Annotated in this window: 52 protein-coding genes, 4 tRNA genes and 3 riboswitches; of the genes, 46 read left to right on the top strand and 10 right to left on the bottom strand. The window is 29.8% G+C overall.

Going from position 1 to position 57,671, the window contains the following annotated elements:
* The first annotated feature begins 19 nt into the window (after positions 1–19).
* The 4 genes from BR69_RS0113185 to metK all read left to right on the top strand — a co-directional run bounded on the left by BR69_RS0113185 (position 20) and on the right by metK (position 2,945).
* Positions 20–95, top strand: a tRNA-Thr gene (locus BR69_RS0113185).
* 6 nt (positions 96–101) lie between these two features.
* Positions 102–186 (top strand) — tRNA-Tyr (locus BR69_RS0113190).
* A gap of 460 nt (positions 187–646) precedes the next feature.
* Positions 647–1,150 carry a transglycosylase SLT domain-containing protein gene (locus BR69_RS20550; protein WP_051623619.1) on the top strand — a complete coding sequence of 168 codons (504 nt, stop codon included), beginning with the start codon at positions 647–649 and terminating at the stop codon, positions 1,148–1,150.
* 371 nt (positions 1,151–1,521) lie between these two features.
* A riboswitch (SAM riboswitch) is annotated at positions 1,522–1,622 on the top strand.
* A 147-nt stretch (positions 1,623–1,769) separates the two neighbouring features.
* Complete coding sequence (metK, locus tag BR69_RS0113205; RefSeq protein ID WP_027633592.1) at positions 1,770–2,945, top strand: methionine adenosyltransferase; 1,176 nt, start codon at positions 1,770–1,772, stop codon at positions 2,943–2,945.
* A gap of 278 nt (positions 2,946–3,223) precedes the next feature.
* Here metK and nagA read toward each other — a convergent pair whose 3' ends face one another.
* Positions 3,224–4,360, bottom strand: a complete 1,137-nt coding sequence (nagA, locus tag BR69_RS0113210) for an N-acetylglucosamine-6-phosphate deacetylase (protein ID WP_027633593.1) — start codon at positions 4,358–4,360, stop codon at positions 3,224–3,226.
* A 443-nt stretch (positions 4,361–4,803) separates the two neighbouring features.
* Between nagA and recD2 the strand changes: the two genes are divergently transcribed.
* The 12 genes from recD2 to BR69_RS0113280 all read left to right on the top strand — a co-directional run bounded on the left by recD2 (position 4,804) and on the right by BR69_RS0113280 (position 21,599).
* Positions 4,804–7,032, top strand: coding sequence for an SF1B family DNA helicase RecD2 (recD2, locus tag BR69_RS0113215; RefSeq protein ID WP_027633594.1), 2,229 nt, complete (start codon positions 4,804–4,806; stop codon positions 7,030–7,032).
* Between the two features lie 18 nt (positions 7,033–7,050).
* Positions 7,051–8,070, top strand: a complete 1,020-nt coding sequence (locus tag BR69_RS0113220) for a hypothetical protein (protein ID WP_027633595.1) — start codon at positions 7,051–7,053, stop codon at positions 8,068–8,070.
* Positions 8,071–8,087: 17 nt separating this feature from the next.
* Positions 8,088–8,726, top strand: a complete 639-nt coding sequence (locus tag BR69_RS0113225) for a ComF family protein (protein ID WP_150112279.1) — start codon at positions 8,088–8,090, stop codon at positions 8,724–8,726.
* A 517-nt stretch (positions 8,727–9,243) separates the two neighbouring features.
* Positions 9,244–9,771, top strand: a complete 528-nt coding sequence (gene hpf, locus BR69_RS0113230; RefSeq protein WP_027633597.1) for a ribosome hibernation-promoting factor, HPF/YfiA family — start codon at positions 9,244–9,246, stop codon at positions 9,769–9,771.
* 152 nt (positions 9,772–9,923) lie between these two features.
* On the top strand, positions 9,924–12,428 hold the full coding sequence (secA, locus tag BR69_RS0113235) for a preprotein translocase subunit SecA (protein WP_027633598.1): 2,505 nt from the start codon (positions 9,924–9,926) through the stop codon (positions 12,426–12,428).
* 112 nt (positions 12,429–12,540) lie between these two features.
* Positions 12,541–13,651 (top strand): peptide chain release factor 2 gene (prfB, locus tag BR69_RS0113245; protein WP_207640774.1). Its coding sequence is split into 2 segments (ribosomal slippage): positions 12,541–12,606 and positions 12,608–13,651, totalling 1,110 coding nucleotides; the frame shifts between segments, so codons are not numbered across the junction.
* A 372-nt stretch (positions 13,652–14,023) separates the two neighbouring features.
* Positions 14,024–16,183 (top strand): Tex family protein, encoded by a 2,160-nt coding sequence (locus tag BR69_RS0113250; RefSeq protein ID WP_027633600.1) that lies wholly within the window; start codon positions 14,024–14,026, stop codon positions 16,181–16,183.
* 203 nt (positions 16,184–16,386) lie between these two features.
* Positions 16,387–16,502: riboswitch (FMN riboswitch) on the top strand.
* Positions 16,503–16,591: 89 nt separating this feature from the next.
* Positions 16,592–17,236, top strand: a complete 645-nt coding sequence (locus tag BR69_RS0113260; protein WP_027633601.1) for an ECF transporter S component — start codon at positions 16,592–16,594, stop codon at positions 17,234–17,236.
* Positions 17,237–17,644: 408 nt separating this feature from the next.
* Entirely contained in the window at positions 17,645–18,316 is a 672-nt protein-coding gene (locus BR69_RS20555) for a class I SAM-dependent methyltransferase (protein WP_051623620.1), read from the top strand.
* 197 nt (positions 18,317–18,513) lie between these two features.
* Positions 18,514–19,554: a zinc-binding metallopeptidase family protein gene (locus tag BR69_RS0113270; RefSeq protein WP_027633602.1), complete on the top strand. Its 1,041-nt coding sequence runs from the start codon at positions 18,514–18,516 to the stop codon at positions 19,552–19,554.
* Positions 19,545–20,543: a M42 family metallopeptidase gene (locus BR69_RS0113275; protein WP_027633603.1), complete on the top strand. Its 999-nt coding sequence runs from the start codon at positions 19,545–19,547 to the stop codon at positions 20,541–20,543. The genes BR69_RS0113270 and BR69_RS0113275 overlap by 10 nt, the downstream gene beginning before the upstream one ends.
* A 75-nt stretch (positions 20,544–20,618) precedes the next feature.
* Positions 20,619–21,599 (top strand): hypothetical protein, encoded by a 981-nt coding sequence (locus BR69_RS0113280; protein ID WP_027633604.1) that lies wholly within the window; start codon positions 20,619–20,621, stop codon positions 21,597–21,599.
* A gap of 23 nt (positions 21,600–21,622) precedes the next feature.
* Here BR69_RS0113280 and rimI read toward each other — a convergent pair whose 3' ends face one another.
* The 4 genes from rimI to BR69_RS0113300 all read right to left on the bottom strand — a co-directional run bounded on the left by rimI (position 21,623) and on the right by BR69_RS0113300 (position 25,026).
* Positions 21,623–22,084 carry a ribosomal protein S18-alanine N-acetyltransferase gene (gene rimI, locus BR69_RS0113285; RefSeq protein ID WP_027633605.1) on the bottom strand — a complete coding sequence of 154 codons (462 nt, stop codon included), beginning with the start codon at positions 22,082–22,084 and terminating at the stop codon, positions 21,623–21,625.
* Complete coding sequence (gene tsaB / locus BR69_RS0113290) at positions 22,077–22,790, bottom strand: tRNA (adenosine(37)-N6)-threonylcarbamoyltransferase complex dimerization subunit type 1 TsaB (RefSeq protein ID WP_027633606.1); 714 nt, start codon at positions 22,788–22,790, stop codon at positions 22,077–22,079. The genes rimI and tsaB overlap by 8 nt, the downstream gene beginning before the upstream one ends.
* 3 nt (positions 22,791–22,793) lie before the next feature.
* Positions 22,794–23,249, bottom strand: coding sequence for a tRNA (adenosine(37)-N6)-threonylcarbamoyltransferase complex ATPase subunit type 1 TsaE (tsaE, locus tag BR69_RS0113295; RefSeq protein WP_027633607.1), 456 nt, complete (start codon positions 23,247–23,249; stop codon positions 22,794–22,796).
* Between the two features lie 556 nt (positions 23,250–23,805).
* On the bottom strand, positions 23,806–25,026 hold the full coding sequence (locus BR69_RS0113300; RefSeq protein WP_027633608.1) for an HD-GYP domain-containing protein: 1,221 nt from the start codon (positions 25,024–25,026) through the stop codon (positions 23,806–23,808).
* A 171-nt stretch (positions 25,027–25,197) separates the two neighbouring features.
* Between BR69_RS0113300 and BR69_RS20560 the strand changes: the two genes are divergently transcribed.
* Both BR69_RS20560 and BR69_RS0113310 read left to right on the top strand, forming a co-directional pair.
* Positions 25,198–26,142: a metal ABC transporter substrate-binding protein gene (locus BR69_RS20560; RefSeq protein ID WP_051623621.1), complete on the top strand. Its 945-nt coding sequence runs from the start codon at positions 25,198–25,200 to the stop codon at positions 26,140–26,142.
* An 86-nt stretch (positions 26,143–26,228) separates the two neighbouring features.
* Positions 26,229–26,849: a CBS domain-containing protein gene (locus tag BR69_RS0113310; protein WP_027633609.1), complete on the top strand. Its 621-nt coding sequence runs from the start codon at positions 26,229–26,231 to the stop codon at positions 26,847–26,849.
* A gap of 308 nt (positions 26,850–27,157) precedes the next feature.
* Here the strand turns inward: BR69_RS0113310 and BR69_RS0113315 are convergent, their stop codons facing one another.
* A complete protein-coding gene (locus BR69_RS0113315) occupies positions 27,158–27,625 on the bottom strand; it encodes a pyridoxamine 5'-phosphate oxidase family protein (protein WP_027633610.1) in 468 nt (155 codons plus the stop codon).
* Between the two features lie 118 nt (positions 27,626–27,743).
* Positions 27,744–27,819 (bottom strand) — tRNA-Trp (locus tag BR69_RS0113320).
* A gap of 278 nt (positions 27,820–28,097) precedes the next feature.
* On the opposite strand from BR69_RS0113320, the gene BR69_RS0113325 reads away from it, so the two are divergent.
* The gene (locus BR69_RS0113325) at positions 28,098–29,729 is read left to right on the top strand and encodes an ATP-binding cassette domain-containing protein (protein WP_027633611.1); all 1,632 of its coding nucleotides are present in this window, start codon (positions 28,098–28,100) and stop codon (positions 29,727–29,729) included.
* 210 nt (positions 29,730–29,939) lie between these two features.
* Positions 29,940–30,491 (top strand): SOS response-associated peptidase family protein, encoded by a 552-nt coding sequence (locus tag BR69_RS0113330; protein ID WP_027633612.1) that lies wholly within the window; start codon positions 29,940–29,942, stop codon positions 30,489–30,491.
* Between the two features lie 465 nt (positions 30,492–30,956).
* On the opposite strand, the gene BR69_RS0113335 is transcribed toward BR69_RS0113330, so the two are convergent.
* Positions 30,957–32,072 carry an alginate O-acetyltransferase AlgX-related protein gene (locus BR69_RS0113335; RefSeq protein WP_027633613.1) on the bottom strand — a complete coding sequence of 372 codons (1,116 nt, stop codon included), beginning with the start codon at positions 32,070–32,072 and terminating at the stop codon, positions 30,957–30,959.
* A 21-nt stretch (positions 32,073–32,093) separates the two neighbouring features.
* The gene (locus BR69_RS0113340; protein WP_027633614.1) at positions 32,094–33,518 is read right to left on the bottom strand and encodes an MBOAT family O-acyltransferase; all 1,425 of its coding nucleotides are present in this window, start codon (positions 33,516–33,518) and stop codon (positions 32,094–32,096) included.
* A 305-nt stretch (positions 33,519–33,823) separates the two neighbouring features.
* Positions 33,824–34,004: riboswitch (cobalamin riboswitch) on the top strand.
* A 272-nt stretch (positions 34,005–34,276) separates the two neighbouring features.
* On the opposite strand from BR69_RS0113340, the gene cobT reads away from it, so the two are divergent.
* The 25 genes from cobT (at position 34,277) to BR69_RS21235 (ending at position 56,615) form a co-directional block, all read left to right on the top strand.
* On the top strand, positions 34,277–35,353 hold the full coding sequence (cobT, locus tag BR69_RS0113345) for a nicotinate-nucleotide--dimethylbenzimidazole phosphoribosyltransferase (protein ID WP_027633615.1): 1,077 nt from the start codon (positions 34,277–34,279) through the stop codon (positions 35,351–35,353).
* Positions 35,353–35,964, top strand: coding sequence for an NAD(P)-dependent oxidoreductase (locus BR69_RS0113350; protein ID WP_027633616.1), 612 nt, complete (start codon positions 35,353–35,355; stop codon positions 35,962–35,964). Before cobT ends, BR69_RS0113350 begins: the two co-directional genes overlap by 1 nt.
* Positions 35,965–35,982: 18 nt before the next feature.
* Positions 35,983–36,873, top strand: coding sequence for a hydroxymethylbilane synthase (hemC, locus tag BR69_RS0113355; RefSeq protein ID WP_027633617.1), 891 nt, complete (start codon positions 35,983–35,985; stop codon positions 36,871–36,873).
* A gap of 77 nt (positions 36,874–36,950) precedes the next feature.
* Entirely contained in the window at positions 36,951–38,420 is a 1,470-nt protein-coding gene (cobA, locus tag BR69_RS0113360) for a uroporphyrinogen-III C-methyltransferase (protein ID WP_027633618.1), read from the top strand.
* Positions 38,420–39,391 carry a porphobilinogen synthase gene (hemB, locus tag BR69_RS0113365; RefSeq protein WP_027633619.1) on the top strand — a complete coding sequence of 324 codons (972 nt, stop codon included), beginning with the start codon at positions 38,420–38,422 and terminating at the stop codon, positions 39,389–39,391. The genes cobA and hemB overlap by 1 nt, the downstream gene beginning before the upstream one ends.
* 3 nt (positions 39,392–39,394) lie before the next feature.
* Complete coding sequence (gene cobC, locus BR69_RS0113370) at positions 39,395–39,988, top strand: alpha-ribazole phosphatase (RefSeq protein WP_027633620.1); 594 nt, start codon at positions 39,395–39,397, stop codon at positions 39,986–39,988.
* An 11-nt stretch (positions 39,989–39,999) separates the two neighbouring features.
* Positions 40,000–40,560, top strand: coding sequence for a bifunctional adenosylcobinamide kinase/adenosylcobinamide-phosphate guanylyltransferase (gene cobU, locus BR69_RS0113375; RefSeq protein WP_423219684.1), 561 nt, complete (start codon positions 40,000–40,002; stop codon positions 40,558–40,560).
* A 14-nt stretch (positions 40,561–40,574) separates the two neighbouring features.
* Positions 40,575–41,396, top strand: a complete 822-nt coding sequence (gene cobS, locus BR69_RS0113380) for an adenosylcobinamide-GDP ribazoletransferase (protein WP_084315484.1) — start codon at positions 40,575–40,577, stop codon at positions 41,394–41,396.
* Between the two features lie 39 nt (positions 41,397–41,435).
* Positions 41,436–42,263 (top strand): sirohydrochlorin cobaltochelatase, encoded by an 828-nt coding sequence (locus tag BR69_RS0113385; protein WP_027633623.1) that lies wholly within the window; start codon positions 41,436–41,438, stop codon positions 42,261–42,263.
* 2 nt (positions 42,264–42,265) lie between these two features.
* The gene (locus tag BR69_RS0113390) at positions 42,266–43,783 is read left to right on the top strand and encodes a cobyric acid synthase (protein WP_027633624.1); all 1,518 of its coding nucleotides are present in this window, start codon (positions 42,266–42,268) and stop codon (positions 43,781–43,783) included.
* 30 nt (positions 43,784–43,813) lie between these two features.
* The gene (gene cbiB / locus BR69_RS0113395) at positions 43,814–44,770 is read left to right on the top strand and encodes an adenosylcobinamide-phosphate synthase CbiB (protein WP_027633625.1); all 957 of its coding nucleotides are present in this window, start codon (positions 43,814–43,816) and stop codon (positions 44,768–44,770) included.
* Positions 44,771–44,862: 92 nt separating this feature from the next.
* Positions 44,863–45,942, top strand: coding sequence for a pyridoxal phosphate-dependent aminotransferase (locus tag BR69_RS0113400; RefSeq protein WP_027633626.1), 1,080 nt, complete (start codon positions 44,863–44,865; stop codon positions 45,940–45,942).
* Positions 45,943–46,026: 84 nt separating this feature from the next.
* Positions 46,027–47,334, top strand: coding sequence for a cobyrinic acid a,c-diamide synthase CobB (locus BR69_RS0113405; RefSeq protein ID WP_027633627.1), 1,308 nt, complete (start codon positions 46,027–46,029; stop codon positions 47,332–47,334).
* 24 nt (positions 47,335–47,358) lie between these two features.
* Positions 47,359–47,982, top strand: a complete 624-nt coding sequence (locus tag BR69_RS0113410; protein ID WP_027633628.1) for a precorrin-8X methylmutase — start codon at positions 47,359–47,361, stop codon at positions 47,980–47,982.
* On the top strand, positions 47,982–49,070 hold the full coding sequence (gene cbiD / locus BR69_RS0113415) for a cobalt-precorrin-5B (C(1))-methyltransferase CbiD (protein WP_027633629.1): 1,089 nt from the start codon (positions 47,982–47,984) through the stop codon (positions 49,068–49,070). Before BR69_RS0113410 ends, cbiD begins: the two co-directional genes overlap by 1 nt.
* A 105-nt stretch (positions 49,071–49,175) precedes the next feature.
* Positions 49,176–49,778, top strand: a complete 603-nt coding sequence (cbiE, locus tag BR69_RS0113420; protein ID WP_027633630.1) for a precorrin-6y C5,15-methyltransferase (decarboxylating) subunit CbiE — start codon at positions 49,176–49,178, stop codon at positions 49,776–49,778.
* Positions 49,778–50,365 (top strand): precorrin-6Y C5,15-methyltransferase (decarboxylating) subunit CbiT, encoded by a 588-nt coding sequence (cbiT, locus tag BR69_RS0113425; protein WP_027633631.1) that lies wholly within the window; start codon positions 49,778–49,780, stop codon positions 50,363–50,365. Before cbiE ends, cbiT begins: the two co-directional genes overlap by 1 nt.
* A 147-nt stretch (positions 50,366–50,512) precedes the next feature.
* Positions 50,513–51,175 carry a cobalt-factor II C(20)-methyltransferase gene (locus BR69_RS0113430; RefSeq protein WP_027633632.1) on the top strand — a complete coding sequence of 221 codons (663 nt, stop codon included), beginning with the start codon at positions 50,513–50,515 and terminating at the stop codon, positions 51,173–51,175.
* An 11-nt stretch (positions 51,176–51,186) separates the two neighbouring features.
* Positions 51,187–51,939 carry a precorrin-4 C(11)-methyltransferase gene (gene cobM / locus BR69_RS0113435; protein ID WP_027633633.1) on the top strand — a complete coding sequence of 251 codons (753 nt, stop codon included), beginning with the start codon at positions 51,187–51,189 and terminating at the stop codon, positions 51,937–51,939.
* Positions 51,940–51,979: 40 nt separating this feature from the next.
* Positions 51,980–52,963: a cobalt-precorrin 5A hydrolase gene (gene cbiG, locus BR69_RS0113440; RefSeq protein ID WP_027633634.1), complete on the top strand. Its 984-nt coding sequence runs from the start codon at positions 51,980–51,982 to the stop codon at positions 52,961–52,963.
* 219 nt (positions 52,964–53,182) lie between these two features.
* On the top strand, positions 53,183–53,908 hold the full coding sequence (gene cobJ, locus BR69_RS0113445; RefSeq protein ID WP_027633635.1) for a precorrin-3B C(17)-methyltransferase: 726 nt from the start codon (positions 53,183–53,185) through the stop codon (positions 53,906–53,908).
* Positions 53,909–53,975: 67 nt separating this feature from the next.
* On the top strand, positions 53,976–54,743 hold the full coding sequence (locus tag BR69_RS0113450) for a cobalt-precorrin-6A reductase (protein ID WP_027633636.1): 768 nt from the start codon (positions 53,976–53,978) through the stop codon (positions 54,741–54,743).
* A 196-nt stretch (positions 54,744–54,939) separates the two neighbouring features.
* Complete coding sequence (locus BR69_RS0113455; RefSeq protein WP_027633637.1) at positions 54,940–55,662, top strand: energy-coupling factor ABC transporter permease; 723 nt, start codon at positions 54,940–54,942, stop codon at positions 55,660–55,662.
* Position 55,663: 1 nt separating this feature from the next.
* The gene (locus BR69_RS0113460; RefSeq protein ID WP_027633638.1) at positions 55,664–55,948 is read left to right on the top strand and encodes an energy-coupling factor ABC transporter substrate-binding protein; all 285 of its coding nucleotides are present in this window, start codon (positions 55,664–55,666) and stop codon (positions 55,946–55,948) included.
* A complete protein-coding gene (locus BR69_RS21235; protein WP_051623622.1) occupies positions 55,920–56,615 on the top strand; it encodes a CbiQ family ECF transporter T component in 696 nt (231 codons plus the stop codon). Before BR69_RS0113460 ends, BR69_RS21235 begins: the two co-directional genes overlap by 29 nt.
* 60 nt (positions 56,616–56,675) lie before the next feature.
* Here BR69_RS21235 and BR69_RS0113470 read toward each other — a convergent pair whose 3' ends face one another.
* Positions 56,676–57,056 carry an SdpI family protein gene (locus BR69_RS0113470; protein WP_027633639.1) on the bottom strand — a complete coding sequence of 127 codons (381 nt, stop codon included), beginning with the start codon at positions 57,054–57,056 and terminating at the stop codon, positions 56,676–56,678.
* 354 nt (positions 57,057–57,410) lie between these two features.
* Between BR69_RS0113470 and BR69_RS0113475 the strand changes: the two genes are divergently transcribed.
* Positions 57,411–57,486 (top strand) — tRNA-Trp (locus tag BR69_RS0113475).
* Positions 57,487–57,671: the final 185 nt, after the last annotated feature.

The raw sequence follows: 57,671 nt of genomic DNA on the forward strand, positions 1-57,671 counted from the left end.
TTAAAATAAAATTAAATATGCTGACGTGGCTCAATTGGCAGAGCAGCTGACTTGTAATCAGCAGGTTGCAGGTTCAACTCCTGTCGTCAGCTCCAGAATATGGAGGAGTTCCCGAGTGGCCAAAGGGGGCAGACTGTAAATCTGTTGTCAGTGACTTCGATGGTTCGAATCCGTCCTCCTCCACCAAAAGCCTTTGTAGAAATACAGAGGCTTTTATTTTTTTATAAAGAAAATAAATTTTTCATTTATTAAGAAATATTATTATATAGTTTTTTAAGATTACCTTTTGGGGATGTTGGAATATTAATATGGTAACTAAATTAATAACTATAAATTTAGGCTTAGTATATATTGTTAACTTGTTTATTTTATATACACTGAATGTTTCATAGATTTTAAAGTGAAATTTATTATTACAATAATGTAAGTTTGAAAGAGGAATTGTAAGGTTAATAAGTGGATAGTAAAAATTTAGAGTAATATAATAGACTTATGAAATGAATAATAATTCCTAGGAACACTCTATTAATATTAAAAGGAAGTATGAAGTCTTTTTAGACTTAGATACACTCTATGTGAATTAACCTAAATAGGACTTAAAAATTACTTTGTAGTTAATAAATTATCTATGAAAGGGAGAATAGAAATGAAGAAAAAAATATTTGCAGGAATAATAGTAGCTTTAATAGGGATATATGCCATAGGAGCATTTTTAATATATCCATTAAAGAATAAGGATATATTAAAGAAATATAGTGAAGAATTTAAAGTAGATAAATATGTTCTAGCGGCTATAATAAAGGAAGAAAGTGGATTTAGAAACGAAGATTTTTCTTATAAAAAGGAAGATAAAATAGGAGTTATGCAAATAAGAGATTTTGCAGCAGAGCCATTAGCTAAGGAGTTAGGTATAGAGGATTTTAAGGGAGAAGACTTAACTAATAAAGATACAAATATTAAGATTGGAACATATTATTTATCAAAAAACTATAATGAGAAAGATTTAAAATCTACTATGCTTAAATGGCAAGAGAGAAATGTAAGTGAAAAGAACCCACTTATGAGTAAAGAAACAGCAGAATCACTTTCAGACTCTATGATTAAGACTAGTAAAATGTATAAAATTTTCCACCCAGGATTCTTGTTTTAGATAAGAATTATTTAGGAAATAGAAAAGTTTTAAATTAATAAAAATAAAACATATGTTTATAGATAAAAGATCTGTCTTAAAGTGATATATACATTATTTAGACAAGGTCTTTTATTTTTTTGCTAAAAAATTTCAGGAATTATATATTGACAGTGTAATGAAAGAAAAGATATTGTAAGTAAATAGATTAAAACCTATTTAAAAGGATGATAAAAATGTTAATAAAAAATTTATTAAAGAATTTAAAATAATATGACTATAATGGAATTAGTCAATATTATAAATATATATCATAAAAATATATAAATTTCTTGACGATATAGAACTATGGTGATATAATTTATGACGATAGCTTTTAAATTTAATAGGTACTCTTATCAAGAGAGGTGGAGGGATAGGGCCCAATGAAACCCGGCAACCTGTGTATATCACAAAGGTGCCAATTCCAGCAGAATTTTCTGCGAGATAAGAGAGAATCAGATTTTGAGTCTCTTCTTGTTGAAGGGATTTTTTATTTGCAAAAATTATGATTAATAGACAAGTGAAATGAACATATTACAATCCATATTGTTAATTATTATGGGATTACCTATATAACATTAAGAAGGGAGAATAAGTTATGAGAAGATTATTTACATCTGAATCAGTTACAGAAGGACATCCAGATAAAATATGTGATCAAATATCAGACTCAATACTTGATACAATATTAGAAAAGGATCCGAATGCAAGGGTTGCTTGCGAAACTGCAGTCACAACTGGAATGGTATTAGTTATGGGAGAAATATCTACTAATTGTTATGTGGATATTCCAAAAGTAGTTAGAAATACAATACAAGAAATAGGATATGTAAGAGCTAAGTATGGTTTTGACTGTGATACTTGTGCTGTATTAACATCTATAGATGAGCAATCAGGGGACATAGCTATGGGTGTTGATGAGGCATTAGAGTCAAGAGAAGGAGAGATGGACAAGATAGAGGCAATAGGTGCAGGAGACCAAGGGATGATGTTTGGCTTTGCAACTAATGAAACAGAAGAATTTATGCCACTTCCAATATCTATGGCTCATAAGTTATCTAGCAGATTAACTGAGGTTAGAAAAAATGGAACTCTTGAATATTTAAGACCAGATGGAAAGACACAAGTAACAGTAGAGTATGAAAATGAAAAGCCAGTTAGAATAGATGCTATAGTAATTTCAACTCAACATGGACCGGAAGTTACAAGAGAAGAAATTGAAAGAGATTTAATGGAGCATGTTATAAAAGCAGTAGTTCCAGCAGAACTTTTAGATGAAAATACTAACTATTATATAAATCCAACAGGAAGATTTGTTATTGGAGGACCTCAAGGAGATTCAGGTCTTACAGGAAGAAAGATAATAGTTGATACCTATGGTGGATATGGAAGACACGGTGGTGGAGCATTCTCAGGAAAGGATCCAACAAAGGTTGATAGATCAGGAGCTTATGCTGCTAGATGGGTAGCTAAAAACTTAGTTGCAGCAGGCGTAGCAGACAAGATAGAAGTAGAGCTTGCTTATGCTATAGGAGTTGCGAAACCAGTATCTATAATGGTGGAAACCTTTGGAACAGGAAAAATCTCTGATGAGAAAATATCAGAAATAGTTAATAAAGTCTTTGATTTAAGACCAGCAGCTATAATAAGAGATTTAGATTTAAGAAGACCGATATATAAGCAAACAGCAGCTTATGGACATTTTGGAAGAACTGATGTTAATCTTCCATGGGAAGCATTAAATAAAGTAGAAGAAATAAAGAAGTTTTTGTAATACAAAAAATAGCTAGGAGTAATTCCTAGCTATTTTATCATTATAACCATAATATTTTTAAAAAATTATATAAGAAGATAACTTATAACAAAAAATTAGGATTATAATTTGGGGAAGAATGTCAAAGAATAGTTTCTTTGGAATCTCCTCTTTATTTTAAGTCAAAAAAGTGAGATGTCTCACTTTTTATTGTGACACATCTCCTCTTATATATAAGTAAAATTTATTATTTACTTATATATTATTTGTTTAACTTAAATATAAGTACAAGTAAAGGGTTAAGCACTATATACAACTTTACCGTTAACTATGGTGTATTTAACATTTATATTTTTATCAAATAGAACAAGGTCAGCATCGTATCCTTCTTTTATCATGCCTTTTCTATGATCTACTCTGCAAAGCTTAGCTCCATTTAAAGATGCCATATTTATAACTTCATTTAGTGGATAGTTTGTGTTATTATACACATTTTTAACTGCTGCATCTAGAGTTAAAACAGATCCAGCTAAGGCTCCATTTTTAAGTCTAGCAGCACCATTCTCAACTATAACATCTTGACCCCCTAAAGAGTAATTTCCATCTGGCATACAGCAAGCCATCATAGCATCTGTAACAAGAAGAACTTTATCGGTTCCTTTAACCTTATAAGCTGTTCTTAAGGAAGCGTAGTTTATGTGAATACCATCAGATATGGTTTCAGTAGTTATATCCGTATCAAATATAGCACCAACAACACCAGGCTCTCTATGATGGAAAGGAGTCATTGCATTAAATAGATGGGTAGCGTGACAAACTCCACACTTTATTCCTTCTATAGCCTCAGTATATTTTGCTTTAGTATGTCCCATAGATGGGGTGATGTTATTTTCTTTTAGGTAAGAGATGAGTTCTTTAGCTCCATCAAGTTCAGGAGCAAGAGTTACACTAGTTATAGCATCTATGTTATCATTAACTATTTCTTTAAAAGTATTTACAGAAGGCTTTTGTATATAGTTTGGATTTTGGGCTCCTATCATCTCAGGACTTATAAAAGGTCCTTCTAAATGAGCTCCTATAACATTAGCACCTTCTGTACCATTTTTCTTTGCATAAGCTATGGCTTCTACAGATTTTTTTATATCTTCTATGGAACAAGTCATAGTAGTTGGAAGAAACGAAGTTGTTCCATGAGTGGATATTACCTTAGCTATTTCGTTTAAAGATTCAAAAGTACCATCCATAGTATCATGGCCACCAGCACCATGAATATGTACATCTATAAATCCAGGGGATAAGTAAAGAGAAGAGCCATCTATTATATGAGAAGATTCTTCTATCCTAGGATTTATTTCTTTTATTTTACCATCCTCAATAAGTATACTTCCTTTTTCAATTTTGTCAGTAAAAATTATATTACAGTCTTTAATTATCATCCAAATCACCTCATATATATTTTAAAATTTTAAAACTACTAAAGTCAAATGTATTTAATAGTAAATAAGAATATTTATCAATAAATTAATAACTTAACTTTAAAATTACCATATGATATTATCTTTATATGATTATATTAATGGGATTATAAATAGTAATACAAATAATAGTATGTGAATTAAGTATATTTTATATAAAGGTAATATGATTTTTATAAAGATTTTCCTTTGAAAATATTAAGAGGAATTTTACTTTTTCTATAAAAAGTTTTAAGTTTAAAAATAAGAGTACATAATATATAAGAGCTTAACAAGTTTGTAAATTATTTTTAAAAGTATATGGTTAAAATACAAGTAAACGTAGTTTTTCCATAAATATAAAAACATATGTTTTTATATGATATAATATAGAAAGAATATTTAAAAGAACACGGAGAGATTATATGGAAGAAATTCAAGGTATTATAGATGAGATAATATTTAAAAACCAAGATAACGGATATATAGTTTCAAAGCTTAAGATGGAAAAAGACAGCGTTACTATAGTTGGGAATATACCTTATCTTGTAGAGGGACAAAATGTAAAACTTAAAGGACAATGGGGAGTTCATCAAAAGTTTGGAAGACAATTTTCTGTTAAGGAATGTGAAGAAATTCTCCCAAGTACTATCAAAGGAATAGAGAAGTATCTATCTTCTGGAGTAATTTTAGGCATTGGACCAATTACAGCAAAGAAAATTGTTGAGAGATTTGGAGAAGATACTTTAGAAGTATTAGATAATGATATAAATAAACTTCGTGAAATAGAAGGTATAGGAGAAAAGAAGCTAGATGTTATTTGTGAATCTTATGGAAAGCAGAAAGATATAAAAAACATTATGATATTTCTCCAAAGTTATGGAATTACAACAAATCAGTGTATAAAAATTCATAAAAGATTTGGAAGCACTTCTATAAATGTAGTTAAGGAAAATCCTTATAGCTTATGTGAGGAAATAACTGGAATAGGTTTTAAGACCGCAGATAAGATAGCAAGGAGTCTAGGTATAGAGGTAGATTCACCTTTTAGGATACAAAGTGGAGTTAAGTATGTGGTAAATGAATTTTCAGCTCTCGGAAATACATATATGCCAAAGGATAAGCTTTTAGATGAGGCAGCAAAAGTATTAGTAGTAACAAAGGATATAATAGAAAAAAATCTATTTGATTGTGCAATAGAAAATAAAATAAAAATTGAAAATATAGATGGTGAGGAAAGTATATTTACTCCTTACTATTATTATTGTGAACTAAACGTTACAAAGCAAATAGTAGCCTTTTGTACTAATCAATATAATGATCTTAAAATTAATATAGATATGGAAATAGACGATTTCGAAAGAGCAAATGGAATAAAGTTTGCAGTTTCTCAAAGAGATGCAATAAAAGGTTCCATAGAAAATGGGGTAGAAATTATAACTGGTGGGCCAGGAACTGGAAAAACCACTATAATAAATTGTATCCTTGGAATTTTTGAGAGAATTGGATTAAAGGTACTTATGGGAGCACCTACAGGAAGAGCAGCAAAAAGAATGAGTGAATCTACAGGTAGGGAAGCAAGAACCATTCATAGACTTCTTGAGATGGGGGTATCAGAAGAAGATGATGATGTCTTTTCAAAGGATGAGGATTCACCATTACAATGTGATGTGATTATAATAGATGAGGCCTCAATGATAGATATATCACTTATGTCAAATTTATTAAAGGCTGTATCTCAAGGAACTAGGATAATAATAGTTGGAGATGTGGATCAGCTTCCATCTGTAGGACCAGGTAATGTGCTTCGTGATCTTATAGAATGTGAAAGCATAAAAGTAGTAAGGTTAAAAGAAATATTTAGGCAGGCAGAAGAGAGCATGATAGTTGTAAATGCTCATAAGATAAATAATGGAGAGATGCCAATATTAAACAAGAAGGATAAGGATTTTTATTTTATGCAGGATGAAAGAGGAGATACGGTCCTAAATACAATAATAGAACTTATAAATACAAGGCTACCTAAGTTTAATAAAGACTGGAATAAGCTTAAACATATACAAATATTATCGCCAATGAAAAAGGGGGTTCTTGGAGTAGAAAATCTTAATGTAAGGCTTCAAGAAGTACTAAACCCAAAATCTAAACAAAAAAAAGAGAGAGAATATAGAGATAATATTTTTAGGGTTGGAGATAAGGTTATGCAAACCAAAAACAACTACTCTCTTAAGTGGAAGAGAATAAGAGGTGAAGGAGAAAAGGAAGGGGATGGAGTCTTTAATGGAGATATGGGCTTTATTGAAGACATAAGCCTAGAAGATAGAACAGTAACTGTTATTTTTGATGAAGAAAGAAAAGTAGTGTATGATAATATATATCTTGATGAATTAGATCTTGCCTATGCTATAACTATTCACAAAAGTCAAGGAAGTGAATTTCCAGTGGTGGTTATGCCTATATTTATGGGTCCGCCTCTTTTAATGAATAGAAATCTTTTGTATACAGGAGTAACAAGAGCTAAGGCTATGGTGGTTTTAGCAGGGTCAGTAAAAGCATTAAAGTTTATGACAGATAATGACCGAAATTTTGATAGATATTCTGCTCTTCAATGGAGAGTTAAAGATATTTTAAATAATGATATATTTAATTTATAAAAGAAAAGGGGGATTTAAATGTCCTTACTTAAAACTGCTATGGATAACAGTGGTGACATAGGCAGTAAAATATATAAATGGTGTATGGGTAAAAATAATGAATCTCTTTTAAATATATTTTCTATGCCCTATAATAGAACAAGTATATTTTTAGAGTGTGTATTAAATATTATTTATAATAAGGGTAAGGTTTTATATATAACCAATGAAAGTGAAGGGGAAATTAGCTTTTTAAAGGAAATAAAAAAGAAGACTAATTTTAAAGAATATTGTTATTATAGAAATAAGGTAGGATCTACTTATGATAAAAGATTAATATTTTCAAATCATATAAATGCCTATGATTTAGAGGAAGAGTTTGACCTTATAATATATGATGATATTAGTTCTTACTCCCCATATTCTAAAGAGGATATAATAAAACTTTTACAATGTAAAACTTCAGTAAAGTATATAGTTTACTCCATAGAAAAGGTCTTAGAATATGGGGAGATATTAGAGTATCCAATAAAAAAAATAAATGTTCCTTTTGTAGAGCCAAGAATAATAAGTACAAGAGTAGATATTAACAAAGATATGCCTTATGTTATGTATGATTATTTAAAGTGGTTTATAACATCTAATAGTAATGTTGTAATATATACTCCTGATGAGGAGAAGAAGCAATGTATATTAGAGTATTTGAAATCTTTAGATGATAATATAGGTAATTTTGTTCTTGATCTTGATGAGGATAGAAAAAAACTTTTGACAAGGGTAAAAATAAAAGATATATCTACCATAGCTATAACAAGTAATATGTATAATATACCATCTTATGTCAATAATCTTAATATAGTGGTCTATTTCGCAGATCATATATCTTTAGATTATAAAAAGCTCATATTTATATGTGGCAAGACAGGGGTGACTAATGGAATTAAGGGAAGTGAAGTTATATTTTTAGCTAATACTATAAGTAAGGATATGGATATAGCTAAGGATATATCAAGAAACCTTAATAAAGTAGCATGGGAAAATGGATATTTAAATACCTAGTATATTTTAAAAAATGTATGCTTAGCTTAATATATGATGAATGTAATCATTGTTGTATATGTAAAGAATCTTTAGAAAATGGATACTTATGTGATCCATGCAGTAAAAAGCTTACATTAAATAAAGAACCATCTTATGAGTTTTTAGGAAATCATAGGATAAGGGTTTATTCATGTATGTATTATAATAATTATGCAAAGGATTTAATATTAAGACTAAAGTCTAAGAAAGATTTTAGTGCAGGAGAAGCCTTGGCTAAATTTATGATAAATTCAATAAATGATCAATCTATAGATTTTCATTATATTATACCAGTGCCTATATCTAAGGAAAAGTTTAAAAAAAGAGGATTTAATCAAAGTGTATTTTTAAGTAGGATAATAGGAGAGTATTTTAATAAGGAAGTTTTAGATATATTATATATTAATAGAAGTGTAAATGAGCAGAAGATATTAACAAGGGAAGAAAGATTAGCTAATCTGAGCAGTGCTTTTTCTGTTAACAACCTTTATAGGAAAAAAATTAAAGGTAAGAATATATTGTTAATAGATGATGTCATTACAACAGGAGCAACTATATATAATTGTAGCATGCCATTAATTGAAGATTGCGACAACTACATTTGGGTATTGACTGTAGCTAAATCTAGTATATAATAGTAATGTAAAGCTAGGTTTGTGGTTGAAAGTCGATGCCAGTCGCAGGCAAAACGATCCACGTAAGTTAAACAAAAGGTTTAATGATCATGGTGCGGCTTAGAAGTAAGTCCTGCCACAAAGTGAGAGTGTTAGTAGTGAGAGGTTAATTCCGGGTAGCAAAAGCTCCAGCAGGCGAGTGTGGGGTCAAAGACCAGGTCAACTAGCTTTACTAAGTAAGATATATAATTTATTTAAAATAAAAAGACTTTGGATATATCCAAAGTCTTTTTTGCCCTTCATATTCTATAATATCATAAAAGAGAATAATTATCAAAGACCTTAGTGATGGGAAAATCTTCAGAAGAATTAGAATAATATAAGAATAGTTATTTTAATTAGAATAAAGGTTTCTACCACAATGAATTTGAATTTTGTAAAATTTACATATTTAGATTAAAATAAAAGTAACAAAAGAAGAACATAATAAATAAAGTAGTATAAAGTATTTCTAACATAAAGAGAGGGGCTGGAGTTTATGAAAGTAAGAATAGTTGCTAAAAATATTGATTTGACACAAGGACTTAAGGATGCGGTGGATAAAAAGCTATCAAAGCTAGATAAATATTTCAACCCTAATGTAAATGCAAATGTAACATTAAGTGTTCAAAAAAGCAGACAAATAGTAGAAGTGACAATACCTTTCAATGGTATATTATTAAGAGGTGAGGAAGCCACAGAAGATATGTATGCTTCAATTGATTTGGTAATTGATAAGTTAGAAAGACAAATAAGAAAACAAAAAACAAAGCTTCAAAGAAGAAATGGCGGAGATTCATTAAGATTCCAATTTATACCTGAGTTTGAGAGTGATAAGGATGAAGAACCACAAATAGTGAAAACTAAGAGGTTTACAATGAAGCCAATGTCTACAGATGAAGCAATACTTCAAATGGAACTTTTAGGACATAACTTCTTTGTATATGAAAACTCAGAGGATGGAGAAGTAAATGTAATATATAGAAGAAAAGATGGAAATTATGGTTTAATAGAACCAGAAGTATAAGGAAAATATAAATAAGATATAATAAAAAGAGCTGCTTGGAAAAAAGTAGCTCTTTAAGTTTTGTTATGTATTTATTATATATGTTGAAATTATAATAAGTTAAATGGTATAATTTATAAATAACATAACATAGAAGTGTGAGGATGAATGTAATGGGAATATTTAATAAAATATTTGGTTCATATAGTGAAAGAGAAGTAAAAAGAATTTTACCTTTAGTAGATAAAATAGATTCCTTAGAAGAGTCAATAAAGCAGTTAAGTGATGAAGAATTAAAAGGTAAAACTCTTGAGTTTAAAAATAGACTAAATAATGGTGAGACTTTAGATGATGTATTGGCAGAAGCTTTTGCGGTTGTTAGAGAAGCATCAGGTAGAGTTCTTGGAATGAGACATTATAGAGAACAACTTATAGGTGGAGTTGTCCTTCACCAAGGAAGAATATCTGAAATGAAGACAGGAGAAGGTAAAACTTTAGTTGCAACTCTTCCTGCTTACTTAAATGCCCTAAGTGAAAAAGGAGTACATATAGTTACAGTAAATGACTATCTTGCAAAAAGAGATAAGGAATGGATGGGACAGATATATGAATTCTTAGGACTTAAGACAGGGGTAATAGTTCATGAATTAAATAATGAAGAGAGAAGAGCAGCTTATAATTCAGATATAACCTACGGAACTAACAATGAGTTTGGATTTGATTACTTAAGAGACAATATGGTTATATATAAGGAAGAAAGGGTTCAAAGAGACCTTAACTTCTCCATAGTTGACGAAGTTGACTCTATACTTATAGATGAGGCTAGAACTCCTCTTATAATATCAGGTGAGGGAGATAAGTCTACAGAATTTTATAAGATAGCAGACTTCTTTGTAAAAACTCTTAAAGGAGAAACAGATTATACTGTAGATGAAAAAGCAAAATCTGTTATGTTGACAGAAGAAGGTATAAAAAAAGCAGAGAAGTATTTCCACTTAGAAAACTATGCAGATGCTGAAAATATGGAGATACAACACCATGTTACTCAAGCCTTAAAGGCAAATTATCAAATGAAGATAGATAAGGATTATGTAGTTAAAAGTGGTGAAGTTGTAATAGTTGATGAGTTTACAGGAAGAATAATGGAAGGTAGAAGATATTCAGATGGTCTTCACCAAGCTATAGAAGCAAAAGAAGGGGTTAAGGTAGAAAAAGAATCTAAGACCCTTGCAACTATAACATTCCAGAACTATTTTAGAATGTATAATAAATTATCAGGTATGACAGGTACAGCCCTAACAGAGGAAGTAGAATTTAGAGAAATTTATGGTCTTGATGTTATAGTTGTACCAACTCATAGAGCTATAGCAAGAGAAGATCAATCTGATGTTATATACAAAACTGAAAATGGTAAATATAAGGCAATAATTAAAGAAATAGAAGAGTCTTATAAGAAAGGGCAACCAGTTCTTGTAGGTACTGTATCTATAGAAAACTCTGAGCTATTATCTGCCATGCTTAAGAAAAAAGGAGTGCCTCATCAGGTCCTAAATGCTAAGTATCATGAACAAGAAGCGGACATAATATCCCATGCAGGAGAAAAGGGCATGGTGACTATAGCTACTAATATGGCGGGTCGTGGTACTGATATAAAGCTTGGAGAAGGTGTAACAGAAGTTGGTGGATTAAAAATAATAGGAACTGAAAGACATGAATCTAGAAGAATAGATAACCAGCTTAGAGGACGTTCTGGTCGTCAAGGAGATCCAGGAGCATCAAGATTCTATCTATCCCTTGAAGATGATCTAATGAGAATATTTGGATCAGAAAAGCTTCAATCCCTTGTTGATAAGCTTGGGCTTGAAGAGGATGAGGCTATAGAAAGTAACATGGTTACAAAAGCTATAGAAAATGCTCAAAAGAAGGTAGAAGGTAATAACTTCGATATAAGAAAAACCTTACTTGGATATGATGATGTAATGAATAAGCAAAGAGAAATAATATATGCTCAAAGATCTCAAGTTTTATCCGGTGAAAATCTTAAAGAGCAAATATCTCTTATGATAGAAGAGACAATAGAAGCAGGAGTTAAAACTCATATATCTGGAAGTGAGGATACCTTTACTGAGGAGTTAAAGAATCTTGTAAACTATATGGAAGATATATTTGTACCTCATAAAATGGTTAAGGTAGAGGAGCTAGAGAAATTATCTAATGAAGAGATAATAGATAAATATGAAGATATAGCTTTTGATTTATATGAAGAAAAAGAAAAATCTTTCGGTGAAGAACAAATGAGAGAAATCGAAAGAGTTATACTTCTGAGAATTGTTGATACTAAGTGGATGGATCACATAGATAATATGGATCACTTAAAGCAAGGTATAGGTCTTAGAGCTTATAAGCAACAAGATCCAACTCAAGCATATCAGTTTGAAGGAAGTAATATGTTTGATGAGATGATATTCAACATAAAGGTAGATACTGTTAAGTTCTTAATGCATGTTCAAAGCGAAAGAGCTCCAGAAAGAGAAAGAGTAGTTAAGGAAACAGCTACAAACATAGATTCACAAGGTAAGAGAGTTCCTGTTAAAAATGATAATAAGATAGGAAGAAATGATCCATGTACTTGTGGTAGTGGAGTAAAATATAAGAACTGTTGTGGACGTGGAGTTTAATAGTAAAAATCAAGGATTTGCAACAAAAGTTGCAAATCCTTTTTTATACTATTATTATTAAGTAAGATTAAAATATTTTTATGGAACATAATATATAATAGAGGTGATTACAGTGATATTAAAACTTCAAGAAGCTTTAAACGAGATTCAGCCATTAAAGGAAAAAATAGAGGAAATGAGGAACTCTCTTTGACCCAGCTAGTTTAAAGAGGAAAGTTGACGAATTAGATAAGGCCATGGAACAGCCTGGTTTTTGGGATGATATAAAAAAAGCAGGGGATGTAACTAAGGAATCTAAAAAATTAAAAGATAAATTAAATTTATTTAAGTCCTTAGAAGAGAGGATAGAAGATGTAGAAATACTTGGAGATATGGCTATTGAAGAAAACGATGAAGCTTCCATTAGGGAAATTATAAAAGAAATTAATATGCTTAAAAAAGAGGTAGAAAGTTATAGAATAGAAATTCTTCTTTCAGGTGATTATGATAGAAATAATGCCATATTAAATCTTCATGCAGGAGTTGGGGGTACAGATGCCCAAGATTGGACAGAGATGCTTCTTAGGATGTATACAAGATGGTGTGAGGGAAGAGGATTTAGGCTAGAAACCTTAGATTATTTACCAGGAGATGAAGCTGGTATAAAAGGAGTAACCATAAAGGTAACTGGGGAATTTGCTTATGGATATCTTAAGGCTGAAAAGGGAATACATAGGTTAGTAAGAATATCTCCCTTTAATGCAAATGGAAAAAGACAAACTTCCTTTGCTTCAATGGAGGTTCTTCCAGAGCTTACAGAGGATCAGGATATAGAGATAAACCCAGCAGACTTGAAACTTGATACTTTTAGGGCAGGAGGAGCAGGAGGACAGCATGTTAATAAAACTGAATCTGCTGTTAGAATAACTCATATACCAACAGGTATAGTAGTAGCCTGTCAGAATGAAAGAAGTCAGCATAATAATAGAGATGTAGCTATGAAAATGCTTAAGGCAAAACTTATAGAACTTAAGGAAAGAGCTCACAAGGAAAAAGTTGAAGATCTTACAGGAGAGCTTAAAGATATAGGATGGGGAAGTCAAATAAGATCTTATGTATTTCATCCATATTCTTTAGTTAAGGATCATAGAACAAATACTGAAAATAGTAATGTTCAAGGGGTTATGGATGGAGATATAGACTTATTTATAAATGCTTATCTTAGTAGTGATAATAACACTTAGATAGTGGTAATATTAAAATAAATTTTTATAAAATAAAGGATTTTAAAAAATTAATAGGGAATAGATTATTAAGGGTGCAAATAATGCACCCTTAATTTTGTAAGTTAAAGCATATTAAAAATAGTAGCTAGATACTTACAGAGTTTTAAAAATGCATAGATATAATATGTTTTTAAAGTTACTAATATAAAAATTATATATATGAAAAAAGGTCTTTAGTTTTTCTATGCCATTTTTAATATAAAAAGTATATTTAAATCCTAATATATTGGATATAATTGTAAGTAGATGGTTTTTTATTAGCTGCTCATAGAGAAATTTTACATAGCACTTAATAAAAGAAGAACATTTACTTACTAGAAGGAGGAAGTTATGAACAAAATTTTAGATATTTTATGTAAGGAACTTGAGATTAAAAAGAGCCAAGGAGAAAATGTAATAAAACTTTTAGATGATGGAAATACAGTACCCTTTATAGCTAGGTATAGAAAAGAGCAAACTGGGGATTTAAGTGATGATATTTTAAGAAAATTTTATGAAAGACTTGTTTATCTTAGGAATTTAGAAGAGAGAAAATTAGATGTTATAAGGCTTATTGAAGAACAAGGAAAACTTACTGATGACTTAAGATTAAAAATAGAAAATAGTGAAACCCAATCAGAGGTTGAAGATATATATAGACCCTTCAAACCAAAGAAGAGAACTAGAGCAATAATAGCTGAGGAAAAAGGATTAAAACCATTAGCGGAACTTATACTTTCAGGAGAATTTAAGGAAGATGTAAGGGGAGAGGCTGCAAAGTATATAAGTGAAGAGAAAGACGTCAAATCTGAGGAAGATGCTCTTAAGGGAGCCATGGATATAATAAGTGAAATAATTTCAGATAATGCTGATTTTAGAAAGTGGATAAGAGAATTCTTATGGAAAGAGGGACTTGTTGAAACTAAGGGAAGTTCAGAGGAAAGAACTCCTTATGAAATGTACTATGAATATAAAGAACCAGTAAGACTTATTCCATCCCATAGAATTCTTGCTATAAATAGGGGAGAAAAGGAAAAAATATTATCTGTTAAAATAACTTGTAATGAAGATAGAATAATAACTTACCTGAATAATAGAAATTTAAAGGGAAATAAGGAAAGCGACAAATTTATAGAAGAAAGTATTAAGGATTCTTTAAAGAGACTAATCTATCCATCTATAGAGAGAGAAATAAGAAGTGAACTTACAGATAAGGGAGAAGAAGGAGCAATAGATATATTTAAAGCTAACTTAAAGGCTCTACTTATGCAATCTCCAATAAAGGGAAAGGTAGTAATGGGATTTGACCCTGGATTTAGGACAGGATGTAAGGTAGCCATTTTAGATGATACAGGTAAGTTCTTAGATAAAACTACTGTATTTCCAACAGAACCTAGGAATGATGTAAAGGGAACTATAAGAGTATTAAAGGATTTTATTAATAAATACAATATAGAAGTCATATCCCTAGGAAATGGAACAGCTAGTAGGGAATCAGAAGAGGTTATATCAAAACTTATAAAAGAGCTTAAGGAAGAAAATAAGGAGATATACTATGTTATAGTTTCTGAGGCAGGAGCTTCAGTTTACTCTGCATCTGAGCTTGCAGCTAAAGAGTATCCAGACTTAGATGTTACTGTAAGAGGAGCCATATCAATAGGTAGAAGACTTCAAGATCCTTTGGCAGAGCTTGTAAAAATAGATCCAAAGTCCATAGGAGTTGGTCAATATCAGCATGATGTAACTCCGAAAAGATTGGATGAATCCTTAAAGGGTATAGTAGAAGATTGTGTTAACAATGTAGGAGTAGATCTTAATGTAGCAACACCATCTCTTTTAAGTTATATTGCAGGAGTCAATAGTACAATAGCTAAAAATATAGTTGAATATAGAGAAGAAAATGGAAAGTTTAAAAGTAGAAAGGAACTTCTAAAGGTAAAGAGACTTGGAAATAAGGCTTATGAGCAGTGTGCAGGATTTTTAAGAGTCCTTGAAAGTAATGAGACCTTAGATAATACATCTGTTCATCCGGAGTCTTATAAGGTAGCTAAGAGTCTTATGGAGAAGCTTTCTTATACTGATGAGGATTTAAGAAATAGAAATATAAAAGATATAGAAGAAAAAGTAAGTGATCTAGGAATCCAAGCTTTAGCTAAAGAACTTGAGGTAGGAGAACTTACATTAAAAGATATAATAAAGGAACTTAATAAGCCAGGAAGAGATCCAAGAGAAGATCTTCCAAAGCCTATATTAAAAACAGGAGTTGTAGATATAACCCAGTTAAAACCTGGCATGATTTTAATGGGTACTGTTAGAAATGTATCAGACTTTGGTGCTTTTGTAGACATTGGAGTACATCAAGATGGCTTAGTTCATAAAAGCCAAATGGCTGATAGGTTTGTAAAACATCCTTTAGATGTGGTTAAGGTATCAGATGTAGTAGAAGTTAGGATTTTAGAAGTTGATGAAAAGAGAAAAAGAATTGCTTTATCCATGAAGAAAGAAGGATAAGATAAGACTTAAGTCATAGATAAAAATCATATATATTCATTAGAAGTGAAGAAATTACAAGACTTTCCCTCTTTTATATCTATATTTAATTTTTGGATATTAAGGGGGAAAGTCTCTTCATAAAAATATTCTAAAAATTTATTCAAAGGTATTGTTATTTTTCTAACATCAGTATATAATAAAAGTGAAATATAAAACAAATAGTTATCCTTCAGGGCAGGGCGAAATTCCCTACCGGCGGTAAAGCCCGCGAGCCATTTTGGCATGATTCGGTGAAACTCCGAGGCCGACAGTAAAGTCTGGATGAAAGAAGGAAAGATTTTGAATGTTCTGCCCTGGTATATTTATATGCCAGGGCTTTTATATTCTAAAATCCATACCCTGAGGAAAAAATAAGGAGGGTGTTTTATGAAAAGAGAGAGTGGCAAAGGGCTTAAAAACCTAAATACTCTAATCAAAATTTCTTTATTAGGATCAATGGCATTCTTGTTAATGTTATTTGATTTTCCACTACCTATTTTTCCTAGTTTTTTAAAAATTGATTTAAGTGATTTACCAGCATTAGTTGGTTCTTTTGCCTTAGGTCCAATTGCAGGGGTTGTAATAGAGCTTTTAAAAAATATTTTACATGCTGCTATTAAAGGAAGCTCAACAGCCATGGTAGGAGAAATTGCAAACTTTTTTGTAGGTAGTGTCCTTGTATTTACATCAGGGTATATATATAATATGAAAAAAACAAGAAAAAGTGCAGTAACAGGACTAGTAGTTGGAACTATAGTAATGTCTGTTTTAGCAGGAATACTAAACTATGTAATAATGATACCATTTTATGCTAAGGCCTTTGGAATGCCAATGGAAGCTATAATAGGGATGGGAACAAAATTAAATTCAAATATAAAGGATTTAACCTCATTAGTCTTATGGGCTATAATTCCGTTTAATTTACTAAAAGGTTTTGCAGTGTCATTTATAACAGCTGCTATATATAAAAAGATATCTATAGTGCTTCAGGGAGAGGTAAGTTTTCCAAGGAGTGCAGTAACAAAGAAATAAGTATTTGTTTATATAAGAGGGAAATAACAAGCTACTAAATTAAGCTTTAAGCTTTTAATTTAGTAGCTTATTTTATATATATGAATTTATTGACATTTAAATTAATAAATGGTATATTATGCATAAGTTTAAGAGTTGGAGGTATAAGTATGCTAAAACTTATTTAATTATAGTAAAGTTAAAATTTAAGATTAAATTTACAGCTTGTTTTAAGAAGTTTTTGTCTAATATTATTAGGCTTTTTTGCCATGCTTCTTTTAAAGGCTATTTTTATTAATAAGTTAAGGTCATACTTTGTTTTATATAATTATATAAACTTTTTCTAAAATTTTATAAGGTTGTAAGACAAGTTAAAAGAATCATGGCATTATCCTCTTTTAAAATCTTATAAAAGGGAGAGATATGATTATGAGTATAGAGAAAATAGATATAGAAGAAATGGGAAATTTTTTTAATTTAAGGGCAGATGGATATGAGGATCATATGAAAAATACAGTTAAATCCTTTGATAAGTATTATGAACTTATATCCCATCCTATGAAGTATACAAAAGAGAGAATTTCCATATTAGATTTAGGATGTGGAACTGGACTTGAAATAGAATATATATTAAAAAAGGCTCCTAATGCAGAAATTACATGCATAGATTTATCTAAGGGTATGCTTAATATTCTAGAAAAAAAGTACAAGGATAACAAAAATCAAATAAATATAATAAATGAATCCTATTTAGAATATCCTTTCAATAAGTGTAAATATGATTATATATTTAGTGTAATGACAATGCATCATTTCTTATATGATGAAAAGCTTAATCTATATAAGAAGATAAAACAATCATTAAAGACTAATGGAATGTATATAGAGGGTGACTATGTAGTAGATGAGGAGCATGAAGAATTTTGCTTAGAAAGAAGAGAAGCATTGCTTAAAGATATTAAATATGATAAATCTAAGATTTATCATATAGATATTCCATTTTCTTTTAAGACTCAAAAAAAGTTATTTAAAGAAGCAGGATTTAATGATTTTAATATGGTTTTTAGTCAAGGAGAGCATCAGATTTATACAGTAAAATAACAAGGTGTTTAATAATAAAGCTACTGATTTATATCAGTAGCTTTTATGTATATAATTTCAAATTATAAAATAATATGGTACAATTTAAAAAAGATATTACGTTAAAGGTTTTCATTGGTATAACAAGAAACTTGTTTATTACATGATACCAATATTAGAAAGGTAGGTGAAGGTAAGCCTTTTGGCTTATTGACTTTATGGATGAAAAGAAGCTTTTAAAGACATTATGTGAGTCTCATGGCCCAAGTGGTAAAGAATATCTTATCCATCCTGTAATAGAGGATATATTTAGCCCTTATGGAGAGATTTCAAAAGACAACCTAAATAACTTATATATAAAGAAAAAAGGGGAGTCTAAAGGTAAAATAATGATTATGGCCCATTGTGATGAAATATTTTTAATGGTTACAGAAATTTTAGAGAGAGGATTTTTAAAGGTAAAATCAAGGGGAATCGATGTTAAAACACTGGTGTCTCAAGAGGTGGTTATTCATGGAAAAAAACAAATAAAAGGAGTTATGGGAATAAAGCCACCCCATCTTATGACTAAGGAAGATAGAGAAAAGGCAGTATCTTTGGATGAGATTTTAGTAGACACTGGATATTCAAAAGAAGAAGTGGAAAGTATTGTAGAAGTGGGAGACTTTATTACAATTAATAGAGAATCTGTAGAACTTTTAAATGATAATATAGGATGTAAATGTGCTGATAATAGAGCGGGAGTTCTTTCTATGGCTGTTGCCCTTAATGAGCTTAGAGATATAAAACATGATTTAGATGTATATTCTGTATGTTCAGTACAAGAAGAGGTGGGAGCTAGAGGGGCTGGGTCAGCAGCTTATAATATAATGCCTAGTATTGGAATAGTAATAGATACAACCTTTCATAGTGGAAGTTTAGGATATGAAGAAGGAGATAATGTTGTAGGAAATGGACCGGTAATATGCATAGGACCTAATATTCATCCAAAGGTTAGAAAAAGACTTATGGATACAGGGAAGAAATACAATATTCCCTACCAGTTGGAAGTGGAACCAGGCAGTACAGGTACAGATGCATGGCCTCTTCAAATCACAAAAGAAGGTGTTCCAACAGTACTTATATCTATTCCTATAAAATATATGCATAGCTCTGTAGAGGTTGTAAATATAAAGGATGTAAATAATACAGGAAGACTTATAGCAAAGTTTATAGAAGACCTTAAGGTTGAAGAAGTGGAGGGTTTAATATGCTTTTAAAAACTCTTTGTGATGCTAAGGGCCCTTCAGGTTTTGAAGGGGAAGTTAGAAATATAATACTTAAGGAAGTCAAGCCTTACGTAGATAGTGTAAAAGTAGATGTGATGGGAAATATAATAGTCCACAAAAAGGGAAAAGGATCTAAGGTATTGGTAGATGCCCATATGGATGAAGTGGGATTTATAATTACTGGATTTAACGACGATGGAACCTTAAAATTTAAGGCTCTTGGAGGAGTGAATAATAAGGTTATACCATCAAAGACAGTTTTAATAGGAGATAAAGAAATAAATGGAGTTATAGGAATAAAGCCTATTCATCTTCAAAGTCAAGAAGAGCGAAATAAGAATATGCAATATAAAAATTTATGTATAGATATAGGAGCTAATTCTAAAAAAGAAGCTATGGAAGTAGTGGACCTTGGAGAGTATGTTGTATTTAATACTAAGTTGGAGGAGTTTGGGGAGAATCTTATAAAAGGAAAAGCCTTTGATGATAGAATGGGATGTTATGTACTTATAGAAATTCTTAAGGAAAATTATAATTGCGATTTATATGGAGTATTTACTGTTCAAGAAGAAATTGGTGATAGGGGAGCATATGTATCAGCTTATAATGTAATGCCAGATATAGGAATAGTTTTAGAGGGAACTATATGTGCAGACATGCCTTATATATCACCTCACTTAAGGGCCACAGAGGTAGGAAAAGGACCGGCTATATCAATAATGGATAGAACTAGTATATTTAATGATGATATAGCAAAAGAAATAATGGAAGTAGGAAAGGTGAAAAATATACCCTATCAGAGAAGACGTGCCATAGCTGGAGGAAATGATGCAGGAGCAATAATAATGGTAGGGGAAGGTGCAAAGGTGGCTACTATATCAGTTCCTTGTAGATATATTCATTCATCTATATCAGTAGCCTCTAAAGAAGACATAGAGAACACTAAGAACCTTGTCATGGAATATTTAAAAACTTTATAATATGTATTTTAAATTATATTGTAAATACATTTAGAAATAACTCTAATAATTAATATTAAGAAAAGAGGGGAAATTATGGATTTATTATTAGAAAACATTATAAAAACCTATGGAGTTAGTGGACGTGAAGATAAGATTAGGGAAGTTATTAAAGAGAGACTGACTAATCTTGGAATAGAATTTAAAATAGATCCTATGGGGAATATAATTTCTAACCTTACCAATGATAAGAATAAAAAAACTTTTACTATATGCTCTCATATGGATACCGTTGGAGTAATAGCTACTTATATAGAAGATAATGGATTTATAAGGTGTGGTTCTATAGGGGATTTTAATCTAAGGGAATTTCAAGGTGGAATAGTTGAGTTTGAGAATGGGACAAGAGGAAGAGTTGCTATGGAAAAAGCTAGTGATGAAATAGGGGATATGTTTATTGATATAGGAGTATCCTCAAAGGAAGAGGCTTTAAAGTATGTGGAAGAAGGAGATGTAGCTTTTTTTAGTGGAAATATTTTAGAATTTAATCATATTATAATGGGACCAGGGTTAAGTAGCAGAATAGGACCATATATTCTTCTTAGGGTAATAGAAAATATAAAAGATAGAACTTCTTTAGAATCATTACCTTATAATATAACTTTTGTATTTACAACCCAACATAATTTAGAGGGAAGGGGAGCGAGAGCTTTAACACATAGTGTAATGCCAGATTACGCCATAGTTATAGAGGGAGAAGAGTCAGGAGATTATATAGGCGCTAAGGGAAGTTTAAAGCTTTCAGAAGGTCTAGGGATGAAGATTATGGATAGGAACTTAATAATTCATGATGAAATAAAACAGATATTAGAAGAGGTAAAAAAGAAAAACAATATTAAAATGAAGAAAATTACCTCTAATAGTATTACAGATGGAAGGATTATTCAAAAGGAAGGTAAGGGGTGCAGGACAGGAGCAGTAGTTCTTCCTTTTAGATACATTAATAGTAGTGAAGAAATGGTAAGTCTTTTGGATATAGAGGAAGGAGTTAAACTTATAGAAGGAATTTTAAGTTAAAATAAAAACCACTGTGATAAACTTTACACAGTGGTTTTTAAAACATCACGTTTCCACATAAGGATGGCATCTTCACCAGTATCCTCATAATATTTTTTTCTTATTCCCTCTTCTAAAAAACCATATTTTTTATAAAGGCCTTGGGCTGGTAAATTAGAAGATCTGACTTCTAAGGTCATGGCATGAGCATTATGTTCATTACATATATGAATTAATCCTTGAAGGATTTTACTTCCAACACCATATTCTCTAAACTCAGGGTGAACTGCTATATTTGTTATATGACCTTCATCTATGATAAGCCACATACCTCCAAAGCCTATGATTCTATTATCTATTTTAGCTACTACATATTTAGAAAACACATTGTAAAGCTCTTTTTCTATAGATTCACGACTCCAAGGGGTAGTAAAGCTTAGAGCACTTATTTTTGTTACATCATCTATATGCTCATTAGTAAAGGGGAATACTTCTATATTATTCATAGACACTAACACCCATTTTCTTTTCATATTCTCTTTCAGCTTGAGATTGTCTAAGATAAACAGGAGCAAAGCCTAGTAAGTCATCATTTTTTCCTTCTTTTAAAATCTTATATCCTATGGTACCAAGAGATGAAGCTCTAGTAAAGTTCAAATGGCCAGGTGTAAAGTAGGTATCTTTAAGAAGGGATGATATTTTATCTTTGTGTTTATCAGTACCATCTCCAACAAAGATATAAGGGCCCTTAAACTCTTTAAGTTTATCACATAATTCCTCTATAGAAATTATCATATGCTCTGATAGGGCTTCTATACTGCCGCTATTAAATTTATATAATGATGTATAAACATTACCTCTTAGGGCATCCATTATAGGACATATAATTCCTTCAGTTCCAAAAAGGTTATTTGAAAGTCCGTCTAGGGAGGAAACCCCAATAAAAGGTTTTTCTTTAGCAAGAGCCATAGCCTTTATACTTGCCATACCTATCCTTAGTCCAGTAAATGAACCAGGTCCTTTAGAGACTACAAAGGCATCTATGTCATCTATAGTAAGATTTACATTAGTGATTACCTTATCTATCATATCCATAAGTAAAACAGAATGTTGCTTTTTATAATTAAAATTAATTTCTCCAAGTAGCTTATCACCATCTAATACAGCTACACTAGCTGCCTCAGAGGAAGAGTCTACACTTAATATCTTCATAAGTTAAATCTCCTTTATATAGTCGTATTTTTTTCCAAAGGGCTCAAGAGTTATTTTTCTTGCAGTTTCTGAAATCTCAGGTAACTTTTCTATTTTTATAAGTAAGTATTCCTCTGGTATAAGTTCTTCTATATAGTTTGCCCACTCTATAATTGAAACACCATCACTAAATATGTACTCATCAAAACCTATGGCATAGATTTCATCAGGGTCATTAACTCTGTATACATCAAAGTGATAAAATTTAAGTCTACCACTATCATATTCATTAACTATGTTAAAGGTAGGACTTGTTATATAGTCTGTAATAGAAAGTCCTTTAGCTATACCTTTTGTAAGATGAGTTTTACCAGTACCTAAGTCACCTATAAGGCAAAATATATCTGAAGGATTACAAAGTTCACCTAATTTTTGCCCAATTGAAAAGGTTTCTTCCACGCTATTTACTATTATCTCCATAGAATTTTAGGGATTTACCCTAAGTCACCTCCTAATATGTAAAATAAGAATTTAATTTAAATAATAAATTTAAGATTACCAAGGGTTTTAATATAAGTCCTTAACTTATCCATTAAAATATCATTGACTTGTCTTGCTTTAGCCATATGGATAAAGTAACTTTAAACCCTATAGATTCTAATAACATATGATTTTAACATTATATATAAGAATTTAAGAGTCTAAGGAATTATTAGAGTAATAAGTTTAAGTGAAAAATTCACAGGAATTAAGATTATTATTATAATAAAACTTTAAAATATAAAATTAAACTTTTTTATATTTTAAAGTTTTACCCAATATATATTAATTATAATGTAACATTAAAAATTCTCTTATTAATTTTATCTTAAAATCCTTAAAAAGTATAGTATATCACAGAATGGTAAACTAGGGATTTAGCGTGTAAAATAGAAGCTTAAAATAAATTTATATAAAGGTCTTATAATAACATGAATGATTATAGTAATAAGACCTTTAGCGATGATGAATATCTATGTTTTTTATAAAGTTTAAATTATAAAGCATTTTTTAAATGAGACAAGGCATTTTTACAAAGGAATCCGTTATTACAAGACTCATTTAAAATTTTAAATATAGTATCATTGTTAAGGCCTTTTCTATATGGCCTATCCTCACGAAGAGCTTGATATACATCACATACAGCTAATATTCTACATTCCTCACTAAGGGATTCTCCAGTTAACATTCTAGGGTATCCTTTACCATTTAATTTTTCATGATGATTTGATGCCCATTCACATATATCAGGAATATCCTCAATTTTTTCAAGGACTAAGTTGGTATAATATACATGAGATTTCATTATATGAAATTCTTCTATTGTAAGAGAAGAATTTTTATTTAGTATAGATCTAGGAATAGCTAATTTCCCAATATCATGAAGAAGCCCTGCAATTTTCATCTTAATACATTTTTCTTCATCATATCCTATAGAACTAGATATCATATAGGATAAATCCCCTATATTTTTAGAGTGTTCTCCAGTAAAGGAGCTACTCATATCAACAATATCTGCAAAAACATAAGATATATCTAAAAACTCTCTTAAGGAAAGTTCTAAGTCAAAATTAGGTGTGTACTTTTTAAATACAAAATCATGAAAGCTTATATTATCTAAGTTAAGCCAAAAAATATCTCGTTTACTAATCCTTAAAAAGGCACTAGAAAGTAAGGGAGAAAATAACTTTCCACTGTTATTTTTAACCCACTCTATTATATGTTTCCTTAAATCAGGTGAAGATGAGTCGTAATATATAGTCTCTATAATATCCGAAAGCCTTATTATCTGGCTTTCTATGGGAATCAAGTCTTTTGATATATTAAAAATACCAGAACCATCATAATTTTCATGATGATAATATATTATGTTGGATAAATTACTGAACTTTGGGAATTTTTCTAGTATTTTAGAGCCTTTTTCACAATGATCATGTATAAGCTGTTTCGTATCTAAATAATAATTATTTGAGGAATTAATGCCTATATCATGAAGCATGCAAGAAACATAAACTTTTTTTTTGCAATCATAATCAAAATCAAGTTCATTGCATATTTCCATGGCAATATAGGTAGACTTTATAGAATGATGAGAAAACTTTTTAAAGTCATAATTGACCATAGATGAAGCTTCTAGGATGTTTACTTGAGAAGCTTTTTGATTTAGGTCAAGTAAAATACCTAAAGAAGATACCAGGTTATTAACCTTGATTTTCATAAACATACCCCCTTTTTTCTGATATAATTAAATTTATTAGCACAGTCAGTAGTTTTATACCAAAGTATAAGAGATTATAGACAATAAGAAGTAATATGAAAATTATAATTTCCATATTGATTATTGTAATATAATTTATGTAATAAAAATAGTATTAAAGGATGATTAGTTATGAAAAGAGGCTATAAAATTTTTATATCTTTTATTATCACTAACCTTATGGTTATATCTTTTATTTTAATAAGTCATTATATATCAGAATCTAATGTTGTAAAAATAGAAGGGGAAAAAGAGAGGGAAACCTATCTTTCAATAATTACCACAAATAAGTTTCTATATCATATGGTACGTGATATTACTAAAGATATGCATGAAGTTACTTACATGATGAAGGATCAAAAGAGTCAATGGAATTTTAAATACACGGAGGATAGTATTAAAAATATAAGTAAAAAAGATTTATTTATATACTTTGGGGCTTCTTATGAGCCCTGGGCTTCTAGTTTTGTAGATGAACTTAAAAGAGATAATGTTACAGTCTTAAATGCTTCAAGAGGTATAAGACTTATGAACTTAAATTTACCTATTAAATATAATGATAGGGTGGTAAAAGAAAATCCTTATTATTGGTTAAATCCTGAAGAATATAAAACAGCATTACTAAATATAAAAAATGCTATAGGAGAAAAAGATCCTAAAAATTTAAGTTTTTATGATAAAAGCTTCAATGAGGAGATGGAAAAGGTAGATTTAATAATAAGTAAGTTAAGGGAAGTCAGTGAAGAATTAGAAGGAAAAACTTTTGTATTAACAGATGATACCTTGGATTATTTTTTTAAGTTTACAGGATTAAACTATATAAAGATTCCTAGTGGAGAAGGGACAAAGAGAGAAGAAATAGAAAAGGTGAACCAAAAACTAAAATCTACAGAAAATCTTATATATATATACAATAATGAGGAACAGTTGAAAAATTATGAGAAGCTAATAAAAGATTATAGTATGAACACTGTTGAATTTCTTTTAGATTCAGAAGATATAGGTTATAAGTCTATGATGTTAAAAAATATAGAAAAGATGAAAAATTTTAGTGAAAAGAAGGAAATGCACAAATAGTTTGAATTTACAGTAAATTTAAAGTATAATATAGGATATAAAAAATTATTTAAATGAGACATAGAGAATTGAAAGGGGATGAGTAGGTGTTAGTAAAGAATATAATGCTACCTAAAGAAAAGCTTATAACAGTAACTCCAAAGGCATCTATTGGAACTGCATTGGAATTTATAAATAAGAATAATTTTTTATCAATTCCAGTTGTAGAAGGAGACAAATTCTTTGGAAGTATATCAAAGGATAAGATATATGCTTTTTATTTTGAAAAATGTCAAGATAAGGAATGTTTCTTAAATGACTTTGATGTAGAGGATGTAATGAGAACAGATATACCTTCTATTGAAGTATTTGAAGAGATAGAGAAGGCTGTACACATATTGGAAGTTAAAAACATTGCTTTTGTAGCTGTGGTAGATGATAAAGGAATATTCCAAGGTATATTAACTCATCATGCTGTATTTGAACAGTTTACCCAATTGTTCGGGTTAAATAAGGGAAATAGACTTGCTGTCATGGCTCACGATGTTCCAGGACAAATTTCTAAGCTATCTAAGGTTTTATCAGAGAATAATGCGGATATAATAAGTTTTGTAGTAGTAGATCCAGAAAGCGTTTTATCTGTTAAGGAGATAGTAATAAGAATGAAAACAGAAAACTTTAACCTTGTAAAAGAGAAGGTTATAGATGCTGGATTTAAAATAGTTTAATAAAGTAGTTCTTAGTTTAGGACATGGTCTAGCATTATAATTTAACTCTAACTTTAAATTATAATGACTTGCTATTAGAACGAGAGGTACTTTAATAGTAAATAATTATTAATACTAAAGAGTTAGTATATAGTATAATATTATTTTAAAACACAAGGCTTTATTACTAGAACTTAGAGTTTAGTAATAAAGCCTATATTTATATAAGTTAATATTAGGTTTTTATATAAAGTAAAAAGCCAATTTACAAACCACAGAATTTAAATTAACTTAAAATAAGAAATCAAATTAAATTTCAAGGGAAAGTATTAATTTGTTCTACCTTTGGCAGAAATCTTATCTATTTCTATTTTAAAAACTTTAGTTTTATCTGAAGCTCTTTTTATATACTCCATTCCACTCTCTAAAAAATCCTTTGAGTATTTAAGTATTAACTCTTTTAAACCTTGAATTTTTTCTTCTTCGTGTATTTCGATTGCTTTTCCAAAAGCAATTACACTTTCATACTTAGTACTAAAGCTACCAGGTAGAACCTCTGTTTTACCAACTACAGTAAAAGAAATCTTATTGTTTAAAAGTAGATTGTCTACTTTATTACCTTCTAATGCACCATGAAAATATATGGCGTTATCGTGATAAACATAACTTAAAGGAACACCATAGCAGTATCCATTTTCACCTAAGGTAGATAAAATTCCATATTCACCCTGCTCTAGGATAGTTATTCCGTGACTTTCAGTTAATTCTCTATTACTTTTACGCATTTCTTTAAACATAATCAAAACCCCTTTTATAATATTTATTATTTTAACATTTTTAAGGATATGAATAAAAATAGCTCTAACAGATTATAAAACCTACTAGAACTATTAATTAATAACGATTATGTGTATATGGCAGGGGCACGAGGACTTGAACCCGGAACCAACGGTTTTGGAGACCGCTACTCTACCAATTGAGCTATACCCCTATATTTTTATTATATAATATTATCATATGCTGGATTATTTTTCAATAGTTTTATAAAATCTAATGATTTGTAAATATAATTATAATTATATTTAGAGCAAGGGTTTCAACATATAAAGCTTTAATATTATAAGAAGATTTCACATTAAATTAAAAATACTTGAAATAATTAATTTTTATAGGAGGAGGAAGTTAAATTTAAAATTACAAAAATATTATATATAGTTATAAATTTGGTATAATATAGAGATGAGTTTGTGTTAGAGGGGTTTAAGTAAAATGAAAAAATATTTATATGAATTAAAAGGAATAATCCTAATAAAGGTTATAGCTGATACCTTTTATATAATACCTATTGCCATGATTCCTCTTGTAATTAAAAGGTTATTTGACTATGATTTTTCAAAGGGAAGTCATGAGGTTATTCTGCTTATAGGAATATATTTTTTAATAGCTATTATAGGAATGGTATTCCAATATATAAGCCAATTATATGCATGGAAATTTGAAAAAAATTTTAATCTATTAATTAAAAGAGATATTTTTGATTCTATTTTAAGATACGATTATAGAAAATTTAATGAAAATAGTGTTAGTTATTACATATCAATTTTAAATAATGATGTTTCAGTAGCATTTAAATATATAGATAGTATGGTGTCTATTATACAATCCAGTATCCAAGTAATAGTATATGGGATATTTATGTTTTTATTAGATTCAAGGATAGCTATTGTTATAATTATTTCCTCCATATTAACTTTATTTTTGCCTAATATTACTGAGAAGACTTTGTCTAGTAGAAGAAAGGAACATTTAGAGTGGGTTTCCTTATATATAGGTAAAGTAAAAGACCTTCTTGAAGGATTTAAAAATGTAAGTTTAGAAACTGAAGAGAATATTTCAAAAGAGCATTATAAATCTTTAGCTAAAACAGAAGATAAACTTTTACATTATGGAAGATTTAGTACTTTTACAAACATATTCAATGGATTCTTTATGTATTTATTGGATATATCAGCCTTCATAGTTGTAGCTATATTATTACTTCAGAGGAAGATTTCTGTGGGAACTGCGTCAGGAGGGTTAGCGTATATAAAGGAATTTGTTTATCCTATTAGATATATTATAGGAGATATAACAAATATGAAATCAGCAAAATCAATAAAAAATAATTTACTCAATTTTATAAACTATAATAGAGTAGACTTAGAAGATATACATGACTTTAAAAATAAAATAGAATTTAAGAACGTATCAATAAAATTTGATGACTTTGAAATAAAAAATTTTGATTTTGATTTTAAGAAAGGTAAAAAATACGCAATTATAGGTCATAGTGGATCAGGAAAATCTACTATTCTAAATCTTTTAATGAAATACTTAAGTGCAGAAAGTGGAAATATATATGTTGATGGAAGAGATATAAAGGATATTAATATAACAAAGGTTATTACATGTTTAAATCAGTTTGAACACATATTTCAAGATGATTTTATAAATAATGTTAGTATTTATGGATCTTATAATATTTCTAACATGAAAGAAATTATTAATTACTACCAATGTGAAAAAATAAGTTTAATGACTAATAAGAAAGATTGCACTGAATTAAGTGGAGGAGAAAAGCAATTATTATCTTTAGTTAAAGTGTTGTTAATGGATAAGGAAGTACTTTTATTGGATGAACCTTTTTCAGCATTAGATTTTCATAACACCATATTGGTTAATGAGAAATTATATGATATAAAGGATAAAACATTAATAGTTGTAACTCATAACTTATCTGAAAATAACTTAAAACATTTTGATGAGTTAATATTAATGGATAACGGTATAATTAAAAAGAAAGGAATACCAAAGGAAGTCATAAGTTCTTATGAGTATAGTAAATTAACAAGCGGTTTATAATAATCAAATTATCTTATGAAATATATAAGTAAGGTAAAGAAATATTAATTAGAATTACAGTATGTTAGTAAGAATATTTATATAAAAATTATATTTAAATTTGCTTAGTTAAGTAAGTTATAAGATAATACTGAAAAACTAATTTTACTTAAATTTAGTAATAAGTTTAAGAATACAAAAGTAAAAAGTTTTTATAAGAGAGGAAATAGTATGTGCGGAAGATATTTTATAAATAACAATACTTTAAAAAAAGAGTTAGAAATCTTTCAAGGAGAGAGGTTTCCAGGAGAAAAGTCTTTAGTTATAGCTAAGGAAGGGTATTTTCCTATGAACTGGGGATTTCTTTTAAATAATATAAATGTAATAAATGCTAGGGGAGAAACATTAATGTCAAAACCTTTATTTAGTAAATCTTTTGAAGAAAGTACTGTGATTATTCCTACTAGTGGATTTTATGAATGGAAAAATGGAATTAAATATAAGGTTACTTTAAAAAACAATGAACCTATGCTTCTTGGGGGGATTTACAGCACATTTTTAGATAAAAAAGGGGAGAGTTATAAGGCTTTTACCATAATAACAACAGAAGCTAATGGAAACATGTCAAGGATTCACCATAGAAAGCCTATAGTAATACCAAATGAGCTTCAAAATGATTATTTAGATAACAATATAGCTTTAGAAAAGATTATTGAAATAAATAAGAAAATAGATTTTTTAATAGAAGAGCAGAATGGAAAAGAGCAACTAAAATTATTTTAAGTACTATAAAATAGTAGACTTTCTTTACTTATAAATTATAGGGTTTTAAGTTTCAAAGTTAATTTATACATCTGAATAAAATAAGATAAATCAATGATATTTTTAATGAATAAGTTAAGGATTTATATTAAAATTTTATAGAGGAATAAAGTAGATTTTAAAACTACATTTATTAAGTTAGCATTAAAATGTATAGAGTCTTAGGTATAGATATATAGAATACTTAAATATAATATAAAAGTACTATGATAGGTAAGTTAATCATAGTACTTTTATGCTTTAGTAAAGAATATGTTTAAATGGGACTCCACATGTAAAGAGAAGCTTCTATTTCTATACCAAACTTAATAAAAAATATGTTTAAAGAGAACAAGTTTTTTATTAAGTTTTAATAATTATACTAGGTGGATCCATAATAAAATTATAAAGCAAAAGGTTTTTTAATTAAATTTATTAGGCTCTTATCTATTGATGAAAGTCCATTGTAAGTCCATCCATAAGTCTTTCAACAATTTCTATAATAACAATGTCAGGCTTATTATTAAGAATTATATTACTATCAAAATAGGCATCCCTAAGGTTATCATGCCTGGTACCCCATATATAAAGAGCTTCACTAAAATTTTGAGATAATAGTGGTTGAAGATATATGGAGAAAGAATCTCTAAATATTACTGCCTTAGGTAAGGTTTTATCATAGGATTCTGTTCTTATCTCCTTGTCATTGTCATGATAAGCTTTATACTCATAATTAAGGTTACCTTTTATAGAAGTAGAATTATCCTTAGTATATTTATCTAGAAGCAGCATGGAAGAAAGATCTCCCTTAAGTTTTGAATCCTTAGGATTATAATCTATTTCTATGTTATAAGGTTTAAGGTTAAAGTTAGGAAGAAGCTTACTACTTTCTTCAATAATTTCTTTATAAGCAATAGAAGCTCCAAGGTGATTCCAATGACTATCTGTTCTATGATAGATTTCCTTCTTAGACTTATTAGATATAAGATTTTCACGTAAATCTAGGATATTTACATGAGAATTATTTTTCATATAGGAGAAAAATTCATCAGTAGAATTAGTATCTCTTAGTTTAGGGTTATTACTAGGCATATATTCTGGATATATGCTATTTTTGTTTGGAGCTATAACTACTAACATTTCTATTCCGCTTCTATTAAGAAACCTCTTTTTTTCCTCCATATTAGTTTTGAATCTTTTTAAAGTATCATCAGTATAAGTTTTTTTACCATTATATTGCTCTAAGGTATCATTAAGATACATCCACTGATTTTTGCCAACTATAACTTTATCACTAGCCCCTAGATTAAATAATTTATATCTTAATAATGAATTATATTCTATAAATTTATCACGACTAGTAAAGTTAGTAGAGAAAAATTTTTCAAAATCCTTAGTGTAGTTTTTATTTAGACTATTATTTTCAATGAAAGTTGGCTTTTTTATTTTATCTTCATTAGATAAATTAATTTCCTTAGGATTTATTAAAGTTAATATTAAAGGAATAATTATAATTAACATAAATATGAATATAATTATTTTTTTATAAGTAGAATTCACCATATCAATAACACCTCCTAAGAATTAAAATCTAAAGTATATAAATGGGTTATAACTTGATGCAATCATATAGGTAATAGAAATAATAAAAACAATGAAAATAGAAATATCTTGAATTACATATAATGTAGAATAAATTTTTTCATTTATTAATTTCACAATATTATTAAGATATTTCAAAATAGGCATTGAAAAGATTAAAGCAATAATAAGTATAAAGAATACTTCTTTATTTAAGTCATATATTATGGTATTTATGTTATAGGAAGATAATGAGAACAGAGATTTTATAACTTTTAAGCTATTTCTAAATCCTTCTATTCTAAAAAATACCCATCCAATTATGACTACAAGTAATGTATAAATTCTAATTAATATAGGATGCATTTTAGATAGGTTTATTATTTTGCATCTTTCTAAAATAATAAATATTCCATGAAAACATCCCCAAACTATAAAATTCCAACTAGCACCGTGCCATATACCAGTAGCAAAAAAAACAATAAATAGATTTAAATAAGTACGGTTTAAACCTTTTCTATTACCGCCAAGAGGAATATAAAGGTAGTCCCTAAACCATGTTGATAAGGATATATGCCAACGTCTCCAAAAATCCTGAATTCCTTTAGATATATAAGGATAATTAAAGTTTTCTTTAAAGGTAAAACCAAACATATGTCCAAGACCTATGGCCATATCAGAGTATCCAGAAAAATCATAATAGATTTGAAAGGAATAGCATATTATACCAATCCAAGAAGAGGTAAATGCTAAGCTATCAAGGTTAGAAAACATAATATCTGCAGTTTTACCAAGGGTATTTGCAATTAAAATTTTCTTTGAGAATCCAATAATAAACCTACGAATGCCTATATAAAAGTCATGGAAACTATGAACTCTTTTATGGATTTCATTCTCTACATCTATGTATCTTACTATAGGACCAGCTACTAATTGTGGAAATAAAGAAATATATAGTCCAAGGTTTAATATATTCCTTTGAACTGGAACTTCTTTTTTATAAACATCAATAACATAAGATAAGGTCTGAAAAGTAAAGAAGGATATACCAATAGGCAATGTTAAATTTAAAATGTTAAAATTCATATTAATACCTAAAATAGAACTAAGTTTATTTATATTAATAAAGAAAAAATTTATATATTTATAAAAGCATAATATTCCAATGTCAAAAATAACGGTAGAAATCATAAAAAATAGTTTTAATGCTTTTTCCTCCCTAAATTTATCTATTAATAGGGCTAAGAAATAATTTATAACTATTTCTGTTATCATTATAATAACAAATTTCGGTTCTCCCCAAGCGTAGAATATTAAACTAACTATAAGAAGCCAAATGTTTTTAAGCTTTAACAAAGGTAATAAGTAATATATTACTAATGTTAAAGGTAAGAATAAAAATAAAAATATTGCTGAAGTAAATACCATAACTAACCCCCCATTAAAATTACCCTAAAAGATTCTAAGGAATATATATTTAAATTATTACTAGATAAATAAGGATAAATATATTAATCATACAACTTTAAAATAATTCAACATTACTTGGGAAAATCCTCTATTAATAGTAAAATTAGATTATTACATAAAATATATTTAGAAATTGAAAGGATATATATAATTTTAGAAATTATGAAATATATAGGAGAATATGAATATAAAATTTCAGTAATGAAAAAAATATTTCAACTTTCAATTGAATCTTAGGAAGTGGTAATATATAATTAAAGAAAAGAGAATAATTAATTGTAGGTACTTACCTCATGTAAGTTTAAAAGGGAAAGTGGTTAAAATCCACTACAGCCCCCGCTACTGTAAAGGGATACGAGTCTCATGACCACTAATTAATCAATTGGGAAGGTGAGAGGAGGATGACCCCGAAGTCAGGAGACCTGCCTAGAATTATGCTATCCTTCGGAGGGAAGGTTAATAGCAAGAGAAGCTAAATCTTTAATTAATATTAAAGTTGCTATCTTGTTACGTTTATTACACCTAACCCTCATGGTTAGGTGTTTTTTATTTAAAAAATTAAATTAAATAGTAATTTAATTTTTTAAGTAACGTATAATTTATTTAGGGATATTAGTGAATATATTCACTAATAAGCATATTTTTTATAATAGGATAAACAAATTAGGAAAAGTCCATATAAATAACTTAACACCATAAGTTTAGGGGGATAAATTATGAAGTTACTCAATGAAACCTTAAGTAGTATAAGTGGAAGTAATAAAAATTTAGAAGCTTTAGCTAAAAATTTTATTGATAATCTTTCAAAACCCATAGGAAGTCTTGGGATATTAGAGGATATAGTAATTAAGCTCTATGGAATGAAAGAAGAACCAATAAAGAAAATAAATAAAAAATCTATAGTAATAATTTGTGGAGATAATGGAGTAGTAGATGAGAAGGTTTCAGCATGCCCTCAAGAAGTTACAGCCATAGTTACAGAAAACTTTACAAGGGGAACTACAGGAGTATGTGCTCTTTCTAGATATTATGGTAGCGATTTAACCATAGTAGACCTTGGGGTTAAAAAGGATTTAAATTTACCTAAGGTTATAAATAAAAAAATAAGATATGGCACAAGAAATATGATGATAGAATCAGCTATGACAAGGGAAGAAACTATAAAAGCTATAGAATCAGGTATAGAGGTTACAAAAGACCTTGTATCTAATGGATATGATCTTTTAGGAACAGGAGAAATGGGCATTGGTAATACCTCCACATCAGCTGCTGTTTTAAGTGTTCTACTGGATGTTGATTCAGAAATGGTAGTAGGTATGGGATCAGGTCTTACTAGGGAACAATATAATCATAAGAAAAATGTTATAAAAAGATCTATAGAAGTGAACAAGCCTAATAAGGATGATATTATAGATGTTTTAAGCAAAGTAGGAGGATTTGATATAGCAGGACTTTGTGGAGCCTTTTTAGGAGCAGCTAGTATGAAGATTCCTATTGTAATTGATGGGTTTATATCTTCAGTGGCAGCCTTATGTGCATACAGATTAAATTCTAAGGTTAGGGATTACATTTTTCCATCGCATCTTTCAGAAGAACCAGGAGCTAGGTACATAATGGATGAAATGAACTTAGAACCTATGGTGAATTTAAGAATGAGATTAGGTGAAGGTTCAGGATGTCCCTTTGCATTTAATATAATTGAAAGCGCCCTATATACAATACATAATATGGAATCCTTTAGTGAGGCAGGGGTCATAAAGGATGATTATGTAGATATAAGAGAGGGAAAGTGATGAAATTTTCGAATATTGCTTTAATATCGAGTGGAATAAGAGCTTTAGTTGTGGGAGGAGGAAAAGCAGGCCTTATAAAAACCAAAGCACTGCTAAAAAGAGGATGTATAGTTTCTGTATTATCTAAGGATTTTATTGAAGGATTTTATGATATTAATGATAAAAACCTTCATATTATAAAAGGGATATATGAAAAGGAATATATCTTTGATAAACATTTAATAGTAATGGCAATAGGTGATGATTCTACTCTTCATAGGATAATAAAGGATTGTAATGATAATCATAAGCTTTATTTAAACTGTAAAAACTTCAGGGAAGGAAATTTTATAATACCCTTTCAAGTTGAAAGTGAGGAAGTAAATATAGCTATAAACACCACTGAAGGAAATCCGAAGGTATCTAAAAAGATATCTAAGGTATTTTTAGAATATATAGAAGAAAAGGATGAATTAATATCATTTATAAATTTTGCAAGGATGAAACTTAAGGATAATCCAATAAAAAATCATGTCCTTGATTTTTTAGTAAGTGATGAATTTGAGATATATTTTAAAGAAGGAAGGCATAGAGAAATTATTAAAGAAAAATACGGAGAAATACTTGCATAGAAATTGGAGGGGGAATCTTTGACTGTAAAAATAGCTACAAGAAAAAGCAAATTAGCTGTTACTCAGACAGATTTAGTAATAGAACATATAAAAAAGAAAAATAATAACATAGAATGTGAAAAAGTTAAGCTTCAGACAGAGGGAGATAGAAGATTAGATGTAACCTTAGATAAAATTGGAGGAAAGGGTGTATTTACAAAAGAAATAGAATATGCCCTTTTAGATGGAAGAGCCCATGGAGCTGTTCATAGTATGAAGGATATGCCCTTTGCCTTAGGGGATGATTTTAAGTTAACAGCTATACCAGAGAGAGAAGATCCAAGGGATGCTTTTATTTCCATGAACGGAATGAATTTTAAGGATTTACCAAAGGGAGCTAGAATTGGAACAGGAAGTATAAGGCGTGATGCTCAGCTTAGACTTTTAAGACCAGATATAGAAATAGTACCTATAAGAGGTAATGTTCAAACAAGAATAAGTAAAATAGAAAAAGAAAATCTTCATGGAATAATACTTGCAGCAGCAGGACTTAAGAGGCTAGGTATGGAGTGTATAATAAAGGATTATTTTGATCCTTATGATTTTGTTCCATCAGTTGGACAAGGAGCCTTAGGAGTGGAAACGTTAAAAGATGGAGAAAATATTCAGGTTTTTGAATCCATAGATAATAAAGAAGTTAGAATCTGTGTAGAAGGGGAAAGAAGCTTTATGAGAACTCTAAATGGTGGGTGTCATGTTGTAATAGGCGCTTATGGAACCCTTGATAAAGATAGACTTCATATGGTTGGAATCTTCAAAATAGGAGATAAAATAATTAAAAAAGATATAGAAGGATATGCAGAGGATAACATAAAACTTGGAGAGGCTTTAGCAGAAAAGATAATAAGAGCAGAGAACTATGTAAAATAATTATTTAGGACATAGTACAATTTTAAGTAGTTGACTAGAAAAATAACAATAGATGATAAACATTGAGGAGGGGGAAAATGAGTAAGGTATATATAATAGGAGCGGGCCCTGGGGATGAGGATTTACTTACATTAAAAGCTCAAAAGTCCTTAGAAAAGTGTACTGCTGTTTTGTATGACAGATTAATTGGAGGAAATATATTAAAGCATTTAGACAAAAAATGTGAAATATATTATTGTGGTAAAGAACCAGGCTGCCATTACAAAACTCAAGAAGAGATAAACGAATCCCTTGTAAAGCTTGCAAAGGAAGGGCATATAGTAGGAAGAATAAAAGGGGGAGACCCTTATGTATTTGGACGTGGTGGAGAAGAGGTACTATCTTTAATAAAGGAAAATATAGACTTTGAAGTAATACCAGGGATAACATCTGCCATAGGAGCTTTATCCTATGCAGGAATACCAGTTACTCAAAGAGGAGTAGCTCAAAGCTTTCATGTAATAACAGGAATGACCTCTGTGTCCTCTAAGGTTAATTATGAAGCCCTAGCAAAGCTTTCTGGAACATTAATATTTTTAATGGGAGTAGAAAACATTAAGGATATAAGTAGTAATCTTATAAAGTATGGAAAAAGTGAAGATACCCCTTGTGGAATTGTAAGAAGAGGAACTACTTCTAAACAAAAAACAGTTATTACTACCTTAAAAGAGGCAGAAAATAAGATAAAGGAAGAGGGACTAACTTCTCCATGCATAATTGTGGTAGGTGAGGTAGTTAATTTTAGAGAAAGTTTTAACTGGTTTGAGAAAAAAGAACTATTTGGATTAAATCTATGTATAACAAGAAGTAAAGAACAGGCTAAATCTTTAAGTAATAAGGTAAAAGATCTAGGAGGAGAGGTTACAGAAATACCTTCTCTAGAACTAAGAGAAATAGAGAATTCCTTAGAGAATCATTTAACTACTATTAAGGATTATGACCATATAATTTTAACTAGTGTAAATGGAGTTAATGTATTATTTGATTATTTAATAAAGAAAAACTTTGATATAAGAGATATTAAAGCTGAATTCTCAGTAATAGGAAATGCTACCTTTGAGGCTTTAAGAAAAAGAGGAATAATAGCTAAAACTAAGGGAGAAGAATTTACTCAAGAAGGTCTATTAGAAGCATTAAAGGGTAAAATTCAAGAAAATCATAAGGTGTTTATACCTTGTGCTAAGGATAGTCGTAGATTATTAGAAGAAGAGCTTAAAAAGCTTTGTAGAAGTGTTACTGTTTGTCATAGTTATGAGACTGTAATCCCACCACTTTTAAATGAAAGAGCTTTTGATGATGTGGATGTAGTTTTATATACAAGTCCATCTACTGTTAAAAATATGATAGAAATGGTAGGTAAGGACAAATTAAAGGAAAAATTATCTCTTGCTATAGGACCAATAACTGAAAAAGAATTAGATAAAGAAGGACTTTCAGGTGTTGTGTGCGATAGATATTTTGAAGAGGGAATAATAGAAAAATTATTAGAAATTAGGGGGAATAATTAATGTTAAAAAGACCTAGAAGATTAAGAGAGAATGCTAGTATAAGAGCTATGGTACGTGAGAACCATTTAAGACCAGAAGATTTTGTATATCCAATATTTGTGGTTGAAGGGGAAAATATAAAGAAGGAAATAAGTTCTCTTCCTGGAAACTATCATTATTCTGTAGATATGTTAGATGATCTTATAAAAGAAATGGACGAATTAAAAATAAAGGGAATAATGGTATTTGGAATACCAAACCATAAGGATGAATGTGCATCAGAGGCATTTAATGACAATGGAATAGTTCAAAAGGCTGTTAGAAGAATAAAAGAGTTATCTAAGGAATTATTTGTAATGACTGATGTTTGTATGTGTCAATATACAAGCCATGGACATTGTGGAATATTAGATGGACACAGAGTTCATAATGATAAATCTTTAGAATACATAGCTAAGATAGCTTTATCTCATGCAAAGGCAGGAGCAGACATGGTGGCACCATCAGATATGATGGATGGAAGAGTTGGAGCTATAAGAAGTTTATTAGATTTAAATGGATATGAGCATGTATCTATAATGGCATATAGTGCTAAGTATGCTTCAGCATTCTATGGTCCATTTAGAGAAGCAGCAGGATCAGCACCACAATTTGGTGATAGAAAGAGTTATCAAATGGATCCAGCTAATTCTAATGAAGCTATGAGAGAAATAGAGCTTGATATAGAAGAAGGTGCAGATATAGTAATGGTTAAGCCTGCTATGGCATTTATGGATGTTATAAGAATGGCTAAGGATAGATTTAATATGCCTCTTGCAGCATATAACGTAAGTGGAGAGTACTCAATGGTAAAGGCAGCAGCACAACTTGGTTACATTAATGAAAGAGCTATTGCTACAGAAATGCTTCTTGGATTAAAAAGAGCAGGAGCAGATATAATAATAACTTATTATTCTTTAGAAATGGCAAAATGGCTTAGAGAAGAGGCTTAAAATATGAATATTTACTTAGTAAGACATGGTGAAACAGAGGAAAATTTAAAGAAAACATATTATGGATCTCTTGATTGTGATTTAACCAATAATGGGAGAAATCAAGCTCTTTATCTTAGAAAAGTACTAAGTAAATTAAATTTTGATAACATATTTTGTAGTGAAAAGAAAAGAGCAAAAACCACATTAGAGATCATAGGATATAAAGAAAATATTATAGAAGATTCAAGATTAAATGAAAGAGATTTTGGAATATTCGAAGGTAAAACCTTTAATGAAATAAATGAAGCTTTCAAAGATGAATATACTAATTGGATGAAGGACTGGAAGGGGTATACTCCCCCTTCTGGTGAAAGCTTTAAAACCTTTTATAATAGGGTAAAAATGTTTATTGAGGATATAAAAGATAAGGAATATGACAATATACTTATAGCTACACATGGAGGAGTTATAAGAGCTATATATTGTTATATATTAGATGGAAATCTAGACCACTATTGGAGATTCGCATCTAGAAATGGAGATGTAACAAAAATTAAATTTGAAAATAACTACTTTTATATAGATTCGATTATGCCTTTTAATAATTTAGATTAAATACATTAGGAGTGGAAGTCATGGGGAAAATAACTTTAGTTACAGGTGGAAGTAGAAGTGGAAAAAGCTCATTTAGTGAAAAACTTTTAAGTAGTACTGATGATGTTCTGTACATAGCTACCTCTATAATAACAGACAGGGAAATGGAAGATAGAGTAAATAGGCATATAAAAGGAAGAAATCCTAACTGGGTAACTTTAGAAGCCTATGAGGATTTACATGAAAAAATTAAATCTTATAAAGAAAAGTATATACTTTTAGATTGTGTAACCATAATGACAACTAATTTAATGTTTAAGAAACATATGAATTATGACAATTTGTCTCAAGAGGAAATAGATAAGGTTTCAGAGTATATAAAACTTCAATTTAAATTATTAATAGATGAAGTTAAAAATACAGGACGTGAACTTATACTAGTTACCAATGAAGTAGGACTTGGAATAGTTCCAGAAAATAAACTTTCAAGAATATTTAGAGATATAGCAGGCTTTGTAAATCAATATATAGCATCCTTAAGTCATGATGTGTATTTAGTAACCTGTGGCATACCTTTAAAGATAAAAGGATAAGGATGGGATTTTAAATGAATAACTTATACATGGACTTAGGAATACTTGGTACCATATTTTTATTAGGAGCTTTAGGTAAATATAAAATACCTTTTAACAACTTTTTATTAATAACTCAGTTTATAACAAGGCTTCCTCTTAAGATTTCATTAAGCTGTGAAATGGAGGATTTTAAAAAAGGAACTTTGTATTTTCCAATGGTTGGAGCATTAATCGGAGGAATACAGTATTTGGTTTTTATAATTACAAAGGCATATTTTCCTATGATTATAGCCGCAACCTTTACTGTACTTTCTATGGTCTTCATAACAGGGGGACTTCATATAGATGGATTATCTGATACCTGTGATGGATTTTTCTCCTTTAAGGGTGGAAAAGATAAAATCATAGAGATTATGAAGGATAGTAGAGTTGGAGCTTTTGGAGTAATAGCTATAATTTTTGATATTACTTTAAGAATTCTTGGAGTATATTATATGGGGGTTAAGGGTATTGATTATGGAATCATAGTAGTTCCTTCAATAACCAGAGCTTTCACAGTACTATTATTTTTAATAGGAAAACCAGCTAAGGAAAAGGGAAGTGGGAATCTTTATATAGGAAATACTACTCCTATAAAATTTGTAGGAGCACTTATTTCAGCTTTTCTTATAGGAAAAATATTAATTGGTTATTATGGAGCATTAATACTTATTTTAAGTGGATTAATTATAACTCTTTTATTTAGTAGATTTTGTAGTATTACAATACAAGGACATACTGGAGACACCCTTGGAGCTAATAATGAACTTGTTGAAATAGGATTATTTCTTATTATAAGCAGCTCTTTATTTTAAGATTTCCAGGGAAATTAAAGTTATTTAGGAGGAGAATAAATGAAAAAAGGGATACTTGTAGTTAGCTTTGGTACAAGCTATATGGATGCACTTAAAAATTCAATAGAAAATATAGAGAATAAAATAAAAGAAAATTTTAAGGAATATGAGTTAAAGAGGGCTTTTACTTCTCATAAGATAATAAGAAAAATAAAAAATAGGGATAATATACATATAAATACACCAGAAGAAGCTTTAGAAGAGATGAAAAGAGAAGGTTATGAAGAGGTTATAGTACAACCTCTTCATATAATTCCAGGAGAAGAGTACGATTATGTTTTAAAAGTTGTAAATTCTTTTAAGGAAGATTTTAAATATATAGAAGTGGGAAGACCAGTATTTTTCTATGAAGGAATAGATGAGCTGCCAAGGGATTATCATATATTTATAGATTCCATAGAATCTATTATTCCAAAAGAAGGTGGAGCAGTACTTTTTGGACATGGTACGGCTCACTCAGCTAATGCTGTATATGGATGTATTCAATGTGTTTTTCAAGATAGAGACTATGACAATGTATTTGTAGGTACAGTGGAGGGATATCCAAGCTTTAAGGATGTTTTAAAAAGAATTAAGAAACAAAATCTTAAGGAAGTAACATTAATACCTTTAATGGTAGTATGTGGAGATCATGCTATGAACGATATGGCTTCAGATGAAGAAGATTCATGGAAGACTCTTCTAGAAAATGAGGGTATAAAAGCAACTCCTTATCTTCATGGACTTGGAGAAATTGATGCCTTTGGAGACATATATGTAAATCATATAAAGGATGTAATAGACGGTGAAATACTTAGTCATGGAAAGACTAAAAAAGGTGGTAAATAACTATGGCAAAGATAATGGTACAAGGTACAGGATCTACTGTAGGAAAGAGCGTATTAGTTGCAGCTCTTTGTAGAATTTTTAAGCAAGATGGACTTAAGGTATGTCCTTATAAATCTCAAAATATGGCTTTAAACTCTTATATAACTTTAGATGGAAAAGAGATGGGAAGAGCACAGGTACTTCAAGCTTATGCTGCTGGCCTTGAGCCAGAAGTTTATATGAATCCAATACTTTTAAAACCATCCTCAGATAGACAATGCCAAGTTGTTGTTAATGGAAAGGTATATTGTAATTCCTCAGCTAAGGAATATCATAATTTAAAGCCACAATTCTCTAAAATGCTTAAGGAAGAGTTTGAGAAAATAGAGAAAGACTTTGATGTAATAGTTATGGAAGGGGCAGGAAGTCCAGCAGAAATAAATCTTAGAGATAGAGATATAGTTAATATGGGAATGGCAGAACTTGTAGATGCACCAGTGGTTTTAGTTGGAGACATAGACAAAGGTGGAGTTTTTGCATCCTTAGTTGGAACAATGGTGCTTTTAAGCGATGAAGAAAAAAAGAGAATTAAGGGAACCATAATTAATAAATTTAGAGGGGATATTGATATACTAACTCCAGGAATAGATATGCTTGAAGATATTACAAAGATTTCAAACCTTGGAGTAGTACCTTATTTTAGACTTCAATTAGAAGATGAAGATGGTTCAATGATGGAAATAAATAAGGAAGTTACAGATAAGATAGATGTGGCAGTTATAATGCTTCCTCATATATCAAACTTTACAGATGTGGATCCTTTAAAGAATGAGGAAGATGTATCAGTAAGATTTGTAACTAGCTTAAATGAATTTAAAAATCCAGATCTTTTAGTAATACCAGGAAGTAAGAACACCATAGGCGATTTAAATTACTTAAAGGAAAGTGGACTCTATGAAAAAATAAAGGCTTATTCTAAGAATGGAAACATACTTGGAATCTGTGGAGGATATCAAATCCTTGGAAAAACTCTTAAAGATCCTTATGGGGTAGAAAGTAAAGTAGAAGAAGCTGAAGGACTTGGTCTTTTAGACGTTCATACTGTTTTTAATGAGGAAAAGATAACTACAAGAATTAATGGAGAGCTTAAAGAAAAAGGGGCAGAAATATTAGGTATAGATAACATAAAGGAAGACTTATATGGATATGAGATTCATATGGGAGAGACTACTTATGGACAAGATGGAACCCCACTTTTCCACATAATAAGCAGAAATGGTGAAACAGTAAGCTGTGATGATGGGGCAATAAATAAAAAGGGAAATATCATGGGTACTTATATCCATGGAATATTTGATGGAGTATCCTTTAGAGAGTCCTTAGTAAATAAATTAAGACAGGAAAAGGGCTTAGATCTTAAAAAGTCAGGAAAGTATGAAGCACTAAGAGAAGCTGAGCTTGATAAGTTAGCTCATATAGTTAGAAGTAGTTTAGATATGAATAAAATCTATGAAATTATAGGGTTAGAGCCTAAAAAATAATAGGAAGATTATATTAAGGAGAGACGATCCATGATTTTTTTTATAGATTTAGTCATAGCTGTAATTATAGATTTTGTAGTGGGAGACCCTTACGGGTTTCCTCATCCCATAATTTATATAGGTAAGCTTATTAGATTTTTAGAGAAAAAGGGAAGGGAAATAGTAAAGAGTAATAGAGGATTAAAGGCCTATGGAGGATTTATAGTAGTTGTAGTGGCCTTTGTAACCTTTATAATTCCATATGGTATTTTATATTTATTAAAACCCTATAAACTTTTATACCATGGTTTTAATATACTTATTTTATGGACAACTATTGCAGCTAAGTGTCTTCATGTAGAAGGTAAAAAGGTGTATTATTCCTTACAGAATAATGATATTGAAGATGCAAGACTTAAGCTTTCTTATATAGTAGGAAGAGATACAAAAAACTTAACTGAAGAAGAAATCATAAGGGCAGATGTAGAAACCATTGGAGAAAACACCAGTGATGGAATAATAGCTCCTATTTTATATGCAATGGTAGGGGGAGCTCCTCTTGCTATGATGTATAAAGGCATTAATACAATGGACTCTACCTTAGGGTATATGAATGAAAAATATAGATTTATAGGTTTTTTTCCAGCTAAGATAGATGATGTTTTTAATTATATACCTGCAAGACTTACAGGATTCCTTATGTGTATTATAAGTCCTATAGTAAAAGGTGATTTTCTAACTTCTTTTAAAATAATGATAAGAGACAGGAAAAATCATAAGAGCCCTAATTGTGCCTACCCAGAAGGGGCACTTGCAGGAGCTTTAAGAATACAATTAGGTGGAACTAATGTGTATTTTGGAGAGAAGATTTATAAACCTACCATAGGAGATAAAATAAATCCTCTTAATAAGGATCATATAAATTCATCTATAGTTCTTATGTATGGAACAGAAATAATCTTAATAGTTTTTTATTTTATATTATTAATCTGGTTTTATATGGCTTAATGCCAATAGTGGAGCTGTTTGGTGTAGTATAGGGAAATTCTCTTGTATAGGTTTTAGATAGGATAGGTGATCAAATGAGTGAAAAAGATTTTATCCATGGAGGAGATATATATACAGAAGGGTTATTAAAGGGAAGAGCTTTAATTGATTTTAGTTCAAATATAAACCCAAAAGGTGTACCAGAATCCTTTAAAAAGCATATAAATGAAGGCTTTCAAATGATAGAAAGATATCCAGATATAAAATATAGAAGTCTTAAAAAGGATTTAATTTATTATAATGAAAAATATTTTAACTTAAAACTTAGGTCAGAGGATATAGTCCTTGGTAATGGAGCCTCTGAGATTATAGATATGATATTATCCTATTTAAAAACAGTGGTATTACCTGTTCCATCCTTTTCAGAGTATGGATTATCCATTGAAAAATGGGGTGGAAATGTAATTTATAGTAAGTTAAATGAGGATATGGACTATGATTATTTAGACATATTAGAAAAGCTTAAGGAAGCTGATGGGTTAGTTATGGGAAATCCTAATAATCCTAATGGAGGAGTTATAGAGGAAGAAAAATTTATCTCTATTCTTGATTATTGTGAAAACAATGGAAAGATAGTAGTAATTGATGAAGCCTTTATAGAGATGAATGGTTATGATGGAAGTCTTATAACTCTTATAGAAAATTATAAGTCCTTATTTATAATAAGAGCCTTAACAAAGTTCTTTGGAGTTCCAGGAATAAGAATGGGATATGGGATAACAAGAAATAAAAAAGTTTTAAAATACATAATAGAGAGGCAAAATCCTTGGAATATAAATTCTTTTGCAGAACTTTGTACTCATTATGTACTTTATGATGAGGAATATATAAAAGATTCTATTAAGTGGGTAGAGGAAGAAAGAGAGTACTTTACAGGAGAGTTAAGTAAGATTCCTATAATAGATAAGGTTTATAAAACAAGAGCAAATTATTGCCTATGTAAGTTAAAGGATATGAAGGATGAAGAACTTTATAATTACTGCCTTGATAAAGGCGTTCTTATAAGAAGAGCTTCAAACTTTAAGGGACTTGATAATAAGTATGTCCGTTTTGCTATAAAAAGTAGGGAGTTAAATAATATTCTTCTTAATATTTTAAAGGATATACCTAATAAAAAGGTTTTAGAAAAGTAATAGAGCTTATATAGATAACTAACAAAGCTTATAAATGATTAAAGTATTTACAGAAATATAAGTAGAAATAAAGGAGGAATAGCTATGAAGTCTCTTATAATATCCTCTAATGGAAGTGGAGGAGGAAAAACTACTTTTACCTTAGGCCTTATGAAGGCACTTAAGGATAGAGGCTATGAGGTACAAGGATATAAGGCTGGTCCAGACTATATTGACCCTGGATTTCATAAGGAAGTTACAAAGAGAGAATCAAGAAATTTAGATTTATTCCTTATGGGAGAAGAGGGAGTTTTAGCTTCCTATAATAGAGGCAAAGGGGAAATAGGAATTATTGAAGGGGTTATGGGACTTTATGATGGACGTGGAATAGATACGGATTATTCTACCTATCATCTTTCAGAAACCTTAGATAATGCTCCTATAGTTTTAGTTATAACTCCTAAAGCCCAAAGTGTAACTTTATGTGCAGAACTTAATGGGATTAAAGATTTTAAGAATGCAAATATAGTAGGAGTAGTTTTAAATAAAATAAGTGAAAAATATTATAAACTTTTAAAGTCAGCTATAGAAGCTAATTGCAGTATGAAAGTTTTTGGATATATACCTAAAGACGAAACTATAGCTCTTGAAAGTAGACATTTAGGACTTGTTCAAAGTGTAGAAGTTAAAAATATTATAGAAAAGATAGATAGGGTTAAGGAACTAATAGAAACTCATGTAGATGTAGACGGTATAATAGATTGTCTTAAGGAAAGAAAGATTTCAAAAGACAATTTCCATGTTAAAAATATAGGACTTAAAACTGCAGTTGCTTATGATGAAGCCTTTAGATTTTATTATAAAGAAAACTTGGAACTTTTAGAGGAGCTTGGAGAAATAAAGTATTTTAGTCCTTTAAAGGATGCAAAGCTTCCAGAAGATATAGATTTTCTTTATTTAGGTGGGGGATATCCAGAGGTATTTAAAGAAGAACTTTCAAAGAACTTACCTATGAGAAATAGTATAAAAAAAGCCTTAGAAAGTGGACTTAAGTGTTATGGTGAATGTGGTGGTCTTATGTATCTAATGGAAGAAATTGAAGGAAATCATATGGTAGGTTTTTTAAAAGGAAAGGCTAGAATGACTAAGTCTTTAAATAGGTTTGGATATGCAAAAGTAACTATGAAAAACAACCCTAATATAGCTATAAACTGCCATGAGTTTCATAAGTCAACCATAGATACTGAAGAGGAAGCTGTTTATAATGTGGAAAAACAAGGATATGATGGTGAATTATTAAAATGGAACTGTGGATATTTTAAAAATAATACCTTAGGGGGATACCCACATATACATTTCTTTGGAAATTTAGAGTTTTTAATGAACTTAATTTCTTTAAACAATAAAAAATAATAGTAAGTTTTAAGGAGGATTATTATGGATTATATTAAAAATCCTATGGCAATAGAAGAAAGAAGTTTTGAAATAATAGGGGAGGAAATGGCACCTCATAATTTTACAGAGGAAGAACTTAAAATAGTAAAAAGAGTTATACATACCACAGCAGATTTTGAGTATCAAAGCTTAACAAAAATAAGTGAAGGAGCTATAGAGGCAGGAAAAGAGGCTTTACTTAAAGGAGCTACTATATATACAGACACAAATATGGCCTTATCAGGAATAAATAAAAGAGGGCTAGAAAAGACAAAGGGAAGAGTAATATGCTATGTAAACTTAGATGAAACACATAGGATAGCAAAGGAAAGAGGAATAACTCGTTCTATGGCTGGAGTAGAAAAGGCTGTAGAGGATAACGTAGATATATTTGTATTTGGAAATGCTCCTACTGCTTTATTTAAACTGAAAGAGCTTATAGAAAAGGGATGTGCAAAACCAAAACTTATAATTGGAGTACCAGTAGGTTTTGTAGGTGCTAGTGAAAGTAAAAAAGAACTAGAAAGTCTTAATATTCCATACATAACAGTTACAGGACGAAAGGGAGGAAGTACAGTAGCAGCAGCTATTGTTAATGCTCTTTTATATATGGTGGTGGAGAGATAATGTTAGACCTTTATATAAACAGTGGTGGTAAAAAATTAAGATGTGGATATACCACAGGATCTTGTGCTACTGCAGCAGCCAAGGCTGCTACATACATGCTTTTTAATAATGAAGAACTTGAATATATTGAAATAGATACACCTAAGGGCATTGTATTAAATCTTAAAATAGAGAAAATAAATAAGGGAAAAGATTATGTGGAATGTTGCATATTAAAAGATGGTGGAGATGATATAGATGCTACCCATGGAATGGAAATATGGGCAAAGGCATCTAAGACAAAAGAAGATTTCATATTAAAAGGCGGAAAAGGTGTTGGACGTGTTATGGGAGAAGGCCTTTATGTGGATAAGGGGGAAGCTGCCATAAATCCAGTTCCAAGAAGAATGATAGAAGAAGAAGTTAGAAGGGTTAAACCTAAAGACCTTGGGGTAGAAATAGAGATATTTGTACCAAGAGGAGAGGAAATAGCTAAAAAGACATTTAACCCAAGACTTAATATAATAGGGGGAATATCTATCCTTGGAACATCAGGGATAGTATATCCAATGTCAGAGGATGCCATAAAGGAATCCATAGATATTGAGATAAAGCAAAAGGCTTTAAAGAATAAGGAACTTGTATTAGTATTTGGAAATATGGGAGAAGATCTTTTAAAAAGCTTAGGACATACAGAGGATAATATAGTTGTTATTTCAAACTATGTAGGATTTTCACTAGAATCATGTATAGCTGAAGGGGTGAAGAAAATTACCTTAGTTGGTCATATAGGAAAGATGAGTAAAATAGTCTTTGGATGCTTTAATACTCATAGTAGAGTATGTGATGTAAGACTTGAGGTAATAGCTTTAGAACTTACCCTATTAGGTTATCCATTGGATCTTATAAATAGAATACTAAACGAGAGAACCACAGAAGCTGTTGTTAAAATATTAGGAGATGATTTTCCTCTTTTATACGAGAATATAGGGAAAAAGATTAAAGATAGAATAGACAAGTATACTTATGGAGAACTAGAAAGTAGCATAATTATGTATTATGGCTCAAAGGAGAAAAAGGTTCTTTGCACAATACTTGGGGACGGTTAACAACTTTTAACACAGTAAATTATAATTTTTATATCTCATATTAATTATTTAATTAGAGCTATAAAATTTTCTAGAGAAATTAAAACTGCGAAAGTGGTGAATTTTATGATATATATTGTAGGTCTTGGTCCAGGACATAAGGATTATATTGTACCTAGGGCTATTGAAATTTTAAATAAGGCAGATTTAGTTATTGGATTTAAAAGAGCAATAGAGTCTTTAGATTTTATTGATAATAGAAAAATAATAGTAGAATCATTAAAGGAAACTTTAAAAATAATAAATGAAAACAAAGATAAAAATATAGGTCTAGTTGCATCAGGAGATCCCACCTTTTATGGAATAAGTAATTATATAAAAAATAATTATGAAGGTAAGGTGGTAATAACCCCAGGAATAAGTTCATTTCAATATTTAGCTTGTGCTGTAGGAAAGAGCTGGAATGAAGCTTTAGTTTCTAGTGTCCATGGAAGGAAGGCTGATTTTATAAAAGAGGTCTTAAATAAGAAACTTAGCTTTTGGCTTACAGATAAGGAGAATAATCCAAAGAGATTATGTGAACTTTTATTAGAGAACTCAATTAAGTGCAATGTGTTTATAGGAGAAAATTTATCCTATGAAAATGAGATTATAGCAAATGGAAGCCCAGAAGAACTTATAAATAGAGAATATTCAGACTTAAGTGTAGTAGTAGTAGAGGTGATTTAATGGTTTTTATAAAAGATGAAGAATTTATAAGAGGAAAGTGTCCTATGACCAAAGAGGACATAAGAATACTTTCTATAGGTAAATTAAACTTAGAAGAGAATTCCAAGATAATTGATGTGGGTTCAGGAACAGGAAGTATAACAGTACAATGTGCAAAGCTTTTAGGAGAAGGAATAGTGTACTCCTTAGAAAGAGATGAAGAGGCTTTTAATATAACAAAAGAAAATATAGAAAAGTTTAACTGCAAAAATGTAGTACCTATTAAGGGTGAGGCTCTTGAAGCTTTAAAGAATATTAAAGAGGATGAAAAAAACCTATCTTCCTTTGCATCTATATTTATAGGGGGAAGTGGTGGAGATATTAAGGAAATTATAGAAGTATCTTCAGAGCTACTTAAAACTAATGGAACTATGGTTTTAAACTTTATAACTTTAAATAATGCATATAAGGCAATAGAAATTTTAAAGGGACTAAATTTTAAAATAGATATAACCTTAGCTAATATAAGTAAGAATAGAGGAGATAGTTATATGATGATTTCCAATAATCCAATATTTATATTACAAGGAATAAAGATAGAGGAATAAAATAATTTTTAAATCATTATATTAGTTTAAGTTAAAAAGGAAGAGTAGTTATTTTAATAGATTATCTAAATTACAAATTACAAAATAACTAAATAACATATATAGAAATATTACTTTTTAGATAAGTAAAAGAAGGGAGAATTAATAATGGCTAAATTAACAGGAATAGGGGTAGGACCAGGGGATAAAGAACTAGTTACTATGAAGGCAGTAAGAATAATTAAGGAAGCAGATGTTATAGTTGCACCTACAGCCATAGAAGGTGGAGAAAGCATAGCATTAGAAACTGTTAAAGAATATATAGAAGAAAAAACAGAGGTTATATTAAAGCAATTTCCAATGGGAACTAAGGATAAGGATATAAAGGTTAAGGAAGCTTATAAAACTATAGAAGAAAAGCTTAAAGAGGGAAAAAAGGTAGTATTTTTAACCATAGGAGATCCTTATGTATATAGCACATATATTCATCTTTTAAAGCATATGGAGGATCTTGGATTTAAGGTGGAAACTATACCAGGAATAACATCCTTCTGTGCGGCAGCTAGTATTGTAAATAGGACTTTAGTGGTAGGAAATGAACCTCTTTTAGTTATGCCAGCGTCTAGAGTTCATGATATAAAGGATGAGAAGTACGTAGTCATAATGAAGGTTTATAAGAAGGAAGAAGAAGTATTAAATACTCTTGAGGAAAAAGGTTTTAACTATGTTTATGTAAGCAGGGCAGGAAGAGAAGGACAAATCGTACTAGAAGATAGAGAAGAAATATTAAATTGTAGAGACTATATGTCACTAATAATTGCAAGTAGATAGGAGAAGAGATTATGGTTTATTTTATAGGAGCAGGTCCAGGAAGTGCAGACTTAATAACAGTAAGAGGAAGAGATATATTAGGTAAGGCCGATGTTATTATATATGCTGGTTCTTTAGTAAGTAAAGAACACTTAGAATATTGCAAAGAAGGAGCTGAAATACATAACTCTGCATCTATGACTTTAGAAGCAGTTATTAAAGTTATGAAAGAGGCTAATGAAAAAGGGAGAGATATAGTTAGATTACATACAGGTGATCCTTCTATATATGGAGCTATAAAAGAACAAATGGATGAGTTAGATAAGCTTAATATAGGGTACTCTGTGGTGCCAGGAGTAAGTTCTTTTGTGGCAGCAGCTTCTAGTATAAAAAAGGAGTTTACTTTACCTTCTGTAACTCAAACAGTTATTTTAACAAGGGTAGAGGGAAGGACTCCAGTACCAGAGACTGAGGATTTAGAAAGATTAGCATCTATTGGAGCATCTATGGCTATATTCTTATCCATATCAATGATAGATAAGGTTGTAGAAAAGCTTAGAAATGGATATGGTAGAAATGTTCCTATAGCTGTTGTAGAAAGAGCTACTTGGGAAGATGAAAGAATAATATTTGGTACTTTAGATGACATTTCTAAGAAGGTAACTGAAGCTGGAATTAAAAAATGTGCTCAAATATTAGTAGGAGATTTTATAGACTGTGATTATGAGAAGAGTCTTTTATATGATAAAACCTTCTCTCATATGTATAGAGATGCAGAGAAGTAAATTACTATAAAAATATAACTTAGTTGAAAGGAAGAAAATTATGATAGGAGTTATAAGTGTAACATCAAGGGGAGATGAAATAGCAAAGCTTATTAAAGAAGGTATGGATATAGAATTGTTTTCTAAAAATACAGTAGAAAATTTCAATCTTTCCAATGTTACTAAATATCTAATGGAGAACTGTGAAGGTATTATATTTATAACTTCTGTTGGTATAGCAGTAAGGGCTATAGCACCATTTCTTAAAGGAAAGGATAAAGATCCAGGAGTTGTTGTAGTTGATTATAGTAATAAATATACAATAAGTCTTGTAAGTGGACATATTGGAGGGGCTAATGATCTTGCCTTAGACGTTTCAAAGGTCCTTAAAAATGAGCCTATAATAACTACTGCCACAGATACAATAGGGGTAGTAGCTCCTGATATTGTGGCAAAGGAAGAGAAGCTTATTATAGAAGATTTAAAAAAAGCAAAGTATATAGCATCAAGACTTGTGGAAAAAGAAAAGGTGTTTTTTAAGGATGATAGAGAAAAGGTGACTTGTCCTAAAGGATATGAAAAGGTAGAGACTCCATGTGACAATATGCTTTGGATAACTAACAAGATTAATAATACTAATATAAGCAATGAAAGCACTGTGCTTAGGCTTATACCAAAGAATATAGTTCTTGGAGTAGGATGTAGAAAAAATATGGATTCTAATAAACTTATACAGTGGATTACTAAAACCTTAGAGGAAAATAATATAGATCAAAGATCTGTACTTAAGATAGGATCCGCTTACATAAAAAAAGAGGAAAAGGCAATAAATGATTTAGCTTTACTACTTAACTGTCCTTTTGAAACTTTTTCTAGGGAAGAGATAAGTAAGGTGGATCATAAATATGAAGGAAGCGACTTTGTGTTTAAGACCCTTGGAGTAAGAGCTGTATCAGAGCCTTCAGTTGAACTTATGGGTGGAACTATATTAAAGGGAAAATTAAAGTATGAAGGAATAACACTAACCATAGGTGAGATAGTATAATTAATCTTTTTATAAAATTAATATATCTAAAAAATAAAATTTAATTAAGTTTAGGTTTTATTGAGAATAAATTGTAGTTTAATAAATAGAGGCTTTTACAAGTCTTCAGTAAATCTTTAATACAGGATTTATAATACTTGTATAGTCTTTTGAGAAAAATTTTAGTTATGAGATAGAGTATTACAGTGATTAAATACATAGATATAGGAGGAGAAAAATATGGGAAAACTTTATGTTATAGGTATTGGTCCAGGAGGACTTTCACATATGAGTCTAAGAGCTAAAGAGGCCATAGAGGAAAGTAATATAGTTGCAGGTTATATTAAGTATATAGAAATGGTAAAACCATTATTAGATGGGAAAGAAATATTCTCCAATGGAATGAGAGGAGAAGAGGACAGATGTAGAGAGGCATTAGCCCTAAGTAGAGAAAACACTGTTGCTCTTATAAGTACAGGGGATGCAGGAATTTATGGTATGGCAGGATTAATTCTTGAAATGAAGGAAGATGAAAATGTTGAGATAATACCAGGGATAACAGCATCAAGTGCAGCAGGAGCAGTAGTTGGGGCACCACTTATGCATGATAATTGTAACATAAGCTTAAGTGATTTAATGACTCCTTATGAAGACATAAAAAATAGAGTAGATTTAGCTGCTAAAGGAGACTTTGTTATATCATTATATAATCCTAAGAGTAAGGGAAGACCACATTACTTAAGAGAAGCTATAGACCTTGTAAAACAATATAGAGAAGATTCTACTCCTGTAGCAGTTGTAAGACATGCTTTAAGAGAGGGAGAGAGCTATAAGCTATTTACCTTAGAGAATTTTGATGATTCTGTTGTGGACATGTTTTCTATAGTAATAATAGGAAATTCTAAGAGCTTTATAAAAGATGGACAGTTTGTAACCCCAAGAGGATATAAGGTTAATAAAGAATAGTAAATAAAAAAAGATTTATATTAAATTTTAACTAAGAATTAAGGGTTACCTTAGGAGGGAAATCATAGTGGTAGGATTTATATTAGGAACTTCAGAGGGAAAAGAGTTTTTATCCCTTGCCAATAAATATACAGATAAAATTATTGTATCAACAGCTACCTCTTATGGTGGTGAACTGTTAAAGGAATATAAAATACACCATTTAAACACAGAACCCTTAGATAAGGAAGGGCTTAAAAAATTAATAAATAAATTTAATATAAAGGCCCTAGTAGATGCATCTCATCCTTATGCAAAGGAAGTAAGTAAAAATGCTAGGGAAGCTTGCAAAGAGGCTAACACCCACTATGTAAGATATGAAAGACCTGGGGTTTTACAAGTCATAGAAGATAGAAGAATAATGAGAGTTACATCCTATGAGGAGCTAGAAAATATCCTAAATAAAATAGATGGAAATATATTAAATACTACTGGAAGTAGAAATGTAAAAAAAATAATGAATCTTAACATTAAAAATAGAATAATCCACAGAGTTCTTCCATCTAAAGAAGTTATGGATGAGTTAATAACTATGGGGATAAAACCAGAGGATATAGTAGCAATAAAAGGTCCAATAGGTTATAGCTTAAATAAAGCTTTTATTGAAGAATATAATGCTAAAGCTGTCATAACAAAAGATAGTGGAATACAAGGTGGTGCACTAGAAAAGTTAAATGCAGCTTTAGATAGTGATATTGACTTAATAATCATTGAAAGAGAAGAAAATAAAAATAATAATATATTCACAAAAGAGGAAGATGTTATAAGTTATCTTAAGGAAAACAACTTTATTTAAGATTAAACTATTAAAGGATTAACTAAAGAAAAGAGTGGGAAATACCTAGATAATTTTAACGTAGGGGCATAACATTACTTAGTATATTTAAAAGGTGTGCTAAGTAATGGGAGGCTCTAGTAAAAAAGTTTAATTAGGATCTATTGTAAATTATAGATACCTTTATTAAAATAAAATTTTCAGGGGGAGAATAAAAATGAAGAAGATCCTTTATGTACTATTTGTTATTGCTTTAGCTATAACAATACCACACAATGCTTATGCTATGCACATAGCAGAAGGCTTTTTACCACTTAAGTGGAGTTTATTTTATGGAGTGTTAGCACTACCATTCTTATACCTGAGTATAAGAGATATTAAAAGAAATACTAAAAGTAATAAGGAAGTAAAAATGCTTCTTGCTTTAATGGCAGCCTATGTTTTTATGATGTCAGCTATGAAACTTCCATCTGTAACAGGAAGCTCATCTCATCCAACAGGTACAGGTCTTGGAGCTATAGTTTTTGGACCTACAGCTATGGGAGCTATATCTTTAATAGTTTTACTATTCCAAGCATTACTTCTTGCTCATGGAGGGTTAACTACCCTAGGAGCCAATGTGATTTCTATGGGAATAGTAGGACCTTTCGTGGCATATTTTGTTTATAGACTATTTAAGAAAAAAAACATAAGGGTTGCAGTGTTTTTAGGAGCAGCCTTAGGTGACTTAGTTACTTACATTGTTACATCACTTCAACTTGCTTTAGCTTTTCCAAGTGGTAGTGGAGGAGTAATTCAATCTTTCATAAGCTTTGGAGGAGTTTTTGCAATAACTCAAATACCATTAGCAATTGTAGAAGGAATAATATCAGTTATAATTTATGATTTTGTAACAAAACACTGTAGCGATGAATTATTAAGCCTTAAGGAGGGACTATAAAATGAAGAAGAGAAATATAATACTGTTAGCGTTATGCGCTTTATTAATAATAGTTCCCTTTGTAATATCTAAGGAAGCGCCATTTGAAGGTGCTGATGCTGAGGCAGAAGAATTAATAACAGAAATAAATAAGGACTATGAGCCATGGTTTGAAAGCCTTTGGGAGCCACCTTCAGGAGAAGTTGAAAGCTTTTTATTTGCATTTCAAGCAGCAGCAGGGGCTGGGTTTATAGGATATTTTGTAGGTAAAAAGAAATATGATAAGGGAAATAAATCTGCATGCTAGAATAAATAAAAATACTTCTATACATCCTCTAGAAAAGATTATGATAACCCTTATATCGCTTATACTATGCTCATATACTGTAAATATTTATATTATATGTATAAATATACTACTAATTAGTGTGCTAGTTTTAAGAGCTGAAATTCCTCTAGTTATTGTAAAAAAGTTTTTAATGATAGGTCTTACATTTTCACTAATATCCATAATACCTATTTTATTTATAGGAAATAATACATCTATTGTGATTATAGTCTTAAGAACCTTAAATGGAGCAATGACCATAAGTCTATTGTCCTTAACAACACCACTAGATCATATAATAGCTTTAATAAGTAAAAGTGAGTTTTTAAGAGACATTGGAGATATAGCAAAATCCATGGAAAGATTTTTAATCTTAATAGAAGATGATTTTAATATAACTTTTAAAGCAGTAAAGTCTAGAGGCGGTTTTAATGGTTATAAGAAATCTATTAGGGATTTTGGTTATGTATGCTCCTTAGTAATAAAAAACTTATTTTCATCATGGAAGGAAATAAAAGATGGTCTTAACACGAGATGCTATAATGGTAGACATAACTATTCATTTGAGTTTTCAATAAATACTTTAAGGGTAATTAGTATAATAATATATGGTATCATAAGCTTAAGTTTATGTATAAAAATATAGTGGCTAAAAATTTTTAGCCGCTATATTTTTATTTAAAAGAATAATATTTATATAGATAAATTATTTTCTACTATTACCATGTTGGTCAAAATTATTTTTTAAGGCTCTTTCCGTAGGAATTATGGAACCAATTAAGAAAATAAGTTGTATACCGCAAAGTATACCACCAAAAATGCTAACAACCTTCATATCTTTTCCAATTACAAAGAGCATCGACATTATAGTGAGAATAAGCATAATCCATCCTAGACTTAGCCATAGTTTTCCACAATAGTGATGTGCAAAATTCCAAGTATCTTTGTTTTTCATAGACATAGAGGTTCGGTATCCAGAAATCCTATTAATCTCTTTAGGAGGTTTTTTCATGAAATATTTACCAAGAATTATCATTGCAAGTGGAAGTAATAAGTTTGAAATCAGCATAAAGATCCAAAATCCCATTTTCATATCTCCTTTCAAAATATAGACATTAAGTTTTTATTATTTTAAAATTATGTATTAAAGTATAATATATTTATATGCTAATTAGTGATATATAGATAAGTAGAACTTATAGATATTAGTTAAATTCTAGTTTACAATTAATTTGAAAAAATGTTTTAATAAAATCAGTATACATTTGGTATTTTAAAAAGAGAAGACACTTATATTATAAATTACACCTTATTTCATAATTTAAGAAAAATGAGACCTGATAGGATTAATAACTATAGTATGGAGGATATAAGAAATAAAGAAAAATAAAATATCTATTGACATACTAGGAAAATATATATTATAATATTAAATGTACTTAGGGGTATAGCTCAATTGGTAGAGTAGCGGTCTCCAAAACCGTTGGTTCCGGGTTCAAGTCCTCGTGCCCCTGCCATAAAAAATCCTTACAGATTTTATCTGTAAGGATTTTTATTTTATAATAAGTTAAGATTTTTAGTGTATTTTAAAGACTTAGAAAAAACTGTAGTTTTAATCTAGAATAATTTCTGAGGTGTTTTTTTATATAGGGAGTTATATATATTGCATTAAGTAATTTAAATTTCACTGATTGATGACTCA

Source organism: Clostridium hydrogeniformans DSM 21757, assembly GCF_000686705.1.
Taxonomy (GTDB): Bacteria; Bacillota; Clostridia; order Clostridiales; family Clostridiaceae; genus Clostridium_Z; species Clostridium_Z hydrogeniformans.

Excerpts from the sequence above, each read along its gene's own strand:
- BR69_RS0113410 (WP_027633628.1), top strand. The coding sequence starts at position 47,359 with ATGGATTATATTAAAAATCCTATGGCAATAGAAGAAAGAAGTTTTGAA.
- BR69_RS0113220 (WP_027633595.1), top strand. The coding sequence starts at position 7,051 with ATGTCCTTACTTAAAACTGCTATGGATAACAGTGGTGACATAGGCAGT.
- BR69_RS20560 (WP_051623621.1), top strand. The coding sequence starts at position 25,198 with ATGAAAAGAGGCTATAAAATTTTTATATCTTTTATTATCACTAACCTT.
- cbiG (WP_027633634.1), top strand. The coding sequence starts at position 51,980 with ATGATAGGAGTTATAAGTGTAACATCAAGGGGAGATGAAATAGCAAAG.
- cobS (WP_084315484.1), top strand. The coding sequence starts at position 40,575 with ATGAATAACTTATACATGGACTTAGGAATACTTGGTACCATATTTTTA.
- BR69_RS0113455 (WP_027633637.1), top strand. The coding sequence starts at position 54,940 with ATGAAGAAGATCCTTTATGTACTATTTGTTATTGCTTTAGCTATAACA.
- BR69_RS0113300 (WP_027633608.1), bottom strand. The coding sequence starts at position 25,026 with ATGAAAATCAAGGTTAATAACCTGGTATCTTCTTTAGGTATTTTACTT.
- cbiT (WP_027633631.1), top strand. The coding sequence starts at position 49,778 with ATGGTTTTTATAAAAGATGAAGAATTTATAAGAGGAAAGTGTCCTATG.
- cbiE (WP_027633630.1), top strand. The coding sequence starts at position 49,176 with ATGATATATATTGTAGGTCTTGGTCCAGGACATAAGGATTATATTGTA.
- cbiD (WP_027633629.1), top strand. The coding sequence starts at position 47,982 with ATGTTAGACCTTTATATAAACAGTGGTGGTAAAAAATTAAGATGTGGA.
- hpf (WP_027633597.1), top strand. The coding sequence starts at position 9,244 with ATGAAAGTAAGAATAGTTGCTAAAAATATTGATTTGACACAAGGACTT.
- cbiB (WP_027633625.1), top strand. The coding sequence starts at position 43,814 with ATGATTTTTTTTATAGATTTAGTCATAGCTGTAATTATAGATTTTGTA.
- cobA (WP_027633618.1), top strand. The coding sequence starts at position 36,951 with ATGAGTAAGGTATATATAATAGGAGCGGGCCCTGGGGATGAGGATTTA.
- BR69_RS0113270 (WP_027633602.1), top strand. The coding sequence starts at position 18,514 with ATGGATGAAAAGAAGCTTTTAAAGACATTATGTGAGTCTCATGGCCCA.
- rimI (WP_027633605.1), bottom strand. The coding sequence starts at position 22,084 with ATGAATAATATAGAAGTATTCCCCTTTACTAATGAGCATATAGATGAT.
- cobM (WP_027633633.1), top strand. The coding sequence starts at position 51,187 with ATGGTTTATTTTATAGGAGCAGGTCCAGGAAGTGCAGACTTAATAACA.
- BR69_RS0113260 (WP_027633601.1), top strand. The coding sequence starts at position 16,592 with ATGAAAAGAGAGAGTGGCAAAGGGCTTAAAAACCTAAATACTCTAATC.
- tsaE (WP_027633607.1), bottom strand. The coding sequence starts at position 23,249 with ATGGAGATAATAGTAAATAGCGTGGAAGAAACCTTTTCAATTGGGCAA.
- BR69_RS0113325 (WP_027633611.1), top strand. The coding sequence starts at position 28,098 with ATGAAAAAATATTTATATGAATTAAAAGGAATAATCCTAATAAAGGTT.
- cobJ (WP_027633635.1), top strand. The coding sequence starts at position 53,183 with ATGGGAAAACTTTATGTTATAGGTATTGGTCCAGGAGGACTTTCACAT.
- BR69_RS0113460 (WP_027633638.1), top strand. The coding sequence starts at position 55,664 with ATGAAGAAGAGAAATATAATACTGTTAGCGTTATGCGCTTTATTAATA.
- BR69_RS21235 (WP_051623622.1), top strand. The coding sequence starts at position 55,920 with ATGATAAGGGAAATAAATCTGCATGCTAGAATAAATAAAAATACTTCT.
- BR69_RS0113340 (WP_027633614.1), bottom strand. The coding sequence starts at position 33,518 with ATGGTATTTACTTCAGCAATATTTTTATTTTTATTCTTACCTTTAACA.
- BR69_RS0113430 (WP_027633632.1), top strand. The coding sequence starts at position 50,513 with ATGGCTAAATTAACAGGAATAGGGGTAGGACCAGGGGATAAAGAACTA.
- secA (WP_027633598.1), top strand. The coding sequence starts at position 9,924 with ATGGGAATATTTAATAAAATATTTGGTTCATATAGTGAAAGAGAAGTA.
- BR69_RS0113280 (WP_027633604.1), top strand. The coding sequence starts at position 20,619 with ATGGATTTATTATTAGAAAACATTATAAAAACCTATGGAGTTAGTGGA.
- tsaB (WP_027633606.1), bottom strand. The coding sequence starts at position 22,790 with ATGAAGATATTAAGTGTAGACTCTTCCTCTGAGGCAGCTAGTGTAGCT.
- BR69_RS20550 (WP_051623619.1), top strand. The coding sequence starts at position 647 with ATGAAGAAAAAAATATTTGCAGGAATAATAGTAGCTTTAATAGGGATA.
- BR69_RS0113225 (WP_150112279.1), top strand. The coding sequence starts at position 8,088 with ATGCTTAGCTTAATATATGATGAATGTAATCATTGTTGTATATGTAAA.
- BR69_RS0113390 (WP_027633624.1), top strand. The coding sequence starts at position 42,266 with ATGGCAAAGATAATGGTACAAGGTACAGGATCTACTGTAGGAAAGAGC.
- hemB (WP_027633619.1), top strand. The coding sequence starts at position 38,420 with ATGTTAAAAAGACCTAGAAGATTAAGAGAGAATGCTAGTATAAGAGCT.
- BR69_RS0113250 (WP_027633600.1), top strand. The coding sequence starts at position 14,024 with ATGAACAAAATTTTAGATATTTTATGTAAGGAACTTGAGATTAAAAAG.
- BR69_RS20555 (WP_051623620.1), top strand. The coding sequence starts at position 17,645 with ATGAGTATAGAGAAAATAGATATAGAAGAAATGGGAAATTTTTTTAAT.
- cobC (WP_027633620.1), top strand. The coding sequence starts at position 39,395 with ATGAATATTTACTTAGTAAGACATGGTGAAACAGAGGAAAATTTAAAG.
- cobT (WP_027633615.1), top strand. The coding sequence starts at position 34,277 with ATGAAGTTACTCAATGAAACCTTAAGTAGTATAAGTGGAAGTAATAAA.
- BR69_RS0113330 (WP_027633612.1), top strand. The coding sequence starts at position 29,940 with ATGTGCGGAAGATATTTTATAAATAACAATACTTTAAAAAAAGAGTTA.
- BR69_RS0113275 (WP_027633603.1), top strand. The coding sequence starts at position 19,545 with ATGCTTTTAAAAACTCTTTGTGATGCTAAGGGCCCTTCAGGTTTTGAA.
- BR69_RS0113470 (WP_027633639.1), bottom strand. The coding sequence starts at position 57,056 with ATGGGATTTTGGATCTTTATGCTGATTTCAAACTTATTACTTCCACTT.
- BR69_RS0113405 (WP_027633627.1), top strand. The coding sequence starts at position 46,027 with ATGAAGTCTCTTATAATATCCTCTAATGGAAGTGGAGGAGGAAAAACT.
- BR69_RS0113315 (WP_027633610.1), bottom strand. The coding sequence starts at position 27,625 with ATGTTTAAAGAAATGCGTAAAAGTAATAGAGAATTAACTGAAAGTCAC.
- BR69_RS0113385 (WP_027633623.1), top strand. The coding sequence starts at position 41,436 with ATGAAAAAAGGGATACTTGTAGTTAGCTTTGGTACAAGCTATATGGAT.
- BR69_RS0113350 (WP_027633616.1), top strand. The coding sequence starts at position 35,353 with ATGAAATTTTCGAATATTGCTTTAATATCGAGTGGAATAAGAGCTTTA.
- BR69_RS0113335 (WP_027633613.1), bottom strand. The coding sequence starts at position 32,072 with ATGGTGAATTCTACTTATAAAAAAATAATTATATTCATATTTATGTTA.
- nagA (WP_027633593.1), bottom strand. The coding sequence starts at position 4,360 with ATGATAATTAAAGACTGTAATATAATTTTTACTGACAAAATTGAAAAA.
- recD2 (WP_027633594.1), top strand. The coding sequence starts at position 4,804 with ATGGAAGAAATTCAAGGTATTATAGATGAGATAATATTTAAAAACCAA.
- metK (WP_027633592.1), top strand. The coding sequence starts at position 1,770 with ATGAGAAGATTATTTACATCTGAATCAGTTACAGAAGGACATCCAGAT.